The sequence below is a fragment of the Streptomyces sp. TP-A0356 genome (genome assembly GCF_001417775.1).
GTDB lineage: Bacteria > Actinomycetota > Actinomycetes > Streptomycetales > Streptomycetaceae > Streptomyces.
In genome coordinates this window covers 55,611-112,473 of record NZ_BBZJ01000017.1, presented here as the reverse complement: position 1 = coordinate 112,473, position 56,863 = coordinate 55,611, and the positions used below count along the sequence as shown (strand labels likewise).

General features: G+C 72.0%; 51 protein-coding genes, 2 pseudogenes and 1 riboswitch (2 of these 54 only partly in view). Of the genes and pseudogenes, 24 read left to right on the top strand and 29 right to left on the bottom strand.

The window, feature by feature from the left end; all coding sequences use genetic code 11:
- The 4 genes from ASC56_RS13595 to ASC56_RS13580 all read right to left on the bottom strand — a co-directional run.
- Nucleotides 1-387, bottom strand: partial view of a carbohydrate ABC transporter permease gene (locus ASC56_RS13595; RefSeq protein ID WP_055491622.1) — the beginning only. 552 nt of this gene lie to the left of the window's left edge; 387 of the gene's 939 nt are visible here — the first part of the coding sequence; it begins with the start codon at nt 385-387; its stop codon lies beyond the left edge, outside the window.
- Entirely contained in the window at nt 384-1,754 is a 1,371-nt protein-coding gene (locus ASC56_RS13590) for a sugar ABC transporter substrate-binding protein (RefSeq protein ID WP_055491621.1), read from the bottom strand. The genes ASC56_RS13595 and ASC56_RS13590 overlap by 4 nt, the downstream gene beginning before the upstream one ends.
- 150 nt (nt 1,755-1,904) lie before the next feature.
- A complete protein-coding gene (locus tag ASC56_RS13585; RefSeq protein WP_055491620.1) occupies nt 1,905-2,675 on the bottom strand; it encodes a DeoR/GlpR family DNA-binding transcription regulator in 771 nt (256 codons plus the stop codon).
- A gap of 282 nt (nt 2,676-2,957) precedes the next feature.
- Entirely contained in the window at nt 2,958-3,767 is an 810-nt protein-coding gene (locus ASC56_RS13580) for an NAD(P)-dependent oxidoreductase (protein WP_055491619.1), read from the bottom strand.
- Between the two features lie 255 nt (nt 3,768-4,022).
- On the opposite strand from ASC56_RS13580, the gene ASC56_RS13575 reads away from it, so the two are divergent.
- The 8 genes from ASC56_RS13575 (at nt 4,023) to ASC56_RS13540 (ending at nt 11,900) form a co-directional block, all read left to right on the top strand.
- Nucleotides 4,023-4,964, top strand: a complete 942-nt coding sequence (locus ASC56_RS13575; RefSeq protein WP_055491618.1) for a 5-dehydro-4-deoxyglucarate dehydratase — start codon at nt 4,023-4,025, stop codon at nt 4,962-4,964.
- On the top strand, nt 4,961-6,124 hold the full coding sequence (locus ASC56_RS13570) for a hypothetical protein (RefSeq protein WP_055491617.1): 1,164 nt from the start codon (nt 4,961-4,963) through the stop codon (nt 6,122-6,124). Before ASC56_RS13575 ends, ASC56_RS13570 begins: the two co-directional genes overlap by 4 nt.
- Nucleotides 6,125-6,415: 291 nt before the next feature.
- A complete protein-coding gene (locus tag ASC56_RS13565) occupies nt 6,416-6,838 on the top strand; it encodes a DUF6010 family protein (protein ID WP_055491616.1) in 423 nt (140 codons plus the stop codon).
- Between the two features lie 104 nt (nt 6,839-6,942).
- Complete coding sequence (locus ASC56_RS13560) at nt 6,943-7,530, top strand: TIGR03086 family metal-binding protein (RefSeq protein ID WP_055491615.1); 588 nt, start codon at nt 6,943-6,945, stop codon at nt 7,528-7,530.
- A 186-nt stretch (nt 7,531-7,716) separates the two neighbouring features.
- On the top strand, nt 7,717-8,379 hold the full coding sequence (locus ASC56_RS13555) for a GntR family transcriptional regulator (RefSeq protein WP_079102488.1): 663 nt from the start codon (nt 7,717-7,719) through the stop codon (nt 8,377-8,379).
- Nucleotides 8,376-9,284, top strand: a complete 909-nt coding sequence (locus ASC56_RS13550; RefSeq protein WP_055491613.1) for a dihydrodipicolinate synthase family protein — start codon at nt 8,376-8,378, stop codon at nt 9,282-9,284. Before ASC56_RS13555 ends, ASC56_RS13550 begins: the two co-directional genes overlap by 4 nt.
- Entirely contained in the window at nt 9,281-11,002 is a 1,722-nt protein-coding gene (araD, locus tag ASC56_RS13545) for an L-arabinonate dehydratase (protein WP_055491921.1), read from the top strand. Before ASC56_RS13550 ends, araD begins: the two co-directional genes overlap by 4 nt.
- A 103-nt stretch (nt 11,003-11,105) precedes the next feature.
- Complete coding sequence (locus ASC56_RS13540) at nt 11,106-11,900, top strand: HAD family acid phosphatase (protein ID WP_055491612.1); 795 nt, start codon at nt 11,106-11,108, stop codon at nt 11,898-11,900.
- 16 nt (nt 11,901-11,916) lie between these two features.
- Here the strand turns inward: ASC56_RS13540 and ASC56_RS40585 are convergent, their stop codons facing one another.
- Entirely contained in the window at nt 11,917-12,093 is a 177-nt protein-coding gene (locus ASC56_RS40585; RefSeq protein ID WP_159039642.1) for a hypothetical protein, read from the bottom strand.
- 184 nt (nt 12,094-12,277) lie between these two features.
- Here ASC56_RS40585 and ASC56_RS13535 point away from each other — a divergent pair, with 184 nt between their 5' ends.
- Complete coding sequence (locus tag ASC56_RS13535; RefSeq protein WP_055491611.1) at nt 12,278-13,729, top strand: NCS2 family permease; 1,452 nt, start codon at nt 12,278-12,280, stop codon at nt 13,727-13,729.
- Nucleotides 13,730-13,784: 55 nt separating this feature from the next.
- Here ASC56_RS13535 and ASC56_RS13530 read toward each other — a convergent pair whose 3' ends face one another.
- The 3 genes and pseudogenes from ASC56_RS13530 to ASC56_RS13525 all read right to left on the bottom strand — a co-directional run bounded on the left by ASC56_RS13530 (nt 13,785) and on the right by ASC56_RS13525 (nt 16,603).
- Entirely contained in the window at nt 13,785-15,233 is a 1,449-nt protein-coding gene (locus tag ASC56_RS13530; protein WP_055491920.1) for a penicillin-binding protein 2, read from the bottom strand.
- 86 nt (nt 15,234-15,319) lie between these two features.
- Nucleotides 15,320-15,507 (bottom strand): annotated as a pseudogene (locus ASC56_RS39640) (LuxR C-terminal-related transcriptional regulator); the annotation flags it as partial.
- Nucleotides 15,508-15,829: 322 nt separating this feature from the next.
- Complete coding sequence (locus tag ASC56_RS13525) at nt 15,830-16,603, bottom strand: IclR family transcriptional regulator (RefSeq protein ID WP_055491610.1); 774 nt, start codon at nt 16,601-16,603, stop codon at nt 15,830-15,832.
- Nucleotides 16,604-16,735: 132 nt separating this feature from the next.
- On the opposite strand from ASC56_RS13525, the gene ASC56_RS13520 reads away from it, so the two are divergent.
- The 4 genes from ASC56_RS13520 to ASC56_RS13505 all read left to right on the top strand — a co-directional run bounded on the left by ASC56_RS13520 (nt 16,736) and on the right by ASC56_RS13505 (nt 21,060).
- Entirely contained in the window at nt 16,736-18,265 is a 1,530-nt protein-coding gene (locus ASC56_RS13520) for an aldehyde dehydrogenase (NADP(+)) (protein ID WP_079102487.1), read from the top strand.
- 127 nt (nt 18,266-18,392) lie between these two features.
- Nucleotides 18,393-19,001, top strand: a complete 609-nt coding sequence (locus ASC56_RS13515) for a DUF1349 domain-containing protein (protein WP_055491608.1) — start codon at nt 18,393-18,395, stop codon at nt 18,999-19,001.
- A 169-nt stretch (nt 19,002-19,170) separates the two neighbouring features.
- On the top strand, nt 19,171-19,887 hold the full coding sequence (locus ASC56_RS13510; protein WP_055491607.1) for a DsbA family oxidoreductase: 717 nt from the start codon (nt 19,171-19,173) through the stop codon (nt 19,885-19,887).
- 123 nt (nt 19,888-20,010) lie between these two features.
- The gene (locus ASC56_RS13505; protein ID WP_055491919.1) at nt 20,011-21,060 is read left to right on the top strand and encodes an aminotransferase class V-fold PLP-dependent enzyme; all 1,050 of its coding nucleotides are present in this window, start codon (nt 20,011-20,013) and stop codon (nt 21,058-21,060) included.
- A 70-nt stretch (nt 21,061-21,130) separates the two neighbouring features.
- Here the strand turns inward: ASC56_RS13505 and thpD are convergent, their stop codons facing one another.
- The 5 genes and pseudogenes from thpD to ASC56_RS41175 form a co-directional block, all read right to left on the bottom strand.
- Nucleotides 21,131-22,021, bottom strand: coding sequence for an ectoine hydroxylase (gene thpD / locus ASC56_RS13500; protein ID WP_055491606.1), 891 nt, complete (start codon nt 22,019-22,021; stop codon nt 21,131-21,133).
- Nucleotides 22,022-22,027: 6 nt separating this feature from the next.
- Entirely contained in the window at nt 22,028-22,426 is a 399-nt protein-coding gene (locus ASC56_RS13495; RefSeq protein ID WP_055491605.1) for an ectoine synthase, read from the bottom strand.
- A 29-nt stretch (nt 22,427-22,455) separates the two neighbouring features.
- Nucleotides 22,456-23,727 carry a diaminobutyrate--2-oxoglutarate transaminase gene (gene ectB, locus ASC56_RS13490; RefSeq protein ID WP_055491604.1) on the bottom strand — a complete coding sequence of 424 codons (1,272 nt, stop codon included), beginning with the start codon at nt 23,725-23,727 and terminating at the stop codon, nt 22,456-22,458.
- 50 nt (nt 23,728-23,777) lie between these two features.
- A complete protein-coding gene (gene ectA, locus ASC56_RS13485) occupies nt 23,778-24,320 on the bottom strand; it encodes a diaminobutyrate acetyltransferase (protein WP_055491603.1) in 543 nt (180 codons plus the stop codon).
- Between the two features lie 328 nt (nt 24,321-24,648).
- A pseudogene (locus ASC56_RS41175) lies at nt 24,649-24,819 on the bottom strand (DUF664 domain-containing protein); the annotation flags it as partial.
- A gap of 271 nt (nt 24,820-25,090) precedes the next feature.
- Here ASC56_RS41175 and ASC56_RS13475 point away from each other — a divergent pair.
- Genes ASC56_RS13475 through ASC56_RS13460 form a run of 4 tightly spaced genes read left to right on the top strand, consistent with a single transcriptional unit; the run spans nt 25,091 to nt 28,685 of the window.
- Nucleotides 25,091-25,939 carry a transporter substrate-binding domain-containing protein gene (locus ASC56_RS13475; protein WP_055491601.1) on the top strand — a complete coding sequence of 283 codons (849 nt, stop codon included), beginning with the start codon at nt 25,091-25,093 and terminating at the stop codon, nt 25,937-25,939.
- The gene (locus ASC56_RS13470) at nt 25,936-26,781 is read left to right on the top strand and encodes an amino acid ABC transporter permease (protein WP_055491918.1); all 846 of its coding nucleotides are present in this window, start codon (nt 25,936-25,938) and stop codon (nt 26,779-26,781) included. The genes ASC56_RS13475 and ASC56_RS13470 overlap by 4 nt, the downstream gene beginning before the upstream one ends.
- Nucleotides 26,778-27,572, top strand: coding sequence for an amino acid ABC transporter ATP-binding protein (locus ASC56_RS13465; RefSeq protein ID WP_055491600.1), 795 nt, complete (start codon nt 26,778-26,780; stop codon nt 27,570-27,572). Before ASC56_RS13470 ends, ASC56_RS13465 begins: the two co-directional genes overlap by 4 nt.
- A gap of 21 nt (nt 27,573-27,593) precedes the next feature.
- On the top strand, nt 27,594-28,685 hold the full coding sequence (locus tag ASC56_RS13460) for an amidohydrolase family protein (RefSeq protein WP_055491599.1): 1,092 nt from the start codon (nt 27,594-27,596) through the stop codon (nt 28,683-28,685).
- A gap of 87 nt (nt 28,686-28,772) precedes the next feature.
- Here ASC56_RS13460 and cobC read toward each other — a convergent pair whose 3' ends face one another.
- From cobC to cobM, 6 genes are read right to left on the bottom strand one after another with little or no spacing between them, the layout of a single operon-like run.
- Nucleotides 28,773-29,852 carry an Rv2231c family pyridoxal phosphate-dependent protein CobC gene (gene cobC, locus ASC56_RS13455; protein ID WP_055491917.1) on the bottom strand — a complete coding sequence of 360 codons (1,080 nt, stop codon included), beginning with the start codon at nt 29,850-29,852 and terminating at the stop codon, nt 28,773-28,775.
- Nucleotides 29,842-30,786, bottom strand: coding sequence for a sirohydrochlorin chelatase (locus ASC56_RS13450; protein ID WP_055491598.1), 945 nt, complete (start codon nt 30,784-30,786; stop codon nt 29,842-29,844). The genes cobC and ASC56_RS13450 overlap by 11 nt, the downstream gene beginning before the upstream one ends.
- Complete coding sequence (locus ASC56_RS13445; protein WP_055491597.1) at nt 30,783-31,367, bottom strand: precorrin-8X methylmutase; 585 nt, start codon at nt 31,365-31,367, stop codon at nt 30,783-30,785. Before ASC56_RS13445 ends, ASC56_RS13450 begins: the two co-directional genes overlap by 4 nt.
- Nucleotides 31,364-33,058, bottom strand: a complete 1,695-nt coding sequence (cobJ, locus tag ASC56_RS13440) for a precorrin-3B C(17)-methyltransferase (RefSeq protein ID WP_055491596.1) — start codon at nt 33,056-33,058, stop codon at nt 31,364-31,366. Before cobJ ends, ASC56_RS13445 begins: the two co-directional genes overlap by 4 nt.
- Nucleotides 33,055-34,296: a bifunctional cobalt-precorrin-7 (C(5))-methyltransferase/cobalt-precorrin-6B (C(15))-methyltransferase gene (locus ASC56_RS13435; protein ID WP_055491595.1), complete on the bottom strand. Its 1,242-nt coding sequence runs from the start codon at nt 34,294-34,296 to the stop codon at nt 33,055-33,057. Before ASC56_RS13435 ends, cobJ begins: the two co-directional genes overlap by 4 nt.
- Nucleotides 34,293-35,111 carry a precorrin-4 C(11)-methyltransferase gene (gene cobM / locus ASC56_RS13430; RefSeq protein ID WP_055491594.1) on the bottom strand — a complete coding sequence of 273 codons (819 nt, stop codon included), beginning with the start codon at nt 35,109-35,111 and terminating at the stop codon, nt 34,293-34,295. Before cobM ends, ASC56_RS13435 begins: the two co-directional genes overlap by 4 nt.
- 103 nt (nt 35,112-35,214) lie before the next feature.
- Between cobM and ASC56_RS13425 the strand changes: the two genes are divergently transcribed.
- Nucleotides 35,215-35,982, top strand: coding sequence for a ZIP family metal transporter (locus ASC56_RS13425; RefSeq protein WP_055491593.1), 768 nt, complete (start codon nt 35,215-35,217; stop codon nt 35,980-35,982).
- Nucleotides 35,983-35,993: 11 nt separating this feature from the next.
- Here the strand turns inward: ASC56_RS13425 and cobI are convergent, their stop codons facing one another.
- The 9 genes from cobI to ASC56_RS13380 all read right to left on the bottom strand — a co-directional run bounded on the left by cobI (nt 35,994) and on the right by ASC56_RS13380 (nt 48,974).
- Complete coding sequence (cobI, locus tag ASC56_RS13420) at nt 35,994-36,743, bottom strand: precorrin-2 C(20)-methyltransferase (protein WP_055491916.1); 750 nt, start codon at nt 36,741-36,743, stop codon at nt 35,994-35,996.
- Nucleotides 36,740-38,089: a cobyrinate a,c-diamide synthase gene (locus tag ASC56_RS13415; RefSeq protein ID WP_055491592.1), complete on the bottom strand. Its 1,350-nt coding sequence runs from the start codon at nt 38,087-38,089 to the stop codon at nt 36,740-36,742. Before ASC56_RS13415 ends, cobI begins: the two co-directional genes overlap by 4 nt.
- A complete protein-coding gene (gene cobO / locus ASC56_RS13410; protein WP_055491591.1) occupies nt 38,083-38,682 on the bottom strand; it encodes a cob(I)yrinic acid a,c-diamide adenosyltransferase in 600 nt (199 codons plus the stop codon). The genes ASC56_RS13415 and cobO overlap by 7 nt, the downstream gene beginning before the upstream one ends.
- Nucleotides 38,682-40,682, bottom strand: coding sequence for a putative cobaltochelatase (locus ASC56_RS13405; RefSeq protein ID WP_055491590.1), 2,001 nt, complete (start codon nt 40,680-40,682; stop codon nt 38,682-38,684). Before ASC56_RS13405 ends, cobO begins: the two co-directional genes overlap by 1 nt.
- Nucleotides 40,679-44,347, bottom strand: coding sequence for a cobaltochelatase subunit CobN (gene cobN / locus ASC56_RS13400; RefSeq protein WP_055491589.1), 3,669 nt, complete (start codon nt 44,345-44,347; stop codon nt 40,679-40,681). Before cobN ends, ASC56_RS13405 begins: the two co-directional genes overlap by 4 nt.
- On the bottom strand, nt 44,344-45,852 hold the full coding sequence (locus ASC56_RS13395) for a cobyric acid synthase (RefSeq protein WP_055491588.1): 1,509 nt from the start codon (nt 45,850-45,852) through the stop codon (nt 44,344-44,346). The genes cobN and ASC56_RS13395 overlap by 4 nt, the downstream gene beginning before the upstream one ends.
- Nucleotides 45,849-46,805 (bottom strand): cobalamin biosynthesis protein, encoded by a 957-nt coding sequence (locus tag ASC56_RS13390; protein WP_055491587.1) that lies wholly within the window; start codon nt 46,803-46,805, stop codon nt 45,849-45,851. Before ASC56_RS13390 ends, ASC56_RS13395 begins: the two co-directional genes overlap by 4 nt.
- A gap of 97 nt (nt 46,806-46,902) precedes the next feature.
- Nucleotides 46,903-47,046: riboswitch (cobalamin riboswitch) on the bottom strand.
- A gap of 428 nt (nt 47,047-47,474) precedes the next feature.
- The gene (locus tag ASC56_RS13385; protein WP_055491586.1) at nt 47,475-47,690 is read right to left on the bottom strand and encodes a hypothetical protein; all 216 of its coding nucleotides are present in this window, start codon (nt 47,688-47,690) and stop codon (nt 47,475-47,477) included.
- A 12-nt stretch (nt 47,691-47,702) separates the two neighbouring features.
- Nucleotides 47,703-48,974 carry an inorganic phosphate transporter gene (locus tag ASC56_RS13380; RefSeq protein WP_055491585.1) on the bottom strand — a complete coding sequence of 424 codons (1,272 nt, stop codon included), beginning with the start codon at nt 48,972-48,974 and terminating at the stop codon, nt 47,703-47,705.
- 486 nt (nt 48,975-49,460) lie between these two features.
- Here ASC56_RS13380 and ASC56_RS13375 point away from each other — a divergent pair, with 486 nt between their 5' ends.
- The 3 genes from ASC56_RS13375 (at nt 49,461) to ASC56_RS13365 (ending at nt 53,325) form a co-directional block, all read left to right on the top strand.
- Nucleotides 49,461-50,177 carry a class II aldolase/adducin family protein gene (locus ASC56_RS13375; protein WP_055491584.1) on the top strand — a complete coding sequence of 239 codons (717 nt, stop codon included), beginning with the start codon at nt 49,461-49,463 and terminating at the stop codon, nt 50,175-50,177.
- A gap of 369 nt (nt 50,178-50,546) precedes the next feature.
- Nucleotides 50,547-51,680 carry a S9 family peptidase gene (locus ASC56_RS13370; protein WP_055491583.1) on the top strand — a complete coding sequence of 378 codons (1,134 nt, stop codon included), beginning with the start codon at nt 50,547-50,549 and terminating at the stop codon, nt 51,678-51,680.
- A 238-nt stretch (nt 51,681-51,918) separates the two neighbouring features.
- Entirely contained in the window at nt 51,919-53,325 is a 1,407-nt protein-coding gene (locus tag ASC56_RS13365; RefSeq protein WP_079102485.1) for a hypothetical protein, read from the top strand.
- Between the two features lie 7 nt (nt 53,326-53,332).
- On the opposite strand, the gene ASC56_RS13360 is transcribed toward ASC56_RS13365, so the two are convergent.
- Nucleotides 53,333-53,746, bottom strand: coding sequence for a VOC family protein (locus tag ASC56_RS13360; protein WP_055491581.1), 414 nt, complete (start codon nt 53,744-53,746; stop codon nt 53,333-53,335).
- A gap of 411 nt (nt 53,747-54,157) precedes the next feature.
- On the opposite strand from ASC56_RS13360, the gene ASC56_RS13355 reads away from it, so the two are divergent.
- The 3 genes from ASC56_RS13355 to ASC56_RS13345 form a co-directional block, all read left to right on the top strand.
- A complete protein-coding gene (locus tag ASC56_RS13355; protein WP_055491580.1) occupies nt 54,158-55,756 on the top strand; it encodes an ABC-F family ATP-binding cassette domain-containing protein in 1,599 nt (532 codons plus the stop codon).
- Nucleotides 55,757-56,122: 366 nt separating this feature from the next.
- Nucleotides 56,123-56,344, top strand: coding sequence for a helix-turn-helix domain-containing protein (locus ASC56_RS13350; RefSeq protein WP_009337982.1), 222 nt, complete (start codon nt 56,123-56,125; stop codon nt 56,342-56,344).
- A 131-nt stretch (nt 56,345-56,475) separates the two neighbouring features.
- Nucleotides 56,476-56,863, top strand: partial view of an enoyl-CoA hydratase/isomerase family protein gene (locus ASC56_RS13345; RefSeq protein WP_055491579.1) — the 5' end (the start) only. 404 nt of this gene lie beyond the right edge of the window; 388 of the gene's 792 nt are visible here — the first part of the coding sequence; it begins with the start codon at nt 56,476-56,478; the stop codon falls past the right edge of the window.

The window sequence follows — 56,863 nt, the reverse complement described above, 5'->3', positions numbered from 1 at the left end:
GGCGATCAGCAGCGTGCGGACCAGGCCCCGGCCACGGAAGGGGCGGTCCAGCAGGAGCGCGAGGGCCAGCCCGAGGACCAGGCTGACCAGGACCACCGCGACCGTCAGCAGGACCGTCGTCCACACCGAGTGGCGCAGGTCGGGGTCGGTGAGGACCTGGTGGTAGTTGTCGACGCCGGTGAAGCGACGGGCCTTCGGGTACAGGGCGTTCCAGTGGAAGAACGAGATCACCAGCGTGGCCACGAACGGCAGCTGGGTCACGGCGATCATGAAGACCAGTGCGGGCAGGAGGGGGGCCCGGGTGGCCCAGGAGCGCAGGCGGTCCGAGGACCGGTGCGTGGTGCGTACGGGAGTCGCGGCCACGGGGGCCGTCGTCGTGGCGGTCATCGTCCCTCGTACTCCTTGGAGATCTGCTCGGCGAGCTTCTGGGACTTGTTCAGGGCCGCGTCGACGGACTGGCGTCCGGCGATGGCCGCGCTGATCTCCTGGGAGACCTTGGTGCCGAGGTCGGTGAACTCGGGGATGCCGACGAACTGGATGCCGGGCGCGGGGCGCGGCTGCACGCCGGGGTCGGTGGGCCGGGCGCCCTCGATGGCCTCACGGGTCATCTCCTGGAAGGAGGCCGCCTCCTTGCGGTAGGCCGCGTTCTCGTACGTGGAGGCGCGCTTGCCCGCAGGGACGTTCGCCCAGCCGCTGGTGGCGCCCACGAGCTGCTCGTACTGCTTACCGGACGCCCAGGAGACGAACTTCCACGCCTTGTCCGGGTTGCGGGACGCCTTCTGCATGCCCCAGGCCCAGGTGTAGAGCCAGCCGGAGTTCTGCGTCTTCTCCACCGGCGCGGGGGCGTAGCCGAGCTTGCCCTTGACCGGAGAGCCGGGCGCATCGAGGAGACCGGCCGCGGACGTGGCGTCGTACCACATGGCGACCTTGCCCTGGGTCATGTTGTTGAGGCACTCGGCGAACCCGGACTGCGCGGCGCCCGACTCGCCGTGCCCCCGGACCAGGTCCACATAGAACTTGGTCGCCTTCTGGAACTCGGGGGAGTCCAGACGCGCCTCCCAGCGCTTGTCGAACCAGGTGCCGCCGAAGGTGTTCACGACCGTCGTGAGCGGCGCCATCAGCTCACCCCAGCCGGGCAGACCGCGCAGACAGATGCCGCGCATCCCCGGCTTGGCGCCGTCCACCCGGGCGGCGAGGTCGGCCACCTGCTGCCAGGTGGGATGGGCGGGCATCGTCAGGCCCTTCTCGGCGAACACGTCCTTGCGGTACATCAGGAAGGAGGACTCGCCGTAGAACGGCTGCCCGTAGAGCTTGCCGTCGTCCCCGGACAGCGACTGGCGCATCGGCTTGAGGACGTCCTGTTCGTCATAGGCGCCGTCCTTGGCGACGTACGAGTCCATGTCGTGCAGCCAGCCGTTGCGGGCGTAGATCGGTATCTCGTAGTTGCTCAGGGTGGCGACGTCGTACTGGCCCGCCTGGTTGGCGAAGTCCTGGCTGATCTTGTCGCGGACGTCGTTCTCCGGCAGGACGGTGAAGTTCACCTTGATGCCGGTCTCCTTGGTGAAGTGGGCCGCGGTGAGCTTCTGCAGCTCCAGCATCTGCGGATTGTTGACCATCAGCACGTTGATGGAGTCGCCGCCGGAACCGGACCCGCCCGCTCCGACCCAGCAGCCGGAGAGAAGCGGGGCGAGCAGCGTCCCTGCGGCGGCCATGGCGAGCGCGGCTCGCGGCCTCCGTCGGCTGTGGGTGCGCATGGATCGCTCCTGGACGTATGAGGAGGTAGACGTATGAGGCTAGACGTATGGGGAGGTAGACGTATGGGGAGATAAGGGGCGCTCATGGGTGTGAGTGCCCCTGGGGGACCGGGTGGGGTGGTGGACGTGCCCGGACGGTCCCGGGCGGTGTCAGACGCGGATGACCTGGGGGCCCTGCAAGGAGTAGCGGTGTGCCTCGGACGCCGGGAGCAGTGTGCTCGTGACGATCGCCTCCAAGGCGTCGACCTCCGCGAACCGGCAGAAGCTCACCGCCCCGAACTTGGTGTGCACGCCCGCGAAGACCGTGCGGCGGGAGGCCCGGATCGCCTGGGCCTTGACCTCGCAGACCGCGGGGTCGGGCGTGGTCAGCCCGTGTTCCCGGGAGATGCCGTTGGCGCCGATGAACGCCAGGTCGATGACGAAGCCCGACAGCATCTTCGTCGTCCAGTGGTCGACGGTCGCGAGCGTGCCGGGCCGTACCCGGCCGCCCAGCAGCAGCACCGTGGTGTTCTCGGCCTCCGCGAGCGCGCCCGCGGAGGCCAGGGACGCGGTGACCACCGTCAGCGGACGGTCCCGGGGAAGTGCCTCGGCGATGAGCTGCGGGGTGAAGCCCTCGTCCACGAAGACGGTCTCGGCGTCTCCGAGCAGGTCGGCCGCCGCCGCCGCGATCCGGCGCTTCTCGGGTACCTGGCTGGTGGCGCGGAAGGCGAGGGTCGTCTCGAAGCCGGCGCTCTCCACGGGGTAGGCACCGCCATGCGTGCGGCGGATGAGGCCGTGGTCCTCCAGGGCGCGCAGATCGCGGCGTACGGTCTCCTTGGCGACGCCCAGTTCTGTGGCGAGCGTGGTGACGTCGACCGAGCCCGTGCGCCGGGCGGCCGTGACGATCTCACGCTGTCGGTCCTCCGCGGTCCTCGTCGTCATCGTCGCCTACCGCCTTCCGTGCTCTCGGGCGCGCCCCTGCGGCTCACGCGCTGTGCCCGTTCGGGCCCGATGCGGCCCATGGAGGAAGTTCTACAGCGGGTGTGCGGCGCTGACCAGGTCTGTTGCGCGCCCGAGTGTGCCCGATCCGGCCCGCATGGCCGAAAGCGCGCCCGTCGCGGACCTGCGGCGGAGCGGGACGGCCGGTGGGATCGGGCAGCTTCCGTGCCCGAAACGAGGGGCGGGCGGGCCCGTTCGGTGCCCGCCCGCCCCAATATCGTTCCGTCAGTACGGCCAGATCGGCGGGTCCGTGACGAAGTGGCCGCCCAGGCGGGCGTGAGCCGGGTTGTCCGGGTCCAGCCCGCCCTGCTCGGCGATCAGCTTCTCGGCGTAGGGCTCGGAGTCGTCCTGCGGCTCGTAGCCGAGCGCCCGGGCGGTCGTCAGGTCCCACCACAGCCGGGTGTTGTCGGACGAGCCGTACACCACGGTGTGCCCGACGTTCTCGGCGGTCAGGGCCGCGTGGAAGAGCCGGGCGCCGTCCTCGGGGCTCATCCAGACGGAGAGCATGCGGACGCTGGTCGGCTCCGGGAAGCAGGAGCCGATGCGCACGGAGACGGTCTCCAGGCCGTGCTTGTCCCAGTAGAGCTGGGCGAGGTCCTCGCCGAAGGACTTGGAGAGGCCGTAGAAGGTGTCGGGGCGGCGTGCGGTGTCGACCGGGATCAGCGGGTCGTCCCCCTGGGGGCGCGGGGTGAAGCCGACCGCGTGGTTCGACGACGCGAACACGATCCGGCGCACGCCCTCCTCGCGGGCGGCCTCGTACAGGTTGTACGTGCCCTCGATGTTCGCCTTCACGATCTTCTCGAAGGTGGACTCCAGGGAGATGCCCGCGAGGTGGATGATCGCGTCGACGCCCCGCACGGCCTCGCGCAGGGCCCCCCGGTCCGCGAGGTCCGCGATGATCGCGTCCGGCTCGCCCTCGATCGGCCTGAGGTCCAGGAGCCGCAGCTCGTAGCCGTACCGCGGCAGCAGCCCCCGCATCAGGGTGCCGAGGCCGCCGGCGGCGCCGGTGAGCAGGACGGTGCGGGAAGCGGGCATCCTCGGGTCTCCTTGAGTCCAGGCCGCATTCATGTACAGCATTCACATGTGTGGCCACGCTAGGAAGTGCCCGCCCGGCCCGTCAAGTGTCGCGTGGCGTCGCGAAATCCGCTCCCGAGTTGCCGGTTTGCGTGCTTGACCTGCCTTGTGGAGTCCCCTTAGCGTGAGCGCGTTCAGAGATATGGACGCGGATCAGAGACGTGCACTGGTGTGAGGAACCGGTCCGCGTGTGAGCGCCTGTTCAAGGGAGAGCCCGTGACGTCAGCCCCTCTCGCCGCTCGACTCAGTGTCCCCAGCGGGCCGCTGTTCTTCCCGGTGACCGCGTTCGCACCGGACGGCTCCATCGCCCTCGACGTCTACCGCGCGCACGTGCGCGCGGGGGTCGAGGCGGGCGCCGCCGCCGTCTTCCCGTGCTGCGGCACGGGCGAGTTCCACGCGCTCGCCCCCGAGGAGTTCGAGGCCTGCGTACAGGCCGCCGTCGAGGCGGCCGAGGGGCGGGTGCCGGTCGTGGCGGGCGCCGGATACGGGACCGCCCTCGCCGTGCGCTACGCGCGGCTCGCGGAGGGGGCGGGAGCCGACGGGCTGCTCGCCATGCCGCCCTACCTCGTGGTCGCCGGGCAGGAGGGGTTGCTGCGGCACTACCGGGAGCTGGTCGCGGCGACCTCGCTGCCCACCATCGTCTACCAGCGCGACAACGCCGTGTTCACCCCCGAGACCGTGGTCGAGCTGGCCCGGACCGACGGCGTCATCGGTCTCAAGGACGGGCTCGGCGACCTCGACCTGATGCAGCGCATCGTCAGCGCCGTACGCGGCGAGGTCCCGGGCGACTTCCTCTACTTCAACGGCCTGCCGACCGCCGAGCAGACCCAGCTCGCCTACCGCGGCATCGGCATCACGCTGTACTCGTCCGCCGTGTTCTGTTTCGTCCCGGAGCTCGCCCTCGCCTTCCACAGGGCGCTGGACCGCGGCGACGACCCCACCGTCCACCGGCTCCTCGACGGCTTCTACCGCCCGTTCGTCGAACTGCGCGCCCGGGGCCGCGGCTACGCCGTCTCGCTCGTCAAGGCCGGCGTACGGCTGCGCGGCCTCGACGTCGGAGAGGTGCGGCCGCCGCTGCAGGAGCCGGCCGAGGAGCACGTCAAACAGCTCGCCGAGCTCATCGACCGCGGCCACGCGCTGCTGCGGGAGGGCATGTGAGGGCGTCGGCGTTCGTCTACCCCTGGGACGTCAACGGGGATCTCCGGGCAGCGGACCGCATCGCCGCGCTGGGCGTGGACCAGGTGACACTGGCCTCCGCGTACCACTCCACGCGCGCCCTCACGCCCCGGCACCCGCGGCACCGCGTCGTGACGGCCGGCCACGCGGCCGTGCTCTACCCGGCGGACCGGCGCTGGAAGGGCCGGACGCTGCGGCCCGGCACGGCCGGGGGCTGGGCCCCGGGCGACGCGTTCGGCGAGGCGGCCGGGGCGCTCGCCGGTGCCGGACTGGAGGTGCACACCTGGGTCGTACTCGCGCACAACTCCCGCCTCGGCGAGGAGCACCCGGAGATCTCGGTGGTCAACGCCTACGGCGACCGCTACCCATGGGCGCCGTGCGTCGCGCAGCCCGGCACGCGCGCGTACCTCGTCGACCTCGCCGCCGAGGCGGCCGTGCGGCCGGGCGCGCGCGGCACCGAACTGGAGTCGCTCGGCTGGTACGGCCTGGCCCATCTGCAGGCGCACGACAAGATCGGCGGAGTGGCGCTCGGGGACGCCGGACAGTACCTGATGTCGCTGTGCTTCTGCGGGAGCTGCCGGGACGGTTACCGGGAACAGGGCCTGGACGCCGGGGAACTGGCGGCGGCGGTACGGGCCGCACTGGAGCCCGTGTGGCGCGGTGCGCCCTCCGGCGGCGGCTGGGCGGGAGTGGAGAAGCTCCTGGGCGACACCCTGGCGGCGGCCACGCGCGCGTGGCGTGACACGACCGCCCGCACGCTCCAGGAGGCGGCGGTGGCGGCGGTGCGCGCGGCTGCACCCACCGGCTTCCAGGTGCTGCTGCACGCGGATCCGGTGTCCTACCACTGCGGCGCCAACGTCGGCGTCGACCCCGAGCACATCCTGTCCGTCGCGGACGGAGTCGTGGTGCCCTGCACGGGCGGCGCGGGCCTGCTGACGCCGTTCGCCGAGCGGGGACACGACGGTGCCGTCCTCGCGGCCAACTTCAGCGTGGTCTCCGGGATGGGAGGCAGCCCGGCCACACTGCGGCAGGACGCGCGCGGGGCGGCGGACCTGGGCGCCGGAGAGCTGCGGCTGTATCACGCGGGGCTGGCGTCCGACGGCGACCTGGAGGCCGTACGGGAGGCCCTCGCGGCGCTGTGACACAGCGGCGCGATCGCGTTCGGCGCGAACATCAGGGTGCCGGCCGTGGCGGCCGTACGGCCCAGCAGCGGGCCGGGCGTCTCCCGCTGGTCATCGTGGTTCCAAGGCCCGGCTGCCGGGATGAGGCGGTTGCCGTGGATCCGCCGCGGGGGGCGCCGCGCCGGACGGAAATCCGTTGGAACCTGTCACTAACGCCCCTGGGGCGCGTGGGGCCAAGGGCCCTAGCGTGATGAGCCGTTCCCGCGGTGATCCGGACGCGCGCACTTCACGACCCCAGGAGAAGGCACCCGCATGCAGTACGTCATGCCGATCGTCATCGGCGCCCTCTACGCGTTCCTGATGTCCCTCCTGCGCGAACCGCACCGGCGGCGCCTCAACGCCGTCATGGTCGCCGGAGCGGGCGCCGCCTATCTCAGCGGCGGCGGCCTCGGCGGCTGGGAGTTCGCGTTCACCGCGCTCTGCACGTACGTCGCCTACCGGGGCCTGGAGTCCTGGACCTTCATCGGGATCGGCTGGCTGCTGCACACCGCGTGGGACGTCGTGCACCACCTCAAGGGCAGCCCCATCGTCCCCTTCCTCCACGACTCGTCCCTGGGCTGCGCGATCTGCGACCCGGTGATCGCGCTGTGGTGTCTGCGGGGCGGGCCCTCGCTGCGTGACCTGGTGCGCGGCGGGCGGCGCCCCGCGACCGTCCGGGACCGGACGGCCGCCTGAGCGGGACGGACGGCCCCTGAGCGGACCCAGTGGCAGGCGTGCGGGCGATGAGTTTCGCGGACGCCGACGGTCTTCCTTCCAGAGAGAAGACTCCGGAGGAGAACATGACCGACACGATTGTCGACCTGGGACCGCAGACGCTGATCGTCGCCCGGCTCGCGGCCGGGGTCCGCGACGGGCAGCTCACGGACGTGACGCCCTGTCCGGGGTGCGCCGTGCGCAACATGCTGGGCCATCTGCTCGGCCTCGCGGCCGCCTTCCGGGACGCCGGACGCAAGGATCTCGGCGTCACCACGGACACCAGCCCGAACGCCGCGGTGCCGGACATCGGGCCCGGCTGGCGCGAGGAACTGCCCAAGGTGCTGGACGAACTGGCCGAGGCCTGGCGCGACCCGGCGGCCTGGACCGGCGAGACCCGGGCGGGCGGCGTGCCCCTGCCGGGCGCGGTCGCGGGCGCCGTCGCGGTCGACGAACTGGTGATCCACGGCTGGGACCTGGCCCGCGCCACCGGCCAGGACTACGAGCCCGACCCGGCCGCTCTCGAGGCGGCGCACGGCTTCCTCCTGGCGGCGGCCGACGAACCGAACCGCCCCCAGGGTCTCTTCGGCCCGGTGGTGCCGGTCCCGGCGGACGCGCCGCTTCTGGACCGCGCGGTCGGCTTGAGCGGCCGTGATCCCGGTTGGAGGCCATAGCCGGCTGCGGTGGAGCGGGGCGGGCGGCACCTCCACGCGAGGGACTTCGCCTTCCTTTGTCAGAAGCGTTGACGAAACACATGCGCGCTCCTACCTTCGTCGCGTCGTACTTCATACGTCATATATGAGACGCGATACGTGAGATCCGGTACGTGAGATCCGGTACGAGACATCCGAGAGGCGCGCATGACCTCTGTGCCGACGCCGATCCCCTCCCGCACACAGTTCGTGCTGGAGGGGATCAAACACCGCATCCTCACCGGGCAGCTGACGCCCGGTCAGGCCCTGGTCGAAGCCGAACTCGCCGCACAGTTCGGGGTGTCGAAGACCCCCGTCCGCGAGGCGCTCAAGACCCTGGCCGGCACCGGGCTCGTCGTGATGAGCCAGTACAAGGGCGTCACGGTGCGCATGGTGGACGCGGACATGGCACGCGAGGTCTACGACGTGCGCCTGCTGCTGGAGCCCGAGGCGCTGCGCCGCTCGGTGCGCCGCGGCGCCTCCCTGGACGCCGCGCGCGACGCGTTGCACCGCGCGGACGCGGCCACGGACACCGCCGAACGTGCCCTGGCCAACCGGGAGTTCCACCGCGCCCTGTACCTGCCGTGCGGCAATCCGCTGCTCGGCCGGATGCTCGACGACGTCCGCGACCAGGCCGCCCTCGTCTCCGCTGTCGCCTGGGCCGCCGATCCCTCCTGGGAGCGGGAGGCCACCGAACACCGGGCGATCCTGCGGCTCGCCCTGGAGGGTGATGCCGACGGCGCGGCCGGCGCCCTGCACGCCCACATCGAGTCGTTCGTGCGGCGGGCCTTCCCCGCGGCCGACGCCCAGGGAGAGGACGGTCAGGCATGACCACGACGTTCGAGGACCAGCGGGCGGCCCTGGCCGACGTGGTGGCGATCCCGGTGACCCCGTTCGCCGAGGACGGCACCATCGACCGGGACGCCCACCGGGCCCTGCTGCGGCGGCTGCTCGACGGCGGGATCAGGACCCTGACACCGGGCGGCAACACCGGCGAGTTCTACGCCCTCACCCCCGAAGAGCGCCGCCTCGTCTCGGAGTTGACCGTGCAGGAGGCCCGGGAGCGGGCCGCGATCCTCGTCGGTGTGGGGCACGACGTGCCCACCGCCGTCGCCTCCGCCCGGCACGCCCGTGAGCTGGGCGCCGGCATGGTGATGGTCCACCAGCCCGTGCATCCCTACGTCTCGGCGGGCGGCTGGGTCGACTACCACCGGGCCGTCGCCGAGGCCGTGCCCGAGCTGGGCGTGGTGCCCTACATCCGTAACGCACAGCTGCCCGGCGCCCGGCTCGCCGAGCTCGCCGACCACTGCCCGAACGTCATCGGCGTGAAGTACGCCGTCCCGGACGCCGCCCGCTTCGCCGCCTTCGCCAGGGACGCCGGGCTGGAGCGCTTCGCCTGGGTCGCGGGACTCGCCGAGCCGTACGCCCCCTCGTACTTCTCGGCGGGCGCCACCGGCTTCACCTCCGGACTCGTGAACGTCGCCCCGGCCGTCTCGCTGAACATGATCGAAGCGCTTCGAGCGGGGGACTATCCGGCCGCCATGAAGATCTGGGAGCAGATCCGCCGCTTCGAGGAACTGCGAGCGGCGGACGGCTCCGCCAACAACGTCGCCGTCGTCAAGGAGGCCCTCGCCTCGCTCGGGCTGTGCCGCCGCGACGTACGCCCGCCGAGCAAGCCGCTGCCGACCGAGGAGCGCGCCGAGGTCGCCGCCATCGCCGCCGGGTGGTCGACATGAAGAAGCCCGAAGAGCTCAGAAGCCACCAGTGGTACGGCACGGACGGGCTGCGCTCCTTCAGCCACCGGGCCCGCACCCGCCAGCTCGGCTATCTCCCCGAGGAGCACCTGGGCAAGCCCGTCATCGCCCTCCTCAACCCCTGGTCCGACATCAACCCCTGCCACGTCCACCTCCGCGACCGCGCCCAGGCCGTGAAGCGGGGCGTGTGGCAGGCCGGTGGCTTCCCGCTGGAGTTCCCGGTCTCCACGCTGAGCGAGACCTTCCAGAAGCCGACCCCGATGCTCTACCGCAACCTGCTCGCCATGGAGGCCGAGGAGCTGCTGCGCTCGTACCCGGTCGACGGGGCCGTGCTGATGGGAGGCTGCGACAAGTCCACGCCCGCACTGCTGATGGGCGCCGCCTCCGTCGACCTGCCCACCGTCTTCGTGCCCGCCGGGCCCATGCTGCCGGGCCACTGGCGCACCGAGGTCCTCGGCTCCGGCACCGACATGTGGAAGTACTGGGACGACAGGCGCGCCGGGCTCATCGGCGACTGCGAGATGGCGGAGCTGGAGAGCGGCCTCGCCCGTTCGCCGGGGCACTGCATGACCATGGGTACGGCGTCCACCCTGACGGCCGCCGCCGAGGCGCTCGGCGTCACCGTGCCCGGCGCGTCCAGCATCCCCGCAGTCGACTCCGGGCACGAGCGCATGGCCGCGGCGTCCGGCCTGCGGATCGTCGAACTCGTCCACCGGGACCGCAGACTGAGCGACATCCTCACCCGCGAGGCCTTCGAGGACGCGGTGCTGACGGTTCTCGGGCTCGGCGGCTCGACCAACGCGGTCATCCATCTGATCGCCATGGCCGGCCGGGCCGGTGTCCGGCTCACGCTCGACGACTTCGACCGCATCGCCCGGACGGTCCCCGTGCTCGCCAACGTCCGCCCCGGTGGCGAGCGATACCTCATGGAGGACTTCCATTTCGCGGGCGGCCTTCCCGGGTTCCTGTCCCGGCTCACGGACCTGTTGCACCTGGACCGGCCGACGGTGTCGTACGACACCCTGCGCGAGCAGATCGCGGGCGCCCGGGTGCACGACGACGACGTCATCCGGCCCCGCGGCAACCCGGTCGCGCGGGAGGGCGGAGTCGCCGTCCTGCGCGGCAACCTCTGCCCGGACGGCGCCGTCATCAAGCACATCACCGCCGAGCCGCACCTGCTCAAGCACACCGGCCCGGCGGTCGTCTTCGACGACTACAGGACGATGCAGCGGACCATCGACGACCCCGGCCTGGGCATCACCGCGGACAGCGTCCTGGTGCTGCGCGGCGCCGGTCCCAAGGGCGGCCCGGGCATGCCCGAGTACGGGATGCTGCCCATCCCCGACCACCTGCTCAAGCAGGGTGTGCGGGACATGGTGCGGATCTCCGACGCCCGGATGAGCGGCACGAGTTACGGCGCGTGCGTGCTGCACGTGGCGCCGGAGTCGTACATCGGCGGGCCGCTGGCGCTCGTACGGACCGGGGACACCATCACGCTCGACGTCGAGGCGCGCACCCTGCGGCTGAACGTGGACGACGAGGAGTTGGAGCGCCGCCGGGCGCAGTGGACGCCGCCGCCCGCGCGGTACGAGCGCGGCTACGGCGTGCTCTACAACGCACAGATCACCCAGGCGGACACCGGCTGCGACTTCGAGTTCCTGGCCCGGCCGGGCCAGGTGCCCGACCCGTACGCGGGCTGAGGGCGCCCCGCCGGGGCCGCTCGGCCCGTTGTACCGGCCGAGAAGGTCTCGATCGGGCAACGGGCCTCGCGCTCGGGGTGGTGACGCGCGTAGAAATCCTGTCATGCATAAGCCACTTCGCATCGCGGCCCTCGCCGCCGCCTGTGCCGTCGCCGGTGGGGTCCTGTACGGCGCCGGCGCGGCCACCGCCGGTCAGTCGACAGCGAACTCCACCCACGAGCCCTACAACATCGGGCTCCTGGTCAAGGACATCGACACCTATTACGGCACCACGCTCGACAGCAACGGCGTGTACCAGGCGTCCCCGGACAGCCCCTACGCCAAGGACCTGGCGCGCATCGAGGCGGACGCCAGGCGCTACATCGACAGGGCGGCCCGCAAGGCGCACCACCACGGCGAGAAGCCCGCGGTCATGTTCGACATCGACGACACGCTGCTGCTCAGCCTCGACTACGAGAAGAGGACCAACTACACGTACAACTCGGCCACCTGGGCCGAGTACGTGGCCAAGGCGGACCGTCCGTCCGTCCCCGGCACCCCCGCTCTCGTCCAGTACGCCAAGGACAAGGGCGTAGAGGTCTTCTACAACTCCGGCCTCAAGGAGTCGCAGCGCTCCGCCGCCGTCCAGAACCTGAAGAAGGCCGGCGCCGACGTCAACCTCGACGCCGACCACATGTTCCTCAAGGACGCCGCCAACCCGCCGTCCTACCTGAAGGACTGCGCCACCCCGGGCACCTGGACCTGCACGACCGTGCAGTACAAGTCCGGCACCCGCAAGCACGTCGAGTCCCTCGGGTACGACATCATCGCCAACTTCGGCGACCAGTACTCGGACCTCGAAGGGGGTTACGCCGACAAGACGTACAAGCTCCCCAACCCGACGTACTTCGTCGGTTAGCCGGTAAGAGGGCCGGTCAGCAAGGGCGCCCGTCCCTTACGGGCCCGATCGGCTCCAGGGTCGGCACCACCGGCTCGGTGATCCCGTCCGCCGCGAACCGCAGGCGGTCGATCGTCGTCTCCCGGTGCGTGCCGTCCCCGCCCCGCCCACCGGGTACGTCGATCGATGCGGGCGGGAGGAGGCCCAGCGACACTTTCGCTTCTGGAGATCATTCCGGGCGCGATCCGGAAGCGCAGCAGTGTCCGTACAGGTCCTCGAACGTCGTATGGCAGGCCGAACTCGATTCCGTAACACGGAGAAAACCTGAAACCGGTTCACCGCGGGAACAATCCAGCCAGCATCCCGCACCGGTTCATCAGGCAACGAGGAGTATCGCCATGTCCGACACGCAGAAGGCGGCCGACCGGTCAACTGCCGCTCCCCCCGCGGTGAACGGGGTCGACCGGTACTTCAGGATCTCCGAACGGGGCTCCACCCTCGGCCGTGAGATACGCGGCGGCTTCGCCACGTTCTTCACCATGGCCTACATCCTTGTCCTGAATCCGATCATCCTGGGCAGCGCCAAGGACAAGTTCGGCCACCAGCTCGACACGGGCCAACTGGTCACCGCCACCGCCCTGGTGGCCTGTGTCATGACGATCGTCATGGGCGTCGGCGGCAATCTGCCACTCGCCATCGCCGCGGGCCTCGGCCTCAACGCGGTCGTCGCCTTCCAGCTGGCCCCGCTGATGAGCTGGGCCGACGCCATGGGCCTCGTGGTCATCGAGGGCATCCTGATCTGCGTCCTGGTCCTCACCGGACTACGGGAGGCGATCATGAACGCCATCCCGCAGCAGCTCAAGCAGGCCATCGGCGTCGGTATCGGTCTCTTCATCGCCTTCATCGGCTTCGTCGACGCCGGGTTCGTCAGCCGTATCCCGGACGCGGCGAACACCACCGTGCCGGTGCAGTTGGGCGCCGTCGGCCGGCTGACCGGCTGGCCCGTGCTGGTGTTCTGCCTGGGTGTGCTGCTGACCATCGCGCTGCTCGCGCGCAGAGTGAAGGGGGCGATCCTGATCAGCATCGTGACCATGACCGTGGTCGCGATCCTCATCAACGCCGCCGCCGACGTCAAGAGCTGGGGCCTGACCACCCCGAAGGTGCCCGACAAGCTCGTGGCCACCCCCGACTTCGGACTCGTCGGTCACTTCAGCCTGTTCGGCGCCTTCGGGAAGACCGGGGCGCTCACCGTGGTCCTGCTGGTCTTCACCCTGATCCTGTCGGACTTCTTCGACGCCATGGGCACCATCGTCGGCATCAGCGCGGAAGCCGGACTGCTCGACGAGGACGGCAAGGTGCCGGGCATCGGCCGCGTCCTGTTCATCGACGGCGCCGCCGCGGTGGCCGGCGGTGTCGCCTCCGGCTCGTCCAACACCGCCTACATCGAGTCCGCGGCCGGGGTCGGTGAGGGGGCCCGCACCGGGTTCGCCAATCTGGTCACCGGCGGCCTCTTCGGCCTCGCGCTCTTCCTCAGCCCGCTGCTGACCATCGTCCCGCTCCAGGCCGCCGCACCGGCCCTGATCGCGGTCGGCTTCCTGATGATGACCCACGTCAAGCACATCGACTGGGACCGGTACGAGATCGCCATCCCGGCGTTCCTGACCATCGCCGCGATGCCGTTCACGTACTCGATCACCGACGGCATCGGCGCCGGATTCCTGTCGTACGTCGTCATCAAGGCGGTCCTCCGCAAGGCCAAGGAGGTCCACTGGCTGCTGTGGGGCGTGTCGGCGCTGTTCCTGGTGTACTTCGCGATCGACCCGGTGGAGCAGATCCTCGGGGTGAAGTGAGCTCCCGGGGACAACCCCGACAGGGTTGTCCCCGGTGGGGTTGTCCCCGCTGGGCCTAGTTCTTCAGCGCCGCCTGCATCATGGCCCTCGCCACCGGCGCGGCCAGCCCGTTGCCGCTGACCTCCGAGCGCGCCGCGTCCGACTGCTCGACCATCACCGCGACGGCGACCTCCTTGCCGTTGCCGCCGGACTTCGCGTACGACGTGAACCAGGCGTAGGGCGTCTTGCTGTTGTTCTCCCCGTGCTGGGCCGTGCCCGTCTTGCCGCCCACGGTGACGCCCGGTATCTGCGCGTTGGTACCCGTGCCCTGCTGGACGACCGTCTGCATCGCCGACTGCAACTGCGCCGCGGTCGAGGAGCTGACGATCTGCCGCGAGCCGGGCTTGTCGTAGTTCTGCAGCACATCGCCGTTGCCGTCGCTGATCTGCGACACCATGTGCGGCGAGACGAGCCTGCCGCCGTTGGCTATGGCCGCCGACACCAGGGCCATCTGCAGCGGGGTGGCGGTGACGTCGAACTGGCCGATGCCGGTCAGCGCCGTCTGCGCCCGGTCCATCCCCGACGGGTACACGCTCGGGTACGCCCGCATGGGCACGTCCTGCGCCTGGTCGTTGAAGCCGAACTTCTCGGCCGTCGCCTTCACCTTGTCCTGGCCGAGGTCGACGGCCAGCTTCGCGAAGACGTTGTTGCAGGAGTACTGCAGTGCGGTACGGAGCGGGGCGTTCACGCAAGGTGCGTTCGGGTTCTCGTTCGACAGCGTCCGGGTGGTGCCCGGCAGCGTGTACGGGTCGGGGCTCCTGGTGGGCTCGTCAACCGACGAGTACAGCCCGTTCTCCAGCGCGGCCGCCGCCACCACCAGCTTGAACGTCGAGCCCGGCGGCAGCGGCTGGCGCAGCGCGCGGTTGGTCATCGGCTGGGCGGGGTCCTGGGTCAGCCGCTGCCAGGCGGTGCTGTCGCCGGCACTGAGCGTCGTCGGGTCGTACGACGGGGTGGAGACGGACGCGAGGATCCTGCCCGTGGTCGGGTCGATCGCGACGGCCCCGCCCTTCTTCCCGCCAAGGGCGTCGTACGCCGCCTTCTGCACGGCCGGGTCGATCGTCGTGACCACGTCTCCCGGCTTGGCCTGCTGACCGGTGAGGGCGCCGAACGGGTTCTTCAGTCGGCTGTCGGTGCCGTCGAGGAGGTTCTGGTACACGCCCTCCAGCTGGGTCGTGCCGTAGACCTGCGAGCTGTAACCCGTGACGGCCGCGTACAGCTTGCCGTTCCTGTACGTGCGCTTGTACTTCAGGTCACCGCTCGTCGTCTGCGCGGAACCGGTGATCGCGCTGCCGGACACGATGATGTTGCCCAGCGGCTGTGCGTACGTCTTGATCGTCCGGCGTCGGTTGTTCTGGTCGTCCGCGAGCGCCTTGCCGTCGTAGAACTGCACCCAGGTCGCCCTGCCCAGCAGAGCGAGCACGAGCAGCAGCACGAAGACGGAAGCTCGCCTGATCGTCTTGTTCATCCTGCTCGGGAGGACGAACGGGAAGGAGCGAATCGTTCCCATCCGCGCCGGTTTCTCACCGGACCTTCATGAACCGGGCCGGGCCGCCCGACCTCCATGCGCCGGGCGATCTCCGCGTCGGTGAGCCCGGCGGCCATGTGCCGCAGCACCTCCCGCTCCCGGCCTGTGAGCTTCGCCACCCAGGCCGGACGGGCGGCCGCACGGCCGACGGGAACAGCGGGCCCTCGGTGCGCGCCACCAGCCGTACCGCCTGGACGAGCGTGTCCGCGTCGGAGCCGACGGGAGCGGCGCGGTCGACGAGACGGGCGCGGGTCGAGGGGACGGGCGCGGGTCGAGGAGACGGGCGCGGGTCATCGCGTCGGGAACGTGTGGCCGGGTCATGCGCCCACGCTCCCGCGCGCGCTCCTCCGGGCACCTCCCGCACGACGACGATCCGCCTCCGCCGGACGGGGCAGACGCGAAGGGGCCGACGCCGAGCGGTACCGCCGGCCGCCGCCCGACTCGGCTCGGGGCGCGCCCTCACCCCTCCAGCGTCAGCACGACCTCGTCGATCGTGAACGCGGCCATCCGGAGGGCTTCCGCGCGACCTCCATGCCTCACAGCCTCCGGGTCGCCAGGGTGAGACGATCCCGCGCGTCGAACAGCGCGTCCTTGATCATCTGTTCGTGCGCCGGGGTCAGCCGGGCCACCGGCACCGAGCAGCTGATCGCGTCGCGGGCCGGGGTGCGGTAAGGGATGGCGACGCCGAAGCAGCGCAGGCCCAGCGTGTTCTCCTCGCGGTCGACGGCGAAGCCCTGCTCGCGGACCTGGTGCAGCTCCTCGATGAGCTTCTCCCGGTCGGTGATGGTGTGTTCGGTCAGCGCCGGCAGCGTCGCCGGCAGCATCTTGCGGACCTGCTCGTCGGTGTACGTGCTCAGCAGCGCCTTGCCCAGCGACGTCGAGTGCGCCGGCAGCCGGCGGCCGACCCGGGTGAAGGGGCGCAGGTAGTGCTGCGACTGGCGGGTCGCCAGGTACACCACGTTGGTGCCGTCCAGCCGCGCCAGGTGGATCGTCTCCGTCGTGTCGTCCGACAGCCGGTCCAGCGTGGGGCGGGCCGCCGCGACCACCTCGTCGCCGTCGATGTACGAGGTGCCGACCAGCAGCGCCCGCACGCCGATGCCGTACCGCGTGCCCGTCGCGTCGGTCTCCACCCAGCCGAGCTCGACGAGCGTGCGCAACAGCATGTACAGGCTGGACTTGGGGTAGCCCACCGCCTCCTGCACGGCGGCCAGGGAGTGCATACCGGGGCGGCCGGCGAAGTACTCGAGCAACTCAACCGTCCGCACCGCGGACTTGACCTGCGCTCCGCCGCCTGTCTCGCCTGCCGACATCGCCCTTGACCCCTTCGTTCGACGGCAAATAGTCTCCGAGCAGCACATTCATCATCAGAGACAGCGTTCAGTATATCGAACATGCCTGGTGGATGACCTACGAACGCGGCACGACATCTGGAGGGATCCGCGGTGGCAGCAGCACCAGTCTGGAGTGTCGACCCCCGTACCGGGAAGCAGCGGGAACAGGTTGCGGTGGAGGCCGGGGCCCAGGAGGTGGACGCCGCCGTCCGCGCCGCACACGCCGCGCGCGGATCCCTCGCCGACCGCACGGTCCGCTCGGCCTTCCTGCGCTCGGCCGCCGACGAGTTGGAGGGTGCCAGGGACCGGCTCGTCGAGACGGCGGACGCGGAGACGGCCCTCGGTCCGGTCCGGCTGACGGGCGAGCTCGCCCGGACCTGCTACCAGCTGCGCGCCTTCGCCGACATCGTCGACGAGGGCGCCTTCCTCGACGTCGTGATCAACCACCCCGACGACACCGCGACCCCGCCGATCCCGGACCTGCGCCGCCACAAGGTCCCGCTGGGCGTCGTCGCCGTCTACTCGGCCTCCAACTTCCCGTTCGCCTTCTCGGTGGCCGGTGGCGACACCGCGAGCGCGCTCGCCGCGGGCTGCCCCGTCGTCGTCAAGGCCCACCCGGACCACCCGGCGCTCTCCGAGCTGGTCGCGGCGGCACTGCGCCGGGCCGCCGAGCAGCACGGCATCCCCGAGGGCGTGATCGGTCTCGTCCACGGCTTCGAGGCGGGCATCGAGCTGATCAAGCATCCGCTGATCGCCGCCGCCGGGTTCACCGGCTCCGTGCGCGGCGGCCGTGCGCTCTTCGACGCGGCGGCGGCCCGTCCCGTGCCGATTCCCTTCCACGGCGAGCTGGGTTCGCTCAACCCGGTGGTCGTCACCGAGGCCGCCGCCGCCGAGCGCGCCGAGGCGATCGGCGCGGGGCTCGCGGGCTCCATGACGCTGGGCGTCGGCCAGTTCTGCGTCAAGCCTGGCCTCGTGCTGGCTCCCACGGGCGCGGCCGGCGACCGCCTGGTGAAGTCCCTGACCGACGCCGTCGGGGACACCGAGGCCGGGGTGCTGCTCGACCACCGTATGCGTGACAACTTCCTCGCCGGGGTCGCCGAGCGCGCCGCGCTGCCCGACGTGGAGTCCCCGGTGACGGCGGGCGCGGGCGGCGAGCACACGGTCAGCGCGGGCTTCCTCACCGTCCCGGCCGAGCGGCTCACCACCGACGGGGACCACGACCTGCTCCTGGAGGAGTGCTTCGGCCCGATCACCGTCGTCGCGCGCTACGAGGACGAGGCCGAGGCCAGGCGCGTGCTGGACCGGCTCCCCGGCAACCTCACCGCCACGGTGCACCTGTCCACGGAGGAGGCCGCGGGGGAGGGGCGCGGCGCGGAGATCCTCGCGGAGCTGACCCCGCTCGCCGGGCGCGTCCTGGTCAACGGCTGGCCCACCGGCGTCGCGGTCGCCCCGGCACAGCACCACGGTGGCCCCTATCCGGCGACGACGTCCACCTCCACGTCGGTCGGCGGTACGGCCATCGAGCGGTGGTTGCGGCCCGTGGTCTACCAGAACGCGCCGGCGGCGCTGCTTCCCGCGGAGCTTCGGGACGAGAACCCCCTGGGATTGCCGCGGCGCTTCAACGGCCGTCTGGAGCGGTGAACCGGGGAGCTCTCAGCGGCCGGGGCGCGTCGCGGGCCGTGAGGCCGTCGTGGCCGCTCGTGCCGTTCCCCGCGCCCCTTCGGGGTGCGGTCGCGCACCGGAACCCGGGAACTGGGACACTCTCTCGATGGACGTAGAACTCTCCGAACTCCCCTTCCCCCTGCGCACATACGGACCCGACGGGCACTGGTCGTACGAGGACGGAGTGCTCACCGGCTGGGCGGGCGCGCGGCAGGACCGCTTCGTGCCGCCCACGGGTGAGTCCCTGGACGCCGCCTCCGACGCGCCCCGGCTGCTCGGAGCGCCGGAAGGGGACTTCCAGCTGATCGCCCGGGTCACGGTCGGCTTCGCGGCGGCCTTCGACGCCGGCGTGCTCTACGTCCATGTCGGCGAACGGGCCTGGGCCAAGCTGTGCCTGGAGTACTCGCCGGACGTGCCCACCGTCTGCACCGTGGTCACCCATGGCCACTCCGACGACGCCAACTCCTTCACGGTGGAGGGAAGTTCGGTCTGGCTCCGGGTCAGCAGGACGGGCCGGGCGTTCGCCTTCCACGCGTCGCGGGACGGGAAGCGGTGGACGTTCGTCCGCCTGTTCACGCTGGCCGACGAGGAGTCGACCTCGGCGGCGCTGGTGGGCTTCATGATGCAGTCGCCGGTGGGGGAGGGGTGCGTGGTCACCTTCGACCGACTGGAGTACCGGGACTCGTGGCCGGAGGGCCTGCGGGACGGTTCGTGAGGCTCTGGCGCCGCAGGCCCGGCGTGGCCAGGGCCGTCGACACGGCCAGACTCGATCCGCACGCCCGACGGCGCTGGGCATGAGCCGGGAATGAACGCAACCGCTTGAACGTTCACCTGCGCGGCGGAGGGAGTCTCCGTACCCTACGAACCGGAGAGAAGCCGAAGACATGCGCGTCGAAGTGTGGACCGACATCGCCTGCCCCTGGTGCTATGTCGGAAAGGCCCGATTCGACAAGGCGCTTCAGGCCTTCCCGCACCGGGACGAGGTCGAGGTGGTGCACCGCTCCTTCGAGCTCGACCCGCACCGCGCCAAGGGCGACGTGCAGCCGGTCCTCGCCATGCTCTCCAAGAAGTACGGGATGAGCGAGGCGCAGGCGCAGGCCGGCGAGAACAACCTGGGCGCGCAGGCGGCCGCCGAGGGCCTGGAGTACCGCACCACGGGCCGCGACCACGGCAACACCTTCGACATGCACCGCCTGCTCCACTTCGCCAAGGAGCAGGGCAGGCAGGACGAGCTGATCCAGATCCTGTACCGGGCGAACTTCGCCGAGGAGCGGTCCGTCTTCACCGAGGGCGACGAGCGGCTGGTGGAGCTGGCCGTGCAGGCCGGGCTCGACGCCGAGGCCGCCCGTGAGGTGCTCTCCGATGCCACCGCCTACGCCGACGCGGTGCGCGCAGACGAGCGCGAGGCGGCCGAGCTGGGCGCGAACGGCGTGCCGTTCTTCGTCCTCGACCGGAAGTACGGCGTCTCCGGTGCCCAGCCCGCCGAGATCTTCGCCCAGGCCCTGAGGCAGGCGTGGGGCGCGCGTTCGCCGCTGCGGCTGATCGAGGACGGCGGAGCGGACGCCTGCGGCCCGGACGGGTGCGCGGTGCCGCAGAGCTGAACGCGGCGCCGGGGCGGACGTACGAACAAGGTGCAGGTCGGGGCGGACGTATAAGCGTCTCTTGAGGGAACCACGCGGAATTCCGCAATGGACTTGGACCTCATCGGGCCGCACAGTGGTCCCATGGAGACCTTCGAGACCCTCGTCCGTGCCGAGTTCGCCCCGAAGAACACCTACCTGAACACCGCGAGCACCGGGCTCCTGCCGGCCCGGACGGTGGAGGCCATGCGGACCGCCCTGGAGTCGGCCGCCGCCGGGCAGCCCACCGACATGTTCGCCGATGTGGAGGCCGCCCGTGCCTCCTTCGCCCGGCTGACCGGGGTCCCCGCCGACCGCGTGGCGGCCGGTGCCTCGGTCGCCGTCTACACCGGGCTGATCGCCGCCTCGCTGCCCGAGGGCGCCGAAGTCCTCACCGCCGAGGGCGACTTCAGCTCCCTGGTGAACCCCTTCCACGTGCGCCGCGGCCTCAGGGTGCGCACCGTCCCGCTGGAGCGGATCGCCGAGTCCGTACGGCCGGGTACCGCGCTCGTCGCGGTCAGCGCGGCACAGTCCGCCGACGGCCGGATCGCCGACCTGCCCGCCATCCGCGCGGCCGCCCGCGCACACGGCGCCCGGACGTATCTGGACGCCTCCCAGGCCGTCGGCTGGCTGCCGATCGAGACCGACGGGTACGACTACGTCGCCGCCGTCGCTTTCAAGTGGCTGTTGTGTCCGCGCGGCGTGGCCTTCCTGGTGGTCCCGCAGGACCTCGGCGGGCTCACCCCCGTCTTCGCGGGCTGGGTCGCGGGGGAGGCGCCCTGGGACAGCTGCTACGGGCCGGTGGCCGAACTCGCCCGCTCGGCACGGCGGTTCGACGAGAGCCCCGCGCTCTTCTCGTACACGGGCGCCCGCCACTCCCTGGCGTTGCTGGAGGAGGTGGGCGTGAAGCAGGTACAGGCCCATGACCTGGCCCTGGCCGACCGCTTCCGTGCGGGGCTGCGCGACCTGGACATCGAGCCGGTGCCCGCGCCGGGCTCCCCCATCGTCTCCGTCCCCGGCCTCGGCGTACGCCTGCCGGAGCTGAGCCGGGCGGGCGTGGAGGTCTCGGACCGCGCGGGCAATCTGCGGGCCGCCTTCCATCTGTACAACAGGGCCGCGGACGTCGATCGTCTCCTGGACGTCCTCGCGGGCTGACCCTACGGCCGGAACCCGAGCGGCCCGCCCGTCCGGCCTTGGACGGGCGGGCCGCTCGGGCGTCCCGCGCTCACCTGACCGGGGTGAAGTCCCTCGCCCCGATGTAGGTGGGCCGCGGGACCGGTGCCGCGAAGGGCTCCACGGCCGTGTTCTCCACACTGTTGAACACGATGAAGACGTTGCTGCGCGGGAACGGGGTGATGTTGTCCCCCGAGCCGTGCATGCAGTTGCAGTCGAACCAGGTCGCCGAGCCGGCCTTGCCCGTGAACAGCCTGATGCCGTACTGGCTCGCCATCGCGGTCAGCGCCTCGTCGGACGGCGTGCCGGCGTCCTGCATCTGCAGCGACTTCTTGTAGTTGTCCTTCGGAGTGGCGCCGGCGCAGCCGAGGAACGTCCGGTGCGACCCCGGCATGATCATGAGGCCGCCGTTGGTGTCGTAGTTCTCGGTCAGCGCGATCGAGACGGACACCGTCCGCATGTTGGGCAGACCGTCCTCGGCGTGCCAGGTCTCGAAGTCCGAGTGCCAGTAGAAGCCGCTGGCCCCGAAGCCCGGCTTGACGTTGATCCGCGACTGGTGGACGTACACGTCCGAGCCGAGGATCTGCCGCGCCCGCCCGACGACGCGCTCGTCGCGGACGAGGCCCGCGAACACCTCGCTGATCCTGTGGACCTCGAAGACGGAGCGGATCTCCTTGGACTTCGGCTCCACGATCGACCGCTCGTCGGCGCGGATCTCCGGGTCGGTGACGAGTCGCTCCAACTCCTGCCGGTAGACGGCGACTTCGTCCGCGGTGATCAGTTCGTCGAGGGCGAGGAAGCCGTCACGCTCGTAGGCCTGGAGGTCGGTGACGGAGATCGGCCCGGGCGTGCCGGGCGCGCCCCAGACGACGGGGTCCTGACGGGGGACGGACACCTCGGTGGTGCCGCGGCTGGGGTACGGATCGGTGACGGTGGTGGTCACGGTGCTTCACACCTCCTCGGTGAGCAGCGGGTAGACGCCGTTCTCGTCGTGGTCCTCCCGGCCGGTCACGGGCGGGTTGAAGACGCAGATGCAGCGGAAGTCCCGCTTGACCCCCAGTGTGTGCCGCTCGTGCCCGTCCAGGAGGTACATGGTCCCGGGCGTGATCGTGTACGTCTTCCCGGTCTCCTGGTCGGTCAGCTCGGCCTCGCCCTCGACACACACGACGGCCTCGATGTGGTTCGCGTACCACATCGACGTCTCCGTGCCCGCGTACAGGATCGTCTCGTGCAGAGAGAAGCCGACCTTCTCCCGGGCGAGGACGATGCGTTTGCTCTCCCAGGTGCCGGACGCGGCCTTGACGTGGCGGTCGGTTCCTTCGATGTCCTTGAACGAACGGACGATCACGGTGGTACGTGCCTCCTTGTCGGGGTTGCTCAGACGGTCTCGCGAACGGCACGGGCGAGGGTGCTCAGGCCCTCGTCGAGCTCGTCGGGGGTGATGGTCAGCGCGGGCAGCAGCTTGACGACCTCGCTCTCGGGGCCCGAGGTCTCCACGAGCAGCCCGAGCTCGAAGGCGCGGCGGGCGACGCGTTCGGCGCGCCGCTTGTCACGGAACTCCAGGCCCCACACCAGTCCGCGCCCGCGGTACTCCTTGACGTCGGCCAGGTTCTCCTCGGTCATCGAGATGAGCGCCTGCTCGACCTGCTCGCCGCGCGCCCGGGTCTGCTTCTCCATGGCGGACCCGTCGGCCCAGTACGTCTCCAGGGCGGCGGTCGCCGTCACGAAGGCGGGGTTGTTGCCGCGGAAGGTGCCGTTGTGCTCGCCCGGCTCCCAGATGTCCAGCTCGGGCTTGAACAGGCACAGCGACATGGGCAGCCCGTAGCCGCTGATGGACTTGGACACGGTGACGATGTCCGGCGTGATCCCGGCCTCCTCGAAGGAGAAGAAGGCACCGGTACGTCCGCAGCCCATCTGGATGTCGTCGACGATCAGCAGCATGTCGCGGCGCGCGCACAGTTCGGCGAGCCCGCGCAGCCACTCGGGCCGGGCGACGTTGATGCCGCCCTCGCCCTGCACGGTCTCCACGATGACGGCGGCGGGCCGGTTGAGCCCGGAGCCCTGGTCCTCCAGCAGCCGCTCGAACCACAGGAAGTCCGGGACCCGGCCGTCCAGGTAGTGGTCGAAGGGCATCGGCGTCCCGTGCACGAGCGGTATCCCGGCGCCGGCGCGCTTGAAGGCGTTGCCGGTGACCGCGAGGGACCCCAGGGACATCCCGTGGAAGGCGTTGGTGAAGGACACGATGGCTTCGCGCCCCTTCACCTTGCGGGCCAGTTTGAGGGCGGACTCCACGGCGTTGGTGCCGGTGGGGCCCGGGAACATGACCTTGTACGGCAGATCGCGCGGCCGCAGGACCAGGTCCTGGAAGGCCTGCAGGAAGGAGCGCTTGGCGGTGGTGGACATGTCGAGCCCGTGGGTGACGCCGTCCCGCTCCAGATAGTCGATCAGCGCCCGTTTGAGTACGGGGTTGTTGTGGCCGTAGTTGAGTGATCCGGCGCCGGCGAAGAAGTCGAGGTACTCGTGTCCGTCCTCGTCGTACATGCGGCTGCCCTGCGCGCGGTCGAAGACGGTGGGCCAGCCGCGGCAGTAGCTGCGCACCTCCGACTCCAGGGTCTCGAAGACGCTGAGGTCGGGCTGGGTGATGGTCACGGCTCAAACGCTCCTCGGTGCGTGGTGGGGGGAGAGGGGAGTGTGGGGGCTCAGAGGGAGAGGGGGCCGATGCGGTAGAGGACTTCGGGGTCGTGGGACCCGTCGGGGAACTGGCCCGTCTCGAAGAGCACTTCGCGCTCCACGTCCGCGCCGTGGCGTCGGGCGTACGACGTGAACAGGCGCTCGGAGGCGGTGTTGCCCGGGGTGATGGTCGTCTCGATCCCGGTCACCCCGTGCTCGGCCGTGGCCCGTGCCGTGAGCGCGTCCAGCATCCGTGCCGCAAGGCCGCGCCCCCGGTGGGTGGCGTCCACGGCCACCTGCCACACCAGGAGGGTGCGCGGGCGGTCGGGCCTGAGGTACGCGGTGACGAACCCGACGGGCCGCCCGTCGGACACGTCGCGCGTCACGACCGAGGTGCCCGCGAAGTCACGGCACCACAGCAGGTAGCTGTAGGACGAGTTCAGGTCGAGGGTTCCGGAGTCCTTGGCGATGCGCCAGAGCGCGGCACCGTCCGCCACCTCCGGACGGTCGATCCGCAGCCCCTCCCGCATTTCCAGGAATTCCGCTTGCAGGTCTGCTTGTGCGGCGGTCATGCGGATTGAATTTACCTATGGAAATTGAAAATTGCATCGCGGGACGGGGTTACGGATGAGCGGTCGGTGTGCTATCGCGCGGGCGCGTACGTTCGCGCGAGGTGGGTTGATTCATCCCGTAAAGTCCTATATATACCGGACAAAACGGGCGCGGTGTGGAGTCGATCACACATCGATAACCTCCACGAGATCTGCCCGAATTACATCGATTGGTGTTCGCGGAATCTTTGCGTTTAGGGCCGAGGAAAGCGGGCAGAAGAATACGGGGAGCTGCCCAGGTATGAATTAGCGAAATGAGGCGGGGGGAGGCCGGAAAGAAATGCCGATTTCAGGCGCCGGTGACTCCGTCGATATGCTCCCGCGGGATGTCCGCATGGCCGTTGTGCCGGGCGTACTCCTCGATCATGTGCAGGTACACCCGGCGGAGGCTCACCTCGACGCCCCCCATGGGGCCGCCCTCGGGGATCCGCCCCAGATCGTCCACCGCGCGCCCGGCGCACCCGCGGATCGCACCCTCCAGCGGCAGCAGCGCCTCACCCTGCGTGATCACGAGATCCTGCTCGGTGGAGAGCAGCCGGGCCACGCGGTCCTCGATCGAGGTGCTCTCCTCGCTCACGGGGATCGACGCGGTCGAGGGTGACCGGCATGTGATTCCCCCCTCTCACCGCCGACATCTCAGGCGTAACCGTCTTGTGGCCAACGGATTGATTTGAGAGACCCAAACTTCTCCTTATAATCGGAACCTACAGTTCCCCATCGAGAGGTCCCCCGTGAACAGGCTCCTCGGGCGCCGAGCCCGCTTCCTGGCCGCCACCACCGCGACGGCCGGTGTGGTGCTCGTGGCCGGCTGCACCTCCAGCGGCAGCGGCGGCAGCGCCGGCAAGGCGTCCGGCGGCGTCCAGGTCGTCAAGGCGGGACAGCTCACCACCTGCACGCACCTGCCGTACCCGCCCTTCCAGTCGGAGATCAACGGCAAGGTGCAGGGCTTCGACGTCTCGCTGATCGACCTGGTCGCCAAGGACCTCGGTGTGAAGCAGCAGATCCTCGACACGCCCTTCGAGAACTTCAAGACCGGCGCGTTCCTCAACTCCGGCCAGTGCGACCTCGCCGCGGCCGGCATGACGATCACCCCGGAGCGCAAGAAGAACGTCGACTTCTCCGACCCGTACTTCGACGCCACGCAGGCCGTCCTGGTCGACAAGAAGAGCGGCATCAGCTCGCTGGCCGACGTGAAGGCCAAGGGCAAGAAGCTCGGCGCCCAGGCGCAGACCACCGGCGAGGACTACGCGAAGAAGCAGGGCTACGACCCCATCTCCTTCGAGTCCTCCGACGCCGTGATCAACGGCCTGCGCACCGGCCAGGTCCAGGCGGTCGTCATCGACTACCCGGTCGTCCAGGGCTGGCTCAAGGACAAGGCCAACGCCGACGCCTTCAAGGTGGTCGACAACCTCAACACCGGTGAGCAGTACGGCTTCACGGTGAAGAAGGGCAACGAGAAGCTGCGCGCCGCGATCAACAAGGCGATCAAGGGCGCGAAGGCCGACGGCACGTACAAGAAGCTGTACGAGCAGTGGATCGGCCCGTACAACCCGTCCGTGGCCTCGCCCTCCGCCTCATGAGCGACACCACGGACACAGCCGGGACCGGGGCCCAGCCGCGCAGGAAGGGCCTGACCCGGCGCCAGAAGCGCACGGTGTCGCGCGGGGTCCAGTACGCCGTCTTCGTCGCCGCCGTGATCGCCTTCGCGGTCACGGCCGACTGGGGGCGGCTGCAGAACCAGTTCGCGCAGATGGACATCGCGAAGCAGATGTTCCCGGACGTCATCACGCTGGCGTTGAGGAACACCGTGCTCTACACCCTGTCCGGCTTCGTCGTCGGTCTGGTGCTCGGCATGCTCATCGCGCTGATGCGGCTGTCGTCCGTGGGCCCCTACCGGTGGGTCGCCGGCGTCTACATCGAGATCTTCCGGGGCCTGCCCGCCCTGCTGATCTTCATCTTCGTCGGGGTCGCCGTGCCGCTGGCCTTCCCGGGCACGGAGATCATCGGCGGCACCTACGGCAAGGTGGCCATCGCGCTCGGTCTGGTGTCGGCCGCGTACATGGCGGAGACGATCCGCGCCGGCATCCAGGCCGTGCCCAGGGGCCAGACGGAGGCCGCTCGCTCGCTGGGCTTCTCGCCGGCCCGGGCCATGGTCTCGATCATCATCCCGCAGGCCTTCCGGATCATCCTGCCGCCCCTCACCAACGAGCTGGTCCTCCTCTTCAAGGACTCCTCGCTGGTGCTGTTCCTCGGCGTCACGCTGGAGGAGCGCGAGCTGTCCAAGTTCGGCCGGGACCTGGCCAGCCAGACCGCCAACTCCACGCCGATCCTGGTCGCGGGCCTGTGCTACCTGCTGGTCACGATCCCGCTCGGCTTCGTCGTGCGCCGTATGGAGGCCAAGGCCCAGGGAGCCGTCAAGTGAGCGACACCCCCGAGATCAGCATCCGGGACCTGCACAAGTCCTTCGGCGACAACGAGGTGCTGCGCGGCATCGACCTGGAGATCGGCCAGGGCGAGGTGGTCTGCGTGATCGGCCCCTCCGGCTCCGGCAAGTCCACCCTGCTGCGCTGTGTGAACCTCCTGGAGGAGCCCACCAAGGGGCAGGTCTTCGTCGGCGGCACCGAGGTGACCGACCCCGACGTGGACATCGACGCCGTACGCCGCCGCATCGGCATGGTCTTCCAGCAGTTCAACCTCTTCCCGCACCTCACGGTGACCGAGAACCTCACACTGCCGCAGCGCCGGGTCCTGAAGCGGGACAAGGCGCAGGCCGCGCGGATCGCCGCCGAGAACCTGCGGCGCGTGGGCCTCGCCGAGAAGGCGGACGCGTACCCCTCCTCCCTCTCCGGTGGCCAGCAGCAGCGCGTCGCGATCGCCCGCGCGCTCGCCATGGGCCCCGAGGTGATGCTCTTCGACGAGCCGACCTCCGCGCTCGACCCCGAGCTGGTGGGGGACGTCCTCGCCGTGATGCGGATGCTCGCCAACGAGGGGATGACCATGATGGTCGTCACCCACGAGATGACCTTCGCCCGGGAGGTCGCCGACCGGGTCGTCTTCATGGACGGCGGCGTGGTCGTCGAGGAGGGCGCCCCCGACCGTGTCATCGGCGACCCCCGCCACGAGCGCACCCGGCACTTCCTCTCCCGGCTCCTCGACCCCGCGATGGCCGAGGTCGAGGAGGAGACCTCGGACCAGGTGGGCGGAGAGGCCTAGCGCCGAATTAGGGTGCGGTACATGAGCGATGACGCGGTGCTGCACGTGAAGGGGCGGGTGCTCGTCGGACCCGAGGAGGTCCGCGACGAGGTGTGGGTGGTCGGCGGCCGGATCTCCTACGACCGCCCCGCCGGGGTCCGGGACGTCCGTACCGTCGAGGGCTGGGCGCTCCCGGGCCTCGTCGACGCGCACTGTCACGTCGGCCTCGACGCCCACGGCCCGGTCCCTGAGGACGTCTCCGAGAAGCAGGCGCTGACCGACCGCGACGCCGGCACCCTGCTGATCCGCGACGCGGGCTCCCCTTCCGACACGCGCTGGATCGACGACCGCGACGACCTCCCGAAGATCATCCGGGCCGGCCGGCACATCGCGCGCACCCGCCGCTACATCCGCAACTACGCCTGGGAGATCGAGCCCGAGAACCTGGTCGCGTACGTCGCCCAGGAAGCCCGGCGCGGCGACGGCTGGGTCAAGCTGGTCGGCGACTGGATCGACCGCGAGTCCGGGGACCTGTCCGCGTGCTGGCCGCGCGAGGCGGCTCAGGCGGCGATCGCCGAGGCGCACCGTCTGGGCGCGCGCGTCACCGCCCACTGCTTCGCCGAGGACTCGCTGCGCGACCTGGTCGAGGCGGGCATCGACTGCATCGAGCACGCGACGGGCCTGACGGAGGAGACCATCCCGCTGTTCGCGGAGCGGGGCGTCGCGATCGTGCCGACCCTGGTGAACATCGCCACCTTCCCGAGGCTCGCGGACGGCGGGGAGGCCAAGTTCCCGCGCTGGTCGGCCCATATGCGACGGCTGCACGAGCGGAGGTACGACACCGTGCGGGCCGCCTACGACGCCGGGGTCCCGGTGTACGTCGGCACCGACGCGGGCGGCTCGCTGCCGCACGGGCTGGTGGCGGCGGAGGTGGCCGAACTGGTCACCGCGGGGATCCCGCCGGTCGAGGCGCTGTCGGCGACCGCGTGGGGCGCCCGCCGCTGGCTGGGGCGGCCAGGTCTGGAGGAGGGGGCGCCCGCGGACCTCGTCGTCTGCGAGGCGGATCCGCGCGAGGACGTACGGGTGCTGGGGGCGCCGCGGAGGGTGGTGCTCAACGGCCGGGTGGTCGGCTAGGGGCCCTTCTGACGGCCGTGGCGGGGGAGCGGTGGGGCGGGGAGGCGCCGTCGGGGCCGAAGCGGTCGGCCCCGGACGCGAACCCACTCATCGGCCCGCCAGCGTCACCGCCCGGTCCAACGCCTGCAGGAACCGGTTCACCGTCACCCGGTCCCGAACCGCCAGTCGCAGCCACTCCTCGTCCAGGCCCGGGAACGTGTCCCCGCGCCGCACCGCGAACCCGAGGTCGCGCAGATGGCGCCGTACGGCAGCCGCTCTCGGCAGCCGGACGAGGACGAACGGCCCCTCGGCGGGCTCGGCCACATACAGCCCGTCGGGCCCGAACTCCCGCAGGCCCGCCAGCAGATGCTTCCGGTCGGCCGCCACCCGGTGCGCCGCGTGCGCCGCCTCCGCCAGCGCCCGGGGCGACACACAGGCCTCCGCCGCCGCCAGCGCGGGCGTGGACACCGGCCACAGGGGCTGCGCCCGCTCCAGCTCGGCGATCGTGTCCGGGGAGGCCAGCACGTAGCCGATCCGCAGGCCCGCCAGCCCCCAGGTCTTGGTCAGGCTGCGCAGCACCACGAGACCGGGCACGTCGGTCCGGCCCGCCAGCGCCTCGCATTCCCCCGGCACCGCGTCCATGAACGCCTCGTCGACAACCAGCGTCCGGCCGGGGCGGGCGAGTTCGGCGATGACGGACGCCGGATGCAGGACCGACGTCGGGTTCGTCGGGTTGCCGATCACGACCAGGTCCGCCTCGTCCGGCACCAGCGTCGCATCCAGACGGAAGCCGTCCGACCGCCGCAGCAGGACGCGGTCCACCGGGTGCCCGGCATCCCGCAAAGCCGCCTCCGGCTCGGTGAACTGCGGGTGCACCACGACCGCTCGACGCACCTTCAGCGCCCGCGCGAGCAGTACGAAGGCCTCGGCCGCGCCCGCCGTGAGCAGAACGCGCCCGGTCGGCAGCCCGTGCCGCGCCGCCACCGCCGCCCGGGCGGAGCGCCCGTCAGGGTAGGCCGCCAGCCCGCCCAGCGATCCGGCGATCACCTCGCGCAGCCACGTCGGAGGCGTGTCGGCGCGCACGTTCACCGCGAGGTCGGTCAGCTGCGCACCGTCGTCACGGACCTCGGCGTCCCCGTGGTGGCGCAGGTCGTGCGCCCCGTCGCCGGGCCCGCTCTCAGTGTGCATGGGAATGCGCATGGCCGCCGTGGTGCCCATGGTGGTGGTGCCCGTGACCGGCGTGGTTGCCGTCGTCGTCCGGGTGGAAGTGCGGCTGCTGCGGCAGGCCCACCTTGTCCTCGAAGCCCGGCAGCGCGATCCGGTAGACGCACGAGTCGCAGTTCATCCGCAGATCGCCCTGCACGGCCTCCCGGTAGCGCTCCATCACCAGGTCCAGCAGCTCCGGCTGCGGCCCGATGACGTCCGCCGACCGCACCTCGATCTCCGGATGCGCTGCCGCCCAGCCCTCGGTCTGCTGCCGTACCCGGTCCGGCAGGATGCCCGTGAACAGGAAGTACGGCAGGACCACGATCCGGCGCGCACCCAGCCGGGCGCACCGGTCGAGGCCGCTCGGCACGTCCGGCGCGGCCAGCGACACGAACGCCGTCTCGACGCCCGCGTACCCGCGCCCCTCCCACAGCAGCCGTGCCGCCTTGTGCACCTCGGCGTTGGCGTCCGGGTCCGTCGAGCCGCGCCCGACCAGCAGCACGGTCACATCCGCCCGGTCGGCGGGCGTGCGGCCGGTGCCTCCCAGCGCCTCGTCCAGGCGGCGCTCCAGGACCGACAGCAGCGCCGGGTGCGGGCCCAGAGGACGGCCGTACGTGTAGGAGATCCCGGGGTGCCGCTCCTTCTCCCGGGCCAGCGCCGCCGGGATGTCGCCCTTGGCGTGCCCGGCGGACACCAGCATCAGCGGCACGGCGGCGAATCGCCGTACGCCCCGCTCCACCAGTTCGGTCACCGCTTCGCCCAGCGGTGGAGGCGACAGCTCGATGAAGCCGCCCGCGACGGGCAGTTCGGGGTGGCGGCGCCCCAACTCCCGTACGAAGTCGCGGAACGCCTCGGCTCCGGCATCGTCCCGGGTGCCATGGCCGGCGAGGAGCAGGGCGGGCGGCGGGGTGGTCACGGGGTCTCCTTCGAAGTGGGCTGATACAGCAGGGCGTTGAGCGCGGCGGCGGCGACCGCCGAACCGCCCTTCTCGGACACGTTGCTCACGGCGGGCAGGCCGCTCTCGCGCAGCGCGGCCTTGGACTCGGCCGCGCCGACGAACCCGACGGGCAGACCGATGACGAGCGCGGGGGAGGCGTCCAGCTCGAGCAGCTCCTCCAGGGCGGTCGGGGCACAGCCGATCACCCAGAGCGCTCCGGGGCCGACGTCCTCGTAGGCGAGACGGATCGCGTGCGCCGAACGCGTCAGTCCGGGACCGGACCTGGCGTCCTTGAGGCGGCAGACGGTGTCGCGGCGGGTGATCCCGGCCGCGACCATCTCCACGTCCACCACGACGGGCGCCCCCTCGTGCAGCGCGGTGTGGGCCTTCTCCAGCGCGCCCTCTTCCATGACGAGGTCGGTCGCGTAGTCGAGGTCGGCGGCGGAGTGGATGACGCGCTCCACCACCGCCCGGGTCAGCGGCGGGAAGTGGGAGGTGTCCAGGCGGGCGCGCAGCCGCCGGAAGGACTCCTGCTCGATCGGGTGGACCACTCGGTTCACCGGTCGGCCTCCTGTCGGTTGTCCTGCCAGCGGTAGCCGCGCGGCGTCACCATGCGCCCCGCGATCTCACGGGTCGCCGTGTTGCCCACGGTCACGACCGTCATCATGTCGACCGTCGCCGGGTCGAGCGCGGCCAGCGTCGTCAGACGGCTGGACTCGTCCGGCCGCGACGCGTTGCGTACGACACCGACCGGCGTCGTCGGTGCCCGGTGGTCGGCGAGGATCGCGAGTGCCTTCGGCAACTGCCAGTCCCGGCCCCGGCTGCGGGGGTTGTAGAAGGTGACGACGAGATCGGCCTCGGCCGCGGCCCGCACCCGCCGCTCGATGACCTCCCAGGGGGTGTGCAGGTCGGAGAGGCTGATCGACACATGGTCGTGGCCCAGCGGCGCACCCAGGATCGCGCCCGCCGCGAGGGCCGCCGTCACGCCGGGCACCCCGATCACGTCGATGTCGTCGGACGCCTCGGCCAGCGCGGGCGAGGCCATCGCGTACACACCGGCGTCCCCGCTGCCGATCAGCGTGACGGCGTGGCCCTTGCGGGCCTCCTCCACCGCTGTCCGCGCCCGCTCCTCCTCGGCGCCGAGCCCCGACTCCAGGATCCGGGTGCCCGGCCGCAGCAGATCGCGGATCTGGTCCACGTACTGGTCGAGCCCGACGAGCACGGACGCGCGCCGCAGCTCCGCCTCGGCCCGTGGCGTCAGCAGATCCCGGGCACCCGGCCCGAGCCCCACGACGGCCAGCCGGCCGCGCCCCGGCCGGCGTGCGACGGCACAGGTGGCCATCGCGGGACGCGCGGCCGACTTGCGCTTGGGGACGAGGAGTTCACCGCCCCGTACGAGCGCGGCGGCCTCCGCGACGGACGGCGTGCCGACGGCGGCGAGCGGGGCGTCGGAGGGGTTGGGCACGTCGACCCTCGCCAACTCCTCGGCGGCGTACGTCACCAGGGGCACCCCCAGCCGTCCCGCCGCCTCGACGATGCCGGGCTCGTCGGCCTTGGCGTCGACGGTGGCGAGCTCGGCGAGCGACGCGACGCAGAGCCCGGCGTCCCGCAGCGCACTCTCCACGAGCTCCAGGACCTCGTCCACGGGGGCGCCCTTGGAGGCGCCGACGCCGACGACGAGTGTCGGCGGCCGCAGCACGGCCTCCCGTTCGGCGGGCTCGACGAGGGCGTCGGTGACGCGGATGGCGTACGCGCCCTCGGCGGTGACCGGCAGCGGCGGCAGCGGCCAGCTCACCTCCGCCTTCAGGGCGACCGGTTCCCCGTCCAGCAGCGCTCGTGAGACCCCGGCGACATCGCCCTCCACCGGGAACCCGAGCGTGTCCAGGCCCGGCAACCCCACCGAGTCCGTCGCCGTCGTCACCACGGGGCACGCCGCCAGCACCTCGCCCACCTCACGGGCGAGTTCATTGGCGCCACCGGCATGCCCGCCCACGAGGGACACCGCGAACCGCCCGCCCTCGTCGACGCACACCACCCCCGGATCGGACGTCTTGTCCCCCAGCAGCGGCGCGACCAGCCGTACCACGGCCCCCGTCGCCAGGAAGCACACGAGCTGCTCGCACTCCGCGAAGGCGGCCCGCACGGAGTCCCCGACGGGACCGTCGTACACCCTCACGCGGTCGGGCCACGCCGCGGCCAGCCGGTTGCGCGCAGCCGCCCCCGCCGCGGTGGCGGAAATGAGGCCGATCACTGAGCAACTCCTTCGGTACACGCCGGAGGCCGCGTGCCCCACAGCAGGAAAACAGGGTTGGTCGCCGCCAGCCGGGTCACATCCCCGGGCAGCGGTGCGAGCCGCGACGCCTGCAGCAGCACGCCGTCGCAGGAGAACCCGGCGGCGACAAGCGCCTCGCGCGCCGCCGGCACCCGGTCCAGGGCGGCCATCGCCACCACCACCGCCCGCCGTGCGCGCCGCGCACAGGCGGTCACGATCGCGGGCAGTTCCCGGCCGCCGCCGCCGACGAACACCGCGTCGGGGTCGGCGAGACCGTCCAGCACGTCGGGCGCCGCCCCGTGCACGACGCGCACGTCCACGCCGTGCGCCGCCGCGTTGGCCCGGATCCGCTCCACCCCGTCCCGGGTCTTCTCGACCGCGGTGACGGCGGCCCCCAGCCGCGCGCACTCCACGGCCACCGACCCCGAGCCGGCACCGACGTCCCAGACCAGCTCCCCGAGCCGCGGCCCCAGCCGGGCCAGCGCCAGGGCACGCACCTCGAACTTGGTGATCATCGAGTCGCGGTGCGCGAACGCGTCCTCGTCCAGGGCCCACCCGGACGCGCCGGACGGCGGCCCCGCGACCGTGCGCACCGGTCCCAGCGCCCGTGCCGGATCGAGGCACAGCACCACGCTCACGGCCGCACCCCACGCGCGCTCAGCGGCCTGAGCGGGCGTCACCCGCTCCACGCGCTCGCGCTCCGGATCGCCCAGCGCGCTCGCCACGACCAGGACGCGCTCGTCCGAGTCATGGGCGAGTGCCGCCCCCAGCTCGGCGGGACCGGAACCCGGCCCGGTCAGCACGGCCACCTTCGGGCGCGCCCGGCACACGTTCACCGCCGTACGAAGATCGCGCCCGTGCGCGCTCACCACCACCGCGTCGTCCCACGGCAGCCCGAGCCGCGCGAAGGCGGTGGCCACGGAGGAGACACCCGGCCGCACGTCGAGCCGCTCCGGCCCGAACCGCTCGGCCAGCGCCCGGACGATCCCGAAGAACCCGGGGTCCCCGGACGCGAGCACGACGACCGGCCGCTGCTTGCCGAGATACCGCTCGATCGTGTCCAGCGCGGGCGCCAGCGGCCCGAGGACGATCTGCTCGGCCGTCTCCGGCAGTCGTACGGACTCCAGATGCCGCCGTCCGCCGACGACGAGTTCCGCCCCGGCGACCGCGTCGGCCGGGGGCGGCGCCCCGGTGCCCGTACCGACGACTGTGATCACGTGTTCGCACCCCGCGTGCGCAGGGCCCTGCGGGCCTCGGGGTCGGCCTTGCGGTAGCCGTGGAAGTGGCCCGGGTGGTAAAGGTGCGAGCGGGTGCCGTGCGCGTCGAGCGCCGGACCGACCAGGAACAGCGTGTGCTTCCAGAGCCTGTGCTCCTTGACGGTCTCCTCCAGCGTGCCGATCGTGCACCTCACGATCAGTTCCTCGGGCCAGGTCGCCTGGTACGCCACCACCACCGGGGTGGTCGTCGGGTAGCCGCCCTCCAGCAGCTCCCGCACGAGCTGGCCGCTGCGGGCCGCCGACAGGAAGATCGCCATGGTGGTGCCGTGCCGGGCGAACTCACGCACCTCCTCGCCGGGCGGCATGGGCGTCTTGCCGCCGCCGAGGCGGGTGAGGACCACGGACTGGGCGACCTCGGGGATGGTCAGCTCCCGCCGGGCGAGCGCGGCGACCGCGGAGAAGGACGAGACGCCCGGTACGACCTCCGTCGCGATGCCGATCGCGGCGCACCGGTCCAGCTGCTCCTGCGTGCCGCCCCACAGGGCGGGATCGCCGGAGTGGATACGGGCGACGCGCAGCCCCTCCGCATGAGCGCGCCGATAGACGGCGACGACGTCCTCCAGGGACATGCCGGCCGAGTCCAGGATCTCGGCGCCCTCGCGCGCGTGCTCGAGGACCTCCTCCTGTACCAGGCTGGCCGCCCAGATCACCACGTCGGCCTCGGCGATGGCGCGCGCGGCACGGAACGTCAGCAGATCGGCGGCGCCGGGGCCGGCGCCGACGAAGGTCACCTTGCCGGTGGTGGCATCGGCCATGACAATCGGTCCTCTCCTACGAAAGCTCGGGTTGTGCGAAACGCCGGTGCGCGCACGGCCGCCGGTCCTGTGCGCACGCGGGTCGATCGGATAGCAAGAGCACATGGCGGTCTTCGTCGCGCTCGGCGCGTTCCTGATGACGCTGGCCGGCGGCTGGACGGCGCAGCGCGTGACCGACCGCCGCCATCTGGTCCTGGGCCTGGCCGGCGGTCTGATGCTCGGCGTGGTGGGCCTGGATCTGCTGCCGGAGGCGCTGCACGCGGCGGGCGGCGACGTGTTCGGCGTGCCGGCCGCGCTGCTGCTGTTCGTGGCCGGCTTCCTGCTGGCCCACCTCGTGGAGCGCCTGCTGGCGGTACTCCCCGGGCCTCTCGACTCCGCGGGCGCGGAGGGCATTCCCATCGCCGCGCACGGCGTGGACCAGCACGTCCACCGGTCGCCGGAGGTGGGCCTGGCGGCGGGCGCGGCGATGGTGGGGCACAGCGCCATGGACGGCGTCGCGATCGGCGCCGCGTTCCAGGTGGGGGAGGGCATGGCCGCGGCGGTCGCGGTCGCGGTCATCGCCCACGACTTCGCGGACGGCTTCAACACCTACACCATCACGAGCCTGTACGGGAACGCGCGCCGCAAGGCCGTCACCATGCTCGTCGCCGACGCTGCCGCACCGGTGCTCGGTGCCTCGTCCACCCTCGCGTTCACGATCCCGGAGCAGCTGCTCGGCGGCTATCTGGGCCTCTTCGGCGGAGTGCTCCTCTATCTGGCGGCCGCCGAGATCCTGCCCGAGGCGCACCACGTCCACCCCGCCCGCTCGACCCTCCTGTGCACGGTCGTGGGCACGGCGTTCATCTGGCTGCTGGTCGGCCTCGCGGGATGATCTGCCGGCGGTCACAGCTTGCCGCCGCGGGTGCCGTCACGCCGGGCGGGCGCGATGAGGGTGGAGAGATAGGGGAGCGGGCCGCCGTCGAGGTCGCGGGCCGGGCGGATGGACTCCTCCGGCAGCCCGAGCGCGGACCCCCAGACCGCGCCGTCGAGGCGCCCGGTCTCGCGCAGCGCCTCGGCGACCTCGTGGGCCTGCCGTCCGAACTTGTATGCGACCACGGTGCCCGGCCCGCCGAGCGCGTCCTTGAGCGCGGTGGCCCCGGCGGTGACGGGCACGAGCGTGAGGGGCTCGGTGCCCTCGGTCAGGACGGCCCCCGACCGCGCGGCGAGGTCCTGCATGGCGGTGATACCGGGCACGGTCTCGACGACGGTCCCCGGCACGAGGTCCTGGACGGTCTGCGCGAGGTAGGTGAACGTCGAGTACACGTTGGGGTCGCCGATGGTGGCGAAGGCGACGGTGGCGTGCCGCTCCAGGAGCCGGGCCACGCGCTCCCCGGCCGCGTCCCAGGCGGCCTCGCGGCGCGTGTGGTCGCTGCGCTCGTTGAGCGCGAACACCACGCGCGCCACCTTCTCCTCCGGCACATAGTGCAGCACGGTCGCCTCGGCGCGCCCGCGCTCGCCGCCATCCGTTCCGTCGGATGCGGCCATCACGGGTACGACGACGACATCGGCCGTCCGCAGAGCGTTGACGCCCTTGACGGTCACCAGCTCGGGGTCGCCGGGGCCCACCCCGACTCCGATCAGCCTGCTGCTCATGACGTCCGGCACCTCTCCACGAACCGACGGGCCACACCGGGCTCGGCGGCCCAGTGCGTGTGCAGATAACTCGCGTGCACAGCTTGTTGTACGAAACCTTCGACACGCCGGTCGGGGGCGCGCACCCCCCAGGCGGGAGCCGGCCCCGCGCCGGGCTCGACGACGGTCCGGTGGAACTCGTGTCCGCGCATCCGGGTTCCGGCCGCCGCGAGGACGCTGTCGCTCACGGCCACGGCGTCCCGGTAGCCGAGGGTGAGCCGTTCAGCCATGCCGGCGCTCGCGTCGAGGACCCCGCACATCGGCCGCCCGTCCAGCTCCCGGCACAGATACAGCAGCCCCGCGCACTCGGCGGCCACCGGAGCGCCGCCGAGCGCGAACTCGGCGACGGCCTTCCGCAACGGCTCGTTGGCGGACAGCTCGGACGCGTACACCTCGGGGAAGCCGCCACCGATGACCAACCCGCGTGTGCCCTCCGGCAGTTGCTCGTCACGCAGCGGGTCGAAGGCGACCACCTCGGCGCCGGCGGCGGTGAGGAGCTCGCTGTGCTCCGCGTAGGAGAAGGTGAACGCCGCTCCACCGGCGACGGCGACGACCTCGCGCTCTCCCGTAGTGGTGACGGGGGGCTCCCAGGGATCGGCCGGCAGCGGCCCCGCACCGCGCGCCAGCGCGGCCAGCGCCTCCAGGTCGCACCCCTCTTCGACCTGCGCGGCCATGGCGGCGACCGCCTCGACCGCCTCGGCCCGCCGCTCGGCGACAGGCACCAGCCCCAGATGCCGGGACGGCGTGTCCACCCCGGCCACCCGCCGCAGCACCCCCAACACCGGTACCCCGGCGGAGTCCAGCGCCTCCCTCAGCAGCGCCTCGTGCCGGTCCGACCCGACCTTGTTCAGGATCACGCCCCCGACCCGCACCTCCGGGTCCCAGGACGCGAACCCGTGCACCAGCGCCGCCACCGAGCGCGACTGCGACGACGCGTCGACGACGAGCACCACGGGCGCGCGCAGCAACTTCGCGACATGAGCGGTCGACGCGAGCTCGCCCTCGCCGGCCGCCCCGTCGTACAGCCCCATCACACCCTCGACGAGGGCGAGGTCGCACCCCCGCGCCCCATGGAGGAACAGCGGCGCGATCAGGTCCGGCCCGCACAGGTAGGCGTCGAGGTTGCGCCCCACACGCCCGGTGGCGAGCGCGTGATACCCGGGGTCGATGTAGTCCGGCCCGACCTTGTGCGGGGATACGGCGAGACCTCGCCCGGCGAACGCGGCCATCAATCCCGTGGCGACTGTCGTCTTGCCGCTGCCCGAAGCGGGCGCGGCGATGACCAGCCGGGGCACGGACGTCACCACTCGATGCCCCTCTGACCCTTCTGACCGACGTCCATCGGGTGCTTGACCTTCGACATGTCGGTGACCAGGTCGGCGAAGTCGACGAGCTTCCCGGGCGCGTTCCGCCCGGTGATCACGACATGCTGGGTGCCCGGCCGGTTCCGCAGCACGTCGACGACCTCGTCGGTGTCGACCCACCCCCAGTGCATCGGGTACGCGAACTCGTCCAGCACGTACAGCCGGTACGTCTCGGCCGCCAGGTCCCGCTTGACCTGCTCCCAGCCCTCCCGGGCCTTGTCCTCGTTGTCCATCTGGTCATCGCGCTGGACCCAGGACCATCCCTCGCCCATCTTGTGCCAGGCCACGGTCCCGCCCTGCCCGGACGCACCCAGCACCCGCAGCGCGTTCTCCTCGCCGACCTTCCACTTCGCCGACTTGACGAACTGGAACACCCCGATCGGCCACCCCTGGTTCCAGGCGCGCAGCGCGAGCCCGAAGGCCGCGGTCGACTTGCCCTTCCCGACGCCCGTGTGCACCACGACGAGCGGGCGGTTGCGCCGCTGACGGGTGGTCAGTCCGTCGTCCGGTACGACACTCGGCTGTCCCTGCGGCATTACGCGGCCCTCCTCGCGGTCCCCTGCGTCCCCTGCACGTTCCGTACCAGCCCGGCGATGCTGTCCGCGCGCAGCTCGTCCAGCGTCACCGCCGTACCGCCCAGCTCACCCGCGAGCTGCCCGGCGAGCCCCAGCCGCACCGGCCCCGACTCGCAGTCCACGACGACGGACGCGACCCCCTCGGCCGCGAACAGCCGCGCCGCGCGCGAGGCCAGCGCCACCGGCTGCGGACCGCCGGTTGCCCGTCCGTCCGTCACCACCACGACCAGCGCCCGCCGCGCGGGATCCCGTAGCCGCTCCACCCGCAGCACGTCATGGGCCTTGAGCAGCCCGGCGGCCAGCGGCGTCCTGCCGCCCGTCGGCAGCGACTCCAGCCGGGCCGCGGCCGCGTCCACCGATGACGTCGGCGGCAGCGCGACCTCGGCCGACGCGCCCCGGAAGGTCACGAGACCCACCTTGTCCCGGCGCTGGTAGGCGTCGAGCAGCAGCGACAGCACGGCTCCCTTCACCGCGCTCATCCGCTGCCGGGCCGCCATGGATCCGGAGGCGTCCACCACGAACAGCACGAGGTTCCCCTCGCGCCCCTCCCGCGTGGCCTGCCGCAGATCGTCCCGGCGCACCACGAGCCCGGGCCCCGACCGGCCGCGCGCCCGCTGGTGCGGCGCCGCCGCCTGCACGGTCGCCGCCAGGTGCAGCTTGGTGAGCGCGCCCTGGGGCCGCCGCGCCCCGGTGGTGCGCCCGTGCTCGGTCCGGGCGCGCGAACGCCGCCCCGCGGCGCCGTCGCCGAGCCCGGGCACGGTCAGCATCTTCGTACGAAAGGGTTCGCAGGCGCGTACCGGCTGCTGTTCCCCGGAGCTGGAGGCCTGAGGCTGTCCGCTCTCGCCGGCCTCGGGCCGCGCGGCGGTCTCCCCGCCCCCCGGCCCCTCGTCCGGCGAGGGCTGCCCGCCGCCCCCACCGGGCCCGTCCGGACCCGGATCGTCGTCCTCCGGGCTCCCGAACTCCTGGAGCGTCTCGTCGAGCTTGTCCTCGTCGAGCCCCGGCGCGTCGAAGGGGTTGCGCCGCCGCCGGTGCGGGAGGGCCAGCAGCGCGGCCTGCCGCACGTCCTCGGCGAGCACATCGGTCCGCCCCGCCCACGCGGCCAGCGCGGCGGCCGTACGCGCCATCACGATGTCGGCCCGCATGCCGTCCACCTCGAAGGCGGCGCAGGTCGCCGCGATCTGCCGCAGCGCCCCGTCCCCGAGCCGCACGGACGGCAGCAGCGCACGCGCGGCCACGATCCGCGCCCGAACCGCGGCCTCCTCCTCGGCCCAGCGCGCCGCGAAGCCGTCCGGGTCGTCGTCGTGGGCGAGCCGCCGCCGTACGACCTCCACGCGCTGGTCCGGCTCGCGCGAGGCGGACACCTCGACGGTCAGCCCGAACCGGTCGAGCAGCTGTGGCCGCAGCTCGCCCTCCTCGGGGTTCATGGTGCCCACGAGCAGGAAGCGGGCGGCATGGCGTACGGAGACGCCCTCGCGTTCGACGTAGGAGGCGCCCATCGCGGCGGCGTCGAGCAGCAGGTCGACCAGGTGGTCGTGGAGGAGGTTGACCTCGTCGACGTACAGGATCCCGCGGTGCGCGTCGGCCAGCAGGCCGGGCTCGAAGGCCTTCACGCCCTCCGCGAGCGCCCGCTCGATGTCCAGGGCGCCGACGAGCCGGTCCTCGGAGGCGCCGACGGGCAGCTCCACCATGCGGGCCGGACGGGACTCGAACATCCCCGGCTCGTGCGGCCCGTCGGGGCACGCCGGGTCGGGTGCCGCGGGGTCGCAGGAGAACCGGCACCCGGCGACCACCTCCACCTGCGGGAGCAGCGCCGAAAGGGCGCGCACGGCCGTCGACTTGGCGGTGCCCTTCTCGCCGCGCACCAGCACACCGCCGACCGCCGGAGACACGGCGTTCAGCAGCAGCGCGAGCCGCAGGTCGTCCTGGCCGACGACGGCCGTGAACGGAAAGGGGGTACTCACTTGTCGTCGCCCTCCAGGTCGCCTTCGAGCTCCAGGTAGGTGGCGCGCAGCCGCTCCAGCGTGTCCGCGTCCGGCTCGGCCCACAGCCCGCGGTCGGCGGCCTCCAGGAGCCGCTCGGTGATGCCGCGCAGTGCCCACGGGTTGGACTTCTTCATGAAGTCCCGGTTCTCGGCGTCGAAGACGTACTCCGCGCTGAGCTTCTCGTACATCCAGTCGTCGACCACCCCTGCCGTGGCGTCGTACCCGAAGAGGTAGTCGACGGTCGCCGCCATCTCGAAGGCGCCCTTGTAACCGTGCCGCCGCATGGCCGCCATCCAGCGCGGGTTGACCACGCGCGCGCGGAAGACGCGGTGGGTCTCCTCGCCCAGGGTGCGCGTCTTCACCTGGTCGGGCACGGCGGAGTCGCCGACGTACGCCTCGGGGCTGGCACCCGTCAGGTGCCGCACCATGGCGACCATCCCGCCGTGGTACTGGAAGTAGTCGTCGGCGTCCACCAGGTCGTGCTCACGGGTGTCGACGTTCTTCGCGGCCACGGCGATCCGCCGGAACGCCGTCTCCATGTCCCCGCGTGCGGCCCGCCCGTCGAGCCCGCGCCCGTACGCGTAGCCGCCCCACACCGCGTACACCTCGGCGAGGTCGGCGTCGGAACGCCAGTTGCGGGCGTCGATCAGCGGCAGCAGACCCGCGCCGTACGCGCCCGGTTTGGAGCCGAAGACACGGGCGGTCGCGCGCCGCCGGTCGCCGTGCTCGGCGGTGTCCTCGTCGGCGTGGGCGCGCACGAAGTTCCGCTCGGCGGGCTCCTCCAGCTCCGCGACGGCCCGTACGGCGTCGTCGATGAGGCCGACGACATGCGGGAAGGCGTCGCGGAAGAAGCCCGAGATGCGGACCGTGACGTCGATACGGGGGCGGCCCAGCTCGGCGAGCGGCACGATCTCGAAGCCGGTCACCCGGCGGGAGGCGTCGTCCCAGACCGGGCGGCAGCCGAGCAGCGCCAGGATCTCGGCGATGTCGTCGCCCTGGGTGCGCATGGCGGACGTGCCCCAGACGGTGAGGCCGACGGAGCGGGGGTACTCGCCGGTGTCCTGGAGGTAGCGGGCGACCAGGGAGTCGGCGAGCGACTGCCCGACCTCCCAGCTCAGCCTCGACGGAATGGCCTTGGGGTCGACGGAGTAGAAGTTGCGGCCGGTCGGCAGGACGTTCACCAGACCGCGGGTGGGGGAGCCGGACGGACCCGCCGGGACGTAACCGCCGTCGAGCGCCTTGAGGATGTGGCCGATCTCGTCGGTGGTACGGGCGAGCCGGGGCACGACCTCGGTGCACGCGAACTCCAGAACGGCCTCGGCGTCGGGGAGTTCGGTGCCCATCACATCACGGACGAGGGCGGCGCTCCCGGCGGCGGCCCAGCCGCGCTCCTCCATGCCCTCCGCGATCCGCCGGCACAGCTGCTCCAGCAGGTCGATCGCGTCCGCGGCCGTACGGGACGGGCCGTCCACCAGGTCCGTCAGCTCGACCGGGACCTTCACGGGCGCACCGGGCTCGGCGAGCAGCTCCTTCTCCACCAGCCCGAAGTGCCCGGCCAGCGAGGCCCGCAGCCCCGGCAGCGCGTTCGCCCGCCCGCCCCACACCTGGGAGGCACGCAGCACGGCGAGCACCAGGTTCACCCGCGGCTCGCCGACCGGGCCGCCGCCCAGGATGTGAAGACCGTCGCGGATCTGCACGTCCTTGATCTCGCACAGATAGCCGTCGATGTGCATGACGAACTCGTCGAACTCGTCGTCGTCCGGCTGCTCGTCCACATGCAGGTCGTGGTGGAGCTCGGCGGCCTTGACGAGGGTCCAGATCTGGGCCCGTACGGCGGGAGCCTTGGTCGGGTCCAGATCCGAGACGAGCGCGTACTCGTCGAGCAGTTGCTCCAGCTTGGCCAGGTCACCGTAGGTGTCGGCGCGCGCCATCGGCGGTACGAGGTGGTCGACGACGGTGGCGTGCCCGCGCCGCTTGGCCTGGGTGCCCTCGCCCGGGTCGTTCACGATGAACGGGTAGACCAGGGGCAGGTCGCCGAGGACGGCGTCCGGCGCGCAGCCCCGGCTCAGCCCGAGGCCCTTGCCCGGCAGCCACTCCATCGTGCCGTGCTTGCCCATGTGCACGATCGCGTCGGCGCCGAAGCCCCCCTCGGACGTCGCGGCCTGCAGCCAGCGGTAGGCCGCCATGTAGTGGTGCGACGGCGGCAGGTCCGGGTCGTGGTAGATCGCGATCGGGTTCTCGCCGAAGCCGCGCGGCGGCTGGATCATGACCACCACATTCCCGAACCGCAGCGACGCCAGCACGATGTCCTCGCCGTCGACGTACAGGCTGCCCGGCGGTTCGCCCCACGCCTCCAGCATCGCGTCCCGCAGCCGCGGGTCGAGCGTGTCGAACCATGCCCGGTAGTCGGCGAGCGGCACCCGGGCGGGCGCGGCGGCCAGTTGCTCCTCGGTCAGCCACTCCACGTCGTGGCCGCCGGCCTCGATGAGCCGGTGGATCAGCTCGTCGCCGTTGTCGGGGTACGCGGTGAGCGCATACCCGGCGTCCCGCAGCGCGTCCAGCACCCGTACCGCCGAGGCGGGCGTGTCCAGACCGACCGCGTTGCCGACCCGCGAGTGCTTGGTCGGGTAGGCGGTGAAGACGAGCGCGATCTTCTTGTCGGCGTTCGCCTTGTGCTTCAACTGCGCGTGGCGTACGGCGATCCCGGCGACGCGCGCGGCCCGCTCGGGGTCGGCCACATACACCGGCACGTCTTCCGGGCCCTGCTCCTTGAAGGAGAACGGGACCGTGATCAGGCGGCCGTCGAACTCGGGGATCGCGACCTGCATCGCCGCGTCCATGGGGGACAGGGCGGCGTCGGACCCGTCCCATGCGCCGCGCGAGGAGGTCAGGCAGAGGCCCTGCAGGACGGGGACATCGAGGTCCGCGAGGGCACCGCTGTCCCAGGACTCCTCGTCCCCGCCGGCCGAGGCCCCCGAGGCGTGCGTGCCGCCGGCGGCGAGGACGGTGGCGACAAGGGCGTCGCTCCTGCCGAGGATCTCGTACAGCCCGGCGTCGGCGCCGCGCAGGGAACCGCAGTACACGGGCAGGGCGTTGGCGCCCCGCGCCTCGATCGCGTCGCACAGCGTGTCCACGAAGGCGGTGTTGCCGCTGAGCTCGTGGGCGCGGTAGAAGAGCACGCCCACCGTGGGGCGCCCCTCGACCGCCGCGCGCTCCCCGTGGACGCCGTACTCGGGCATCCTCTGCGGCTCGACGAAGCCCTCACCGGTCAGCAGCACGGTGTCGGACAGGAAGCGGGCCAGTTCCATGAGGTTCGCGGGACCGCCCTCGACGAGGTAGCGCAGCGCCTCGGCCACGACACCCGCGGGCGCGGACGACTCGGCCATCAACTCGGCGTCGGGCACCGCCTCTCCACCGAGCAGCACGGTCGGGATGCCCGAGGACCTGAGCGCGGCCAGCCCCTCCTCCCACGCACGCTTGCCGCCCAGCAGCCGTACGACGGCGATGTCCGCACCCTCGATGAGCCCGGGAAGCTCCTCGGCGACGTCCACGCGGGTCGGGTTGCCGATCCGGTAGGGAGCGCCGGAGGCACGGGCCGCCAGCAGATCGGTGTCGGCGGTCGACAACAACAACACTGTGCTCATGCGGGCGCTCCCGGTGGAATGAAGGGCAGTCCTTGCGGCGCGCCGGACTCGATGAGCCGCCACAGCGCGTCCGTGTCCGCGTGCTGTTCGATCAGATCGCCGAGCCGGTCGAGCTGCTGCTCGCGCAGCGCGGCGAACGACGTGTCGGGGGCCGGCACGAAGCGGCGGCCCGCGGCGGCCGCCACCTCCCGCAGGAAGGCGCGCCGGAAACCGTCCGACTCCAGGGAGCCGTGCCAGTGCGTGCCCCAGGTCCGCCCCATCCGGCACCCGTCCAGGAAGGGTTCGCCGCCGGTGACGTCGGCGACCCCATGGTGGATCTCGTACCCCTCGACGCGCTCGCCGAGGGCTTCCCCCACCGGCCGGGTCAGCGTCTTCTCCCGGGCGAAGCGCACCCGCACGGGCAGGACCCCCAGCCCGTCCACCTGTCCCCGGCGGCTTTCGACCTCGTCCTCGATGTGCTCGCCCAGGATCTGGAAACCGCCGCAGATGCCGAGCACCGGCCGTCCCTCGGCGGCCCTGGTGACGATCGCCTCGGCCAGCCCCCGCTCCCGCAGCCAGGTGAGCGCCCTGACCGTCCCCCGGGTCCCCGGAATGACGACGAGGTCGGCGTCGGCCAGTTCCTCCGGCCGGTCGACGAACCGCACCACGACACCCGGCTCGGCGGCCAGCGCGTCCACGTCCGTGAAGTTGGACATGAGCGGGATCGCGCAGACGGCGACCCGCAGCACATCCTCGCCGACGGGCGGGGCGACGGCCGACTCGCGCACGGTGCCCCGCAGGGACACCCGCAGCCCGTCCTCCTCGTCGATCCCGAGGCCGTGCCGGAAGGGCAGCACACCGTACGCGCGCCGCCCGGTGAGCCCGTGCAGCATGTCGAGCCCCGGCTCCAGCAGGGACACATCGCCGCGGAACTTGTTGACGAGGAACCCGGCGACGAGCTCCTGGTCCTCCCGCGACAGCAGGGCGACCGTCCCGAAGAAGGAGGCGAACACCCCGCCGCGGTCGATGTCGCCCACGACGAGCACCGGCAGCCGCGCGTTGCGCGCGATGCCCATGTTCACGATGTCGGTCCGCCGCAGATTGATCTCGGCAGGACTGCCCGCCCCCTCACAGATCACCGCGTCATACGTGCCCCGCAACGCGGCGAGGCAGTCCAGCACGGTGCCGAGCAGCCGCTGCTGCCGCCCGCCGTGGTATCCCCGTGCGCTCAGCTCGCCGACCGGCTTGCCCAGGAGCACGACCTGACTGCTCTGCTCACCCCCCGGCTTGAGCAGGACGGGGTTCATCAGCGCGGTCGGCTCGATACGGCACGCCTGGGCCTGCATGGCCTGCGCCCGCCCGATCTCGGCACCCTCGCGCGTGACGAAGGAGTTCAGGGACATGTTCTGCGCCTTGAAGGGCGCCACCTTGACCCCCTGCCGCACCAGCCAACGGCAGATCCCGGCGGTGACGACACTCTTGCCGGCGTCGGAGGTGGTGCCGGCGACCAGCAGCCCGCCGCTCATGACGTCCGTCCCTTCGCGAGAAGCCTTCGGGCCAGCAACCGCCCGGCGACGGTGACGCCGAGCGCCAGCCCGCCCACGCGACGGGAGAGTCGTACGGCCCGTTCGATGTCGTGGACCCGGACGCCGCGCCCGGTGCCGTTGAGCACGGGCCGGTGCTCCACGCGCCCCCCGTACGAGAGCGTTCCGCCCAGGCGCACGCCCAGAGCCCCCGCGAACGAGGCCTCGACGGGACCGGCGTTGGGGCTCGGGTGCCGCGCGGCGTCGGTGCGCCAGGCACGGACGGCGCCCCGTGGATCCGGGCCCGCCACCGCCGCGAGTACGGCGGTGAGCCGTGCGCCCGGCCACCCCGCCACGTCGTCGAGCCGGGCGGAGGCCCATCCGTAGCGCCGGTACCGGGGCGACTTGTGCCCGACCATGGCGTCCAGGGTGTTGACGGCCCGGAAGCCGGCGAGTCCCGGCACACCGCCCACGGCTCCCCACACGAGCGCGCCGACCACGGCGTCCGAGGTGTTCTCGGCGACGGACTCGACGACGGCCCGTGCGATCCCGTCGGGGTCAAGTGCCTGCGGATCGCGCCCGCACAGATGGGGCAGCCGCGCGCGGGCCGCCTCGATGTCCCCGGCTTCCAGGGCGCGTCCGATCATCCGGGCCTCCCGGGCGAGCGAACTCCCCCCGACGACGGCCCAGGTGGCAGCCGCGGTCAGGGCGACGGACGCGGTGCGGGAGGAACGTACGGCGGACGCGGCGAGCGCCGCCAGCGACACGGCACCCCCGACGCACACGGCGGTGTGCAGCGCGCCCCACCCTCGGTGGTCCCGCCACAGCAACCGTTCCACGGCGCCCGCGGCTCGCCCGAACGCGGCGACCGGATGCCCGCGGCGCGGATCGCCGAGCAGGTGGTCACCGAGGAGGCCGGCGGCGGCGCCGTACGCGAAGACGCGATCGGCACCCACGGCTCAGCCGGCCGTGGGGTCGGGCAGGGCTCGGGTACGGGACCTCGATCGGCAGCCGCGCATGGAGATATGTCCTCACTCAGGGTGTCCACGCCCTGGTTCGACGAGACCGGCGGTGAGAGTTCCTGGCTCCCGGGGAGTTCCTCCCCGGTGACAGTGGCGGGACCGCGCCGGACTCGCACCGGCTTCCTCTCTTGCGCCGTACATGGCTCCGGAAGTCCACCACGCCCCCGGAACAGCCGTCAACTTGCTCTTGACCTGCGACGCTGCGGTGTGCTGAGCCCCACACCGATGAAATATCGTCAGCCGCCCGAATCGGCGCCATCTGTGCTCTTTCGGGGCGGGGAAGCCGGGAAGACCAGTGTGGTTCGCCGACGGGACCTGAGCACCCGGCGGCGGACGGACTCTGTCGTACTCGACCGGCCGGTCGGCCGGCGTCGAGCGGAACAGGCCCCAGGGACCAGGTGAGTTGGGCGAGAGCGGCCAGACTCCTGGCGATCCGCCACCTGTCTCCTCGGCGTGGTCGCGATGCGGTGTACACCGCGGCGAAAGCGGCCTGAGGGTCCATGCAAAGGCGTATGCACGGCCCGTGGAGGACGGAGCCCCCGCGGTGCGGGGCACCGCGGGGGCTTCGGCGCGTGCCCGAACGGGCGGATGAGCCGGGTGGTGTCAGGCCACGATCAGATAGATCCCGTACGCCACCGCCGCCGTGCAGGCCGCGAAGCAGGCGTACGCGCCGGTGGCCGCCAGGGTGGCCGCGCCGCCCCGGGCCGATTCCTTCTTCGTCAGGCCCACGACGCCCAGGGTGAACAGGCCCACCAGGGCCACGGTGACCACGAGGCTGACTCCGAAGACGGAGCCGAGAGCTGCCCAGTCGATCTTCATTGATGCGCTTCCTTATACCGTCGCGGGCCGGGTCGGCTCCGCGGAGGGACCGGCGTCCGGGGCCGGGATGGTGGCCTTGAGGTCGGTGGTGGTGTCCGTCGCGGTGCCGGCCGTGACGACGTGCCCGGCCGGCGGCGGGGTCACCGCGGCGATCGCCGCCGTGACGACGCCGGCGGGCTCCGCCTGGACGTCGTTGACGTTGTCGACCGTGACCGGCTTGCGGCGGGACAGGGTCCAGATGGCGCCGGCACCGGCGACCAGCAGCACGCCGGTGGTGACCGTGCCCCACGTGCCCTGCTTGGTGAGGAGTTCGGCGCCCGCGCCGACAAGACCGGCGGCCGGGAGCGTCAGACCCCAGGCGGCGAACATCCGGGTCGCGGTGGACCAGCGGACCACACCGCCCTTGCGCCCGAGGCCCGCGCCCATGACGGCACCGGAGCAGACCTGGGTGGTGGAGAGCGAGAAGCCGATGTGCGAGGAGGCGAGGATCGCGGTCGCGGCGCTGGTCTGGGCGGCGAAGCCCTGCTGCGGCGCCAGGTCCGTCAGCCCCTTGCCCAGGGTGCGGATGATGCGCCAGCCGCCCAGGTAGGTGCCGAGCGCGATGGCCAGACCGGCCGAGACGATGACCCAGGTGGGAGGGTTCGAGCCGGGGGCGAGGACGCCGCCGGTGACGAGCGCCAGCGTGATGATGCCCATCGTCTTCTGGGCGTCGTTGGTGCCGTGTGCGAGGGAGACCAGGCCGGCCGAGGCGATCTGCCCGGCGCGGTAGCCCTTCGCGGTCGCCTTCTCCTCGGCGCGGCTGCCGATGACGTACGACAGACGCGTCGCGAGCATCGCGGCGAGGCCCGCCACGATCGGTGCGGCGACCGCGGGGATCAGGACCTTGGTGACGATGGTCGAGCCGTTGACCGCGGACCAGCCCGCAGATGTGACGGCGGCGCCGATCAGACCGCCGAAGAGCGCGTGGGAGGAACTGGAGGGCAGACCGAGGAGCCAGGTCAGAAGGTTCCAGAGGATGGCGCCGACCAGGGCCGCGAAGATCACTTCGACGCGGATGCCCTTCTCGTTGATGATGCCGCCGGAGATCGTCTTGGCGACCTCCACGGAGAGGAAGGCCCCGACGAGGTTCAGTGCGGCGGACATCGCCACCGCCGTCTTGGGCCTCAGGGCGCCGGTCGAGATGGTCGTCGCCATCGCGTTGGCTGTGTCGTGGAAACCGTTCGTGAAATCGAACACGAGAGCGGTGACGATCACGATTCCGAGGAGGAGCGTGATGTGTTCCATTTACCCAGGCTTCTGTGGGAGGTCAGTGGCGCGTTGACGGTAGGCAACCTGGATGAACGGAAGATGAACTGAGGCGGGCTTAGGGGTGTACCGATCGGGGTGTCACTCCTCCGCTCGTGGCCGGGAGGCGGCGGCCCCACGCGTCGAACGAAGGCGGAATCCCGGCTTCCGGAAGCCCTGTGCGGCCTTCCGGAGACCATCGCTCGGCCTGCTGCTGTCCTTCGCGAACGGCCTCAGCCCGGCGGCGGAGTCGTTGAAGAGATTTTGGTCACCCGGCAGTTTCCGCCGTTGTGGTCGTGGCGGGCGATCCGGACGGCCTGATCGGGGGCGAAGGCGCGACTGCCGCCGGTGCAGACGTTCCACCACTGGGAGGGCGCACCGGCGGCGCCTGGCGAGACGGGCCGCCGCCCGTACTTGAACGCCGGGCTTCCGCCCCATGGTGCCCGGCCACCGGCGGGCCGGGCCTCCGCCTGGCAGGATCGCGGCATGGCTGAGCAGCGGCGCGACGCACGGGCACGGGAGAACGCGGGCGACGGACGGGGGCGGGATGCGGGGGACGCGGACGGCGAGGTGGCGCGGGCCTGGGACGAGCTCGTCGCCACGGCCCGCCGGACCGTGTCCGACGGGCTGGTCGTCGGCACCTCCGGCAACGTCTCGGTGCGCGTGGGCGACACCGTGCTGGTCACGCCGACCGGAGTGCCGTACGAGCGGCTGACGCCGGGCGACACGGTCGGGGTCGACCTGGACGGCCGGCAGGTGCTCGGCTCGCTGCGCCCGACGAGCGAACTGCCGATGCACCTGGCGGTCTACCGCACGACCGGTGCGCGTGCCGTCGTCCATACGCACGCCGTGCACGCGACAGCCGTCTCCACGCTGGTACGGGAGCTACCGCTGATCCACTACATGGCGGGTGCGCTCGGCGGTGCGGTCCGGGTCGCCCCCTACGCGACGTACGGCACGCCGGAGTTGGCCGAGAACATGCTCCGAGCGCTGGCGGACCGCACCGCGTGCCTCCTCCAGAACCACGGCACGATCGCCCATGGCGCGTCCCTGGGCCAGGCGTACGACCGCACGGCCCAACTGGAGTGGATGTGCCGGGTGTGGCTGACGGCGTCGTCGGTGCCGGGCCTGTCGCCGCATCTGCTGACCGGCGAGCAGGTGGCGGAGGCGGGGGAGCGGTTGCGGGGGTACGGGCAGCGTTAGCGGACTCGGCGGACTCGGCGGACCCGGCGGGCTGGGCGGGCTGGGCGGGCTGGGCGGACCCGGCGGGCCGGGTGGGCCGGGTGGGCCGGGTGGGTCGGACGGACCGGGTGGGTCGGACTGATTGTGGACCCGACGGATTGGGTGGACCCGACGGATTGGGTGGGTCCGACGGATTGGGCGGGTCCGGCGGATCCGACAGATCCGGCGGATCGGATGGATCCGACAGATCCGGTGGATCGGGCGGATTGGGTGGATTGGGCGGACCCCGGTGTGTCGGGCGGCCCGGGATCGCGCGGGCGTGCGCCCCATGGCCCACCTCGCGCCGTCCTCCCGCTGGCCGGGGGAGGGTTCCACCGCGAGACTGGGTGGGTGCGCACTGTCAGAGCGGCGGCCGCAGCCGTCACCGTAGCCATCGCCGCGGGCGTGGCCGGCGTCGTCGCGGGCCGCTTCGCCAGTGACGCCGCGCTCAAGGCGCCGGCGGGCCGCCCGCTGCCCACGGAGCCCCGCCTCACCGTGCACTCGCTGGCGGCCGGGCGGATCACGCTCACCCGCGCCCTGGCCTCCCAGCGCCCCGGCACCTACGGCCTGTCCGGCGACGGCTCGCACGCTGTCGTCGGGCCGGTCCTGAACACCGCGCCCCACTCCGCCGACACCGTGGTGCGCCGTCTGGAACGCGTCACCCACGGCACGCTCGAACCCGGCGACAGGGTCTGGCTCACACCCAACCTGCACATCGGGGACCCGGGCTCCGCCCTCGGCCTCGACTTCGCCGATGTCGACGTGCCAGGTGAACTCGGGGGCCTGCCCGCCTGGTTCGTGCCCGGGGTCCGCGACACCTGGGTGATCACCCTGCACGGGCTGGGCACCACCCGGGAACACCCCATGAACGTCATGGAGTTCCTCAGCCGCCACCGGTTCCCGGTCCTGGACCTCGCCTACCGCGGCGATCCGGGGGCACCCCGTCCCCCGGACGGCCTGAACCACCTCGGCGAGACCGAGTGGCGCGACGCGGACGCCGCGATCCGTTACGCGGTGCGTAACGGCGCCGAGCGCGTCGTCCTGCACGGCTGGTCCACCGGCGCCACCATGGCGCTGCGCGCCGCCGCGCGCTCCGCGGTGCGCGAGCGGATCTCCGGGCTCGTCCTGGACTCGCCCGTGCTCAGCTGGGAGGCCACGCTGCGCGCGCTCGCCGCGGCCCGGCGCACCCCCGGCGCACTGCTGCCCCTGGCCGTCCGCGCCGCCCAGGGCCGCACCGGTCTGCACGGCGACCGTGCACACGGGCCCGCCGATCCGGACCATCTGCGGGTGCGGGTGCCGACGCTGATCTTCCACGGTCCCGACGACACGATCGCCCCCTGGGATCTCTCACGCCGCCTCGCGCACCGCCAGGGGGACCTGGTCACCCTGCACACGGTGCGGGACGCTCCCCATGGCGCGATGTGGAACGCGGACCCCGGGGCGTACGAGGAGGCGATGCGACGCTTCCTGACCCCACTGATGTGACGCTTCCCGACCCCACCGAGGTGACCTCCCGGCACCGCCGCCCCGGATCGTGGCGGCGAAGCACCGTCGCGAAGCCGCGCCCGGCCGCGCCCCCTTCCCGCCCCCTTCCGCTTAGTCCCTCCCGGCGTGGCCGAACTGTCTCCCCGGCCCCTGTCCGGGCCCAGTGCGTTGGCCAGCTCCGTCGCCCGTCGTGACATTCCGTTTGGGTTTTCGGACCGTCAACCGGAAGACTGCACCCGTGACGTCCCGTAACCCGCGCGACTCCAGGCTCCGACTCGTCCGCCCGCGGCCCCTGGCCACCGCTCCCCGGACGGTGGCCCAGGGCCGCTCGCGCCGTCCCGCACCCCGGCCGCCCGAGGGCACACCCCCACCCGCGGAACTGGCCGGAATGGCCCGTACCCGCCTCGCCGACGCCGCCCGTGTCGCCCGCTGGGCCGACGCCGCGCTCGGGCCCGGCCGTGACTGCGCCACGTCCGACGGCAAGGGCACCCTCTCCGACACCACCGCCGAACGGGCCGCCGCCGACCTTGGCCTGACCCCCGCTCAGGTCCGCGCCGACTGGGACACCGCCCGCCTGGCCGGTCTCGTCGAGGTGCACGGGGACAGCGCCCGCCCCGGCTGGCGGCTGCGCGCCTGGAACCGCGACGACTCCGCCGTGCTGCGTGGCTGGGTCGCCCTCTTCGACGCCTGGTCGCTCGCCTACCCCGAGCCCGCCGACCGCGAGCACGCCGCCGTCGCCGAGGTCGTGTCGGCCATGCCCCAGGTGCTCTCCTTCCTGCAGCTGTCCGCGGGGCCCGTCCCCGTCGAGCAGCTCCTCGACCTCCTCGAACAGCGGGTCACCGAACTGCGCACCGCACGGTGCGAGATCCCCTACGGCCCCCAGCCGGAGCCGGTCCAGGCGTCGCCCCACTCCGCCGAGGACACCCCCCTCGCCCCGCTGCTCGACTGGGCGCTCGACGCGCTTGCCTACGTCGGCGCCCTCACCTGCGCCGATGGGCAGGCCACCCTGACCCCGCTCGGCAGCTGGGCGGTCTGGGTCAAGCTGGAGCAGATCTGCGTCGCCGCGCAGAGCCCCGCCGGGAACATCGAGCAGAACGCGGAGGACATGCTCCGCGGCTGCGCCCAGCTCCGCCCCAACGCGGCCCGCGCCGAGTACCGCGCCTGGCTCGCCGCCCGCACGGTCGGCAGCGCCGTCACCGAGCTCCTGGAGGCCGCCCGCGGCGAGGACGCCCTCCTGCGCGGCCTGGCCTTCGAGGCGCTGCGCGTGGTCGGGGCCCCCGCCGAACCCGACGTACGGGCCGTCGCCGACGAGACCCCGCTGCGCCCCTACGCCCTGCTCTGGCTCGCCGAGCACGACGGTGCCGACCCGGAGGACGCCCATGAGGTGCTCACCCGCCAGGAGGCCACCTGGCTGTGGGTCGACACCGCCGCGGCCGTCGCCGACCACGGCGAAGCCCCGCTTCTGGTACGCCACTTGGAGTCCGCCGTGCAGCCCACCGTCCCCGCGCTCCTCGACGAGGTGCGCGCGATCGGGCACCCCCGCACCGTGCAGGTCCTGGTCGCGCTCGCCGCCGCCCACCCGGACCCGGCGCTGGCCAAGGCCGTGCGCCGCGCCGCGTTCCAGGTCCACACCGGAGGCAGCTGACCTCTCGTCAGACCGCTATCTCCGGGGCGTACGTGCCGAAGCTCCAGATGTTGCCCTCGGCGTCCCGCGCCATGTAGTCCCGTGAGCCGTAGTCCTGGTCCGTCGGGGGCATCAGGATCTCCGCGCCGTGCTCCGCGGCCCGCTGGTGGTGTGCGTCGACGTCGTCCACGACGATGTAGACCGCGCTCGGGCCCGCCTTCCTCATCGCCTCGTCGAACGGGCCGCCTCGGCCCTTCGAGCCGAGCATCACCGCGCCGTTGCCCTGCACCAGCTCGGCGTGCAGCACCGAGCCGTCCTCCCCCTCGTACACCGACAGCTCCGTGAAGCCGAAGGCCTCCGTGAGCTGCTTGATCGCCGCCTTCGCATCCACGTACAACAGCGTCGGGTAGATGCTCGGACGCCTGCCGTCCATGCCCGCCATCCCGATCACTCCCTCCGGTGTCCCGCCGGAATCCCGGCCTGCCGCACAGTCTCCCACCGGCCACTGACAACGCCCCTCCGCCGGGAGGACGGGCCGAGCCGGGCCGACGGGCGACCCCCCTCCGCGTGCGCGGTCCCGAGGCGTCATCCTCGTACGGCGCCCTGAACGCGGCCCCGGGCCGCGGCACGAACGGGCGACACAGCGGCCGCGTCACATCCCCGTCGGGCACGTTCTCGCCTACGCTGCGCCCCGCCCGGCGGGGCGAGCGTCACAGTGCCGGACCCCCGCGTACCGCAAAAGGGCTTGCACGGCCCCGTTAGACTGATGGTTATGGCCATTCTCCTCGCGCATTAGACGGCGGGCACGTCCTCAGCCGCCCATCCCGCCACCCACCCGCCCTGGAGTCTGTCCGTGATCTCCGCCTCCGGTATCGAGCTGCGCGCCGGCGCCCGCATCCTCATCGAGAACGCCACGTTCCGTGTCGCCAAGGGCGACCGCATCGGCCTGGTCGGCCGCAACGGCGCGGGCAAGACCACCCTCACCAAGGTCCTCGCCGGCCAGGGCATCCCCGCCGCGGGCACCGTGACCCGTTCCGGCGAGGTCGGCTATCTGCCGCAGGACCCGCGCACGGGCGACCTGGACGTGCTGGCCCGCGACCGCGTCCTCTCCGCGCGCGGCCTGGACACCCTGATCCGCAAGATGCGCGAGAACGAGCAGCGCATCGCCACCGGCAAGGGCTCCACCCGCGAGAAGGCCCTCAAGCAGTACGAGCGCCAGGAGACCGAGTTCCTCACCAAGGGCGGGTACGCCGCCGAGGCGGAGGCCGCCACCATCGCCGCCGCCCTCAACCTGCCCGACCGGGTGCTCGGCCAGCCCCTGCACACGCTCTCCGGTGGTCAGCGCCGCCGTATCGAGCTGGCCCGCATCCTGTTCTCCGACGCGGACACACTGCTGCTCGACGAGCCCACGAACCACCTCGACGCCGACTCCATCGTCTGGCTGCGCGACTACCTGAAGACCTACCGCGGCGGCTTCATCGTCATCTCGCACGACGTCGACCTGGTCGACACGGTCGTCAACAAGGTGTTCTACCTGGACGCCAACCGCGCCGCGATCGACATCTACAACATGGGCTGGAGGCTCTACCAGCAGCAGCGCGAGGCCGACGAGAAGCGCCGCAAGCGGGAGCGCGCCAACGCCGAGAAGAAGGCCGCCGCGCTGAACGCCCAGGCGGACAAGATGCGGGCCAAGGCCACCAAGACCGTCGCCGCGCAGAACATGGCCCGCCGGGCCGAGCGCCTGCTGGCCGGGCTCGACGAGGTCCGCCAGGCGGACAAGGTCGCCAGGCTGCGCTTCCCCGAGCCCGCGCCCTGCGGCAAGACGCCGCTGATGGCCGAGGGCCTGTCGAAGTCGTACGGCTCGCTGGAGATCTTCACCGACGTCGACCTGGCCATCGACAAGGGGTCGAGGGTCGTCATCCTCGGTCTCAACGGCGCCGGCAAGACCACCCTGCTGCGGTTGCTGGCGGGTGTGGAGCAGCCGGACACCGGTGCCGTCGTGCCCGGCCACGGGCTCAAGCTCGGCTACTACGCCCAGGAGCACGAGACCCTCGACCCGGACCGTACGGTCCTGGAGAACATGCGCTCCGCGGCGCCCGACATGGACCTCGTCGAGGTCCGCAAGGTGCTCGGCTCGTTCCTGTTCTCCGGGGACGACGTCGACAAGCCGGCCGGTGTCCTCTCCGGTGGCGAGAAGACCCGTCTCGCCCTCGCCACCCTGGTGGTCTCGTCCGCGAACGTGCTGCTCCTCGACGAGCCGACCAACAACCTCGACCCGGCCAGCCGCGAGGAGATCCTGGGCGCGCTGCGCACCTACAAGGGCGCGGTCGTCCTCGTCACGCACGACGAGGGCGCGGTCGAGGCGCTCCAGCCGGAGCGGATCATCCTGCTGCCCGACGGCGTCGAGGACCTGTGGGGCGCGGACTACGCGGACCTCGTCACGCTCGCCTGAGCTCTCGGCCGGGTCGGTCAGTCCGGCTTGATCGAATGAATGATCCACTGCGTATGGATCATTCGGCCGATCCGTGATCCGTCATCTGTGTGAGATCTCCTCGTACCGAGGTGTGTCCTACACCGATTTCGCGGCCGAGCCCTTTCGTACCAAGGGATCGGCCGTCGCGCGCCCCTGACCTGGTACTTCCCGGATCAACCCGTTCGGGCGTACGGACGCCACCGGGCGGAATGTCGGATTCCGCTCGTGGGGATGCGCTCCCGTCGTCACAACCTGGTCGCACGGACCTTGCCGAATGGGTGGCCATCGCGCCCCCGAGGGGTGATCATGAGGAGACCAGAGCGCACTTCCCATGAGGAGGCACGGGTGGCCGAGACTCTGAAGAAGGGCAGCCGGGTGACCGGCGCCGCGCGCGACAAGCTCGCGGCAGACCTGAAGAAGAAGTACGACTCCGGTGCGAGCATCCGGGCACTGGCCGAGGAGACCGGCCGCTCGTATGGCTTCGTCCACCGGATGCTCAGCGAGTCGGGCGTCACGCTACGAGGGCGTGGCGGGGCGACGCGGGGCAAGAAGGCCACGTCGGCCTGACGCCGGGCGGCCATCGGCTTCGGTGGTGGCCACCCGGTCGGTCGGGTGACCGGCCGGGTGGTTACTGTGCAGTCACTTGTGGATGTCGTCGTACGGCATCCTCTCCTGACCGCACCCATCGGAGGCGCCCCATGGCTTCGCTCGACCCGGTACTCGACAAGGACGGCGTACGGCTCACCGTCGACGAGGCGATCGCCACGGTGACGCTGACCAACCCGGCCAAGCGCAACGTGCAGAGCCCCGCTCTGTGGCGGGCGCTGGCAGAGGCCGGGCGTGCGCTGCCCGGTTCCGTCCGCGTGGTCGTGCTGCGTGCCGAGGGCAAGTCGTTCTCGGCGGGACTCGACCGGCAGATGTTCACCCCGGAGGGTATCGACGGCGAGCCGACCTTCATCGATCTCGCGCGCCGCAGTGACGCCGAGCTGGACGCGACCATCGCCGAGTACCAGGAGGCGTTCACCTGGTGGCGGCGCAACGACGTGGTGTCCATCGCCGCCGTGCAGGGGCATGCGATCGGTGCGG

Bases quoted from the DNA above. Each gene is read 5' to 3' on its own strand.
- ectA (WP_055491603.1), bottom strand. From the start codon at position 24,320: ATGACCGCCGCACAAGCAGACCTGCAAGCGGAATTCCTGGAAATGCGG.
- ASC56_RS13525 (WP_055491610.1), bottom strand. From the start codon at position 16,603: ATGTCGGCAGGCGAGACAGGCGGCGGAGCGCAGGTCAAGTCCGCGGTG.
- ASC56_RS13375 (WP_055491584.1), top strand. From the start codon at position 49,461: ATGGCTGAGCAGCGGCGCGACGCACGGGCACGGGAGAACGCGGGCGAC.
- ASC56_RS13550 (WP_055491613.1), top strand. From the start codon at position 8,376: ATGACCACGACGTTCGAGGACCAGCGGGCGGCCCTGGCCGACGTGGTG.
- cobI (WP_055491916.1), bottom strand. From the start codon at position 36,743: ATGAGCAGCAGGCTGATCGGAGTCGGGGTGGGCCCCGGCGACCCCGAG.
- ASC56_RS13580 (WP_055491619.1), bottom strand. From the start codon at position 3,767: ATGCCCGCTTCCCGCACCGTCCTGCTCACCGGCGCCGCCGGCGGCCTC.
- cobC (WP_055491917.1), bottom strand. From the start codon at position 29,852: ATGCACACTGAGAGCGGGCCCGGCGACGGGGCGCACGACCTGCGCCAC.
- ASC56_RS13530 (WP_055491920.1), bottom strand. From the start codon at position 15,233: ATGAACAAGACGATCAGGCGAGCTTCCGTCTTCGTGCTGCTGCTCGTG.
- ASC56_RS13360 (WP_055491581.1), bottom strand. From the start codon at position 53,746: ATGGCGGGCATGGACGGCAGGCGTCCGAGCATCTACCCGACGCTGTTG.
- ASC56_RS13560 (WP_055491615.1), top strand. From the start codon at position 6,943: ATGACCGACACGATTGTCGACCTGGGACCGCAGACGCTGATCGTCGCC.
- ASC56_RS13505 (WP_055491919.1), top strand. From the start codon at position 20,011: ATGGAGACCTTCGAGACCCTCGTCCGTGCCGAGTTCGCCCCGAAGAAC.
- ASC56_RS13515 (WP_055491608.1), top strand. From the start codon at position 18,393: ATGGACGTAGAACTCTCCGAACTCCCCTTCCCCCTGCGCACATACGGA.
- ASC56_RS13460 (WP_055491599.1), top strand. From the start codon at position 27,594: ATGAGCGATGACGCGGTGCTGCACGTGAAGGGGCGGGTGCTCGTCGGA.
- ASC56_RS13425 (WP_055491593.1), top strand. From the start codon at position 35,215: ATGGCGGTCTTCGTCGCGCTCGGCGCGTTCCTGATGACGCTGGCCGGC.
- ASC56_RS13470 (WP_055491918.1), top strand. From the start codon at position 25,936: ATGAGCGACACCACGGACACAGCCGGGACCGGGGCCCAGCCGCGCAGG.
- ASC56_RS13385 (WP_055491586.1), bottom strand. From the start codon at position 47,690: ATGAAGATCGACTGGGCAGCTCTCGGCTCCGTCTTCGGAGTCAGCCTC.
- cobM (WP_055491594.1), bottom strand. From the start codon at position 35,111: ATGGCCGATGCCACCACCGGCAAGGTGACCTTCGTCGGCGCCGGCCCC.
- ASC56_RS13395 (WP_055491588.1), bottom strand. From the start codon at position 45,852: ATGAGCGGCGGGCTGCTGGTCGCCGGCACCACCTCCGACGCCGGCAAG.
- cobN (WP_055491589.1), bottom strand. From the start codon at position 44,347: ATGAGCACAGTGTTGTTGTTGTCGACCGCCGACACCGATCTGCTGGCG.
- ASC56_RS13565 (WP_055491616.1), top strand. From the start codon at position 6,416: ATGCAGTACGTCATGCCGATCGTCATCGGCGCCCTCTACGCGTTCCTG.
- araD (WP_055491921.1), top strand. From the start codon at position 9,281: ATGAAGAAGCCCGAAGAGCTCAGAAGCCACCAGTGGTACGGCACGGAC.
- ASC56_RS13510 (WP_055491607.1), top strand. From the start codon at position 19,171: ATGCGCGTCGAAGTGTGGACCGACATCGCCTGCCCCTGGTGCTATGTC.
- ASC56_RS13585 (WP_055491620.1), bottom strand. From the start codon at position 2,675: ATGACGACGAGGACCGCGGAGGACCGACAGCGTGAGATCGTCACGGCC.
- cobO (WP_055491591.1), bottom strand. From the start codon at position 38,682: ATGCCGCAGGGACAGCCGAGTGTCGTACCGGACGACGGACTGACCACC.
- ASC56_RS13540 (WP_055491612.1), top strand. From the start codon at position 11,106: ATGCATAAGCCACTTCGCATCGCGGCCCTCGCCGCCGCCTGTGCCGTC.
- ASC56_RS13590 (WP_055491621.1), bottom strand. From the start codon at position 1,754: ATGCGCACCCACAGCCGACGGAGGCCGCGAGCCGCGCTCGCCATGGCC.
- ASC56_RS13555 (WP_079102488.1), top strand. From the start codon at position 7,717: ATGACCTCTGTGCCGACGCCGATCCCCTCCCGCACACAGTTCGTGCTG.
- ASC56_RS13380 (WP_055491585.1), bottom strand. From the start codon at position 48,974: ATGGAACACATCACGCTCCTCCTCGGAATCGTGATCGTCACCGCTCTC.
- ASC56_RS13535 (WP_055491611.1), top strand. From the start codon at position 12,278: ATGTCCGACACGCAGAAGGCGGCCGACCGGTCAACTGCCGCTCCCCCC.